The 57,051-nt window shown below is 61.0% G+C and carries 53 protein-coding genes and 1 pseudogene (1 of these 54 only partly in view); 29 read left to right on the top strand and 25 right to left on the bottom strand.

The window, feature by feature from the left end; genetic code table 11:
* From Q7S58_RS09815 to Q7S58_RS09760, 12 genes are all read left to right on the top strand, one after another.
* Nucleotides 1-329: the 3' portion of an acyltransferase gene (locus Q7S58_RS09815; RefSeq protein WP_304824271.1), read on the top strand. The gene continues 175 nt to the left of window position 1, outside the view; only the last 329 of its 504 coding nucleotides appear in the window; the start codon falls outside the window, past its left edge; it ends in the stop codon at nucleotides 327-329.
* Between the two features lie 6 nt (nucleotides 330-335).
* Nucleotides 336-1,472 (top strand): DegT/DnrJ/EryC1/StrS aminotransferase family protein, encoded by a 1,137-nt coding sequence (locus Q7S58_RS09810; protein WP_304824266.1) that lies wholly within the window; start codon nucleotides 336-338, stop codon nucleotides 1,470-1,472.
* A 3-nt stretch (nucleotides 1,473-1,475) separates the two neighbouring features.
* The gene (locus Q7S58_RS09805; RefSeq protein WP_304824263.1) at nucleotides 1,476-2,909 is read left to right on the top strand and encodes a sugar transferase; all 1,434 of its coding nucleotides are present in this window, start codon (nucleotides 1,476-1,478) and stop codon (nucleotides 2,907-2,909) included.
* A 17-nt stretch (nucleotides 2,910-2,926) separates the two neighbouring features.
* A complete protein-coding gene (locus Q7S58_RS09800) occupies nucleotides 2,927-4,384 on the top strand; it encodes a lipopolysaccharide biosynthesis protein (RefSeq protein WP_304824260.1) in 1,458 nt (485 codons plus the stop codon).
* A gap of 179 nt (nucleotides 4,385-4,563) precedes the next feature.
* Nucleotides 4,564-5,460 (top strand): GNAT family N-acetyltransferase, encoded by an 897-nt coding sequence (locus Q7S58_RS09795; protein ID WP_304824257.1) that lies wholly within the window; start codon nucleotides 4,564-4,566, stop codon nucleotides 5,458-5,460.
* Nucleotides 5,457-6,320, top strand: a complete 864-nt coding sequence (locus Q7S58_RS09790; protein ID WP_304824254.1) for a glycosyltransferase family A protein — start codon at nucleotides 5,457-5,459, stop codon at nucleotides 6,318-6,320. Before Q7S58_RS09795 ends, Q7S58_RS09790 begins: the two co-directional genes overlap by 4 nt.
* Nucleotides 6,311-7,540 (top strand): hypothetical protein, encoded by a 1,230-nt coding sequence (locus tag Q7S58_RS09785; protein WP_304824251.1) that lies wholly within the window; start codon nucleotides 6,311-6,313, stop codon nucleotides 7,538-7,540. The genes Q7S58_RS09790 and Q7S58_RS09785 overlap by 10 nt, the downstream gene beginning before the upstream one ends.
* A complete protein-coding gene (locus tag Q7S58_RS09780) occupies nucleotides 7,525-8,763 on the top strand; it encodes a glycosyltransferase family 4 protein (protein ID WP_304824249.1) in 1,239 nt (412 codons plus the stop codon). Before Q7S58_RS09785 ends, Q7S58_RS09780 begins: the two co-directional genes overlap by 16 nt.
* Nucleotides 8,764-8,806: 43 nt before the next feature.
* Nucleotides 8,807-9,643, top strand: coding sequence for a hypothetical protein (locus tag Q7S58_RS09775; protein WP_304824323.1), 837 nt, complete (start codon nucleotides 8,807-8,809; stop codon nucleotides 9,641-9,643).
* A gap of 69 nt (nucleotides 9,644-9,712) precedes the next feature.
* On the top strand, nucleotides 9,713-11,110 hold the full coding sequence (locus Q7S58_RS09770; protein ID WP_304824246.1) for a hypothetical protein: 1,398 nt from the start codon (nucleotides 9,713-9,715) through the stop codon (nucleotides 11,108-11,110).
* Nucleotides 11,091-12,557 carry an O-antigen ligase gene (locus tag Q7S58_RS09765; protein WP_304824243.1) on the top strand — a complete coding sequence of 489 codons (1,467 nt, stop codon included), beginning with the start codon at nucleotides 11,091-11,093 and terminating at the stop codon, nucleotides 12,555-12,557. Before Q7S58_RS09770 ends, Q7S58_RS09765 begins: the two co-directional genes overlap by 20 nt.
* A gap of 210 nt (nucleotides 12,558-12,767) precedes the next feature.
* Nucleotides 12,768-13,016, top strand: a complete 249-nt coding sequence (locus tag Q7S58_RS09760; protein ID WP_304824240.1) for a helix-turn-helix domain-containing protein — start codon at nucleotides 12,768-12,770, stop codon at nucleotides 13,014-13,016.
* A 180-nt stretch (nucleotides 13,017-13,196) separates the two neighbouring features.
* Here Q7S58_RS09760 and Q7S58_RS09755 read toward each other — a convergent pair whose 3' ends face one another.
* Together Q7S58_RS09755 and Q7S58_RS09750 are read right to left on the bottom strand one after the other, a co-directional pair.
* Nucleotides 13,197-13,358 (bottom strand): choice-of-anchor Q domain-containing protein, encoded by a 162-nt coding sequence (locus Q7S58_RS09755; protein WP_304824237.1) that lies wholly within the window; start codon nucleotides 13,356-13,358, stop codon nucleotides 13,197-13,199.
* A gap of 81 nt (nucleotides 13,359-13,439) precedes the next feature.
* The gene (locus tag Q7S58_RS09750) at nucleotides 13,440-14,564 is read right to left on the bottom strand and encodes an Ig-like domain-containing protein (protein WP_304824234.1); all 1,125 of its coding nucleotides are present in this window, start codon (nucleotides 14,562-14,564) and stop codon (nucleotides 13,440-13,442) included.
* 1,192 nt (nucleotides 14,565-15,756) lie between these two features.
* On the opposite strand from Q7S58_RS09750, the gene Q7S58_RS09745 reads away from it, so the two are divergent.
* From Q7S58_RS09745 to Q7S58_RS09735, 3 genes are all read left to right on the top strand, one after another.
* Nucleotides 15,757-17,103 (top strand): MBL fold metallo-hydrolase, encoded by a 1,347-nt coding sequence (locus Q7S58_RS09745; RefSeq protein ID WP_304824231.1) that lies wholly within the window; start codon nucleotides 15,757-15,759, stop codon nucleotides 17,101-17,103.
* Nucleotides 17,104-17,138: 35 nt separating this feature from the next.
* Nucleotides 17,139-17,993: a glycosyltransferase family A protein gene (locus tag Q7S58_RS09740; protein ID WP_304824228.1), complete on the top strand. Its 855-nt coding sequence runs from the start codon at nucleotides 17,139-17,141 to the stop codon at nucleotides 17,991-17,993.
* Nucleotides 17,994-18,435: 442 nt separating this feature from the next.
* Entirely contained in the window at nucleotides 18,436-18,684 is a 249-nt protein-coding gene (locus Q7S58_RS09735) for a helix-turn-helix domain-containing protein (RefSeq protein WP_304824225.1), read from the top strand.
* On the opposite strand, the gene Q7S58_RS09730 is transcribed toward Q7S58_RS09735, so the two are convergent.
* The 8 genes from Q7S58_RS09730 to Q7S58_RS09695 form a co-directional block, all read right to left on the bottom strand.
* Nucleotides 18,664-19,983 (bottom strand): hypothetical protein, encoded by a 1,320-nt coding sequence (locus tag Q7S58_RS09730; protein WP_304824222.1) that lies wholly within the window; start codon nucleotides 19,981-19,983, stop codon nucleotides 18,664-18,666. The genes Q7S58_RS09735 and Q7S58_RS09730 overlap by 21 nt on opposite strands.
* Nucleotides 19,983-21,176 carry an NAD(P)-binding domain-containing protein gene (locus Q7S58_RS09725; protein WP_304824218.1) on the bottom strand — a complete coding sequence of 398 codons (1,194 nt, stop codon included), beginning with the start codon at nucleotides 21,174-21,176 and terminating at the stop codon, nucleotides 19,983-19,985. The genes Q7S58_RS09730 and Q7S58_RS09725 overlap by 1 nt, the downstream gene beginning before the upstream one ends.
* A 136-nt stretch (nucleotides 21,177-21,312) precedes the next feature.
* Nucleotides 21,313-21,528, bottom strand: coding sequence for a hypothetical protein (locus Q7S58_RS09720; RefSeq protein ID WP_304824215.1), 216 nt, complete (start codon nucleotides 21,526-21,528; stop codon nucleotides 21,313-21,315).
* Nucleotides 21,529-22,157: 629 nt separating this feature from the next.
* Nucleotides 22,158-23,372 (bottom strand): anhydro-N-acetylmuramic acid kinase, encoded by a 1,215-nt coding sequence (locus Q7S58_RS09715; RefSeq protein WP_304824212.1) that lies wholly within the window; start codon nucleotides 23,370-23,372, stop codon nucleotides 22,158-22,160.
* Nucleotides 23,353-24,609: an ABC transporter substrate-binding protein gene (locus Q7S58_RS09710; protein ID WP_304824209.1), complete on the bottom strand. Its 1,257-nt coding sequence runs from the start codon at nucleotides 24,607-24,609 to the stop codon at nucleotides 23,353-23,355. The genes Q7S58_RS09715 and Q7S58_RS09710 overlap by 20 nt, the downstream gene beginning before the upstream one ends.
* A 27-nt stretch (nucleotides 24,610-24,636) precedes the next feature.
* Complete coding sequence (locus tag Q7S58_RS09705; protein WP_304824206.1) at nucleotides 24,637-25,491, bottom strand: MaoC/PaaZ C-terminal domain-containing protein; 855 nt, start codon at nucleotides 25,489-25,491, stop codon at nucleotides 24,637-24,639.
* A gap of 37 nt (nucleotides 25,492-25,528) precedes the next feature.
* Nucleotides 25,529-26,644, bottom strand: coding sequence for an N-acetylglucosamine-6-phosphate deacetylase (nagA, locus tag Q7S58_RS09700; protein WP_304824203.1), 1,116 nt, complete (start codon nucleotides 26,642-26,644; stop codon nucleotides 25,529-25,531).
* A 20-nt stretch (nucleotides 26,645-26,664) separates the two neighbouring features.
* Nucleotides 26,665-26,916 (bottom strand): hypothetical protein, encoded by a 252-nt coding sequence (locus Q7S58_RS09695; RefSeq protein WP_304824200.1) that lies wholly within the window; start codon nucleotides 26,914-26,916, stop codon nucleotides 26,665-26,667.
* A gap of 118 nt (nucleotides 26,917-27,034) precedes the next feature.
* On the opposite strand from Q7S58_RS09695, the gene Q7S58_RS09690 reads away from it, so the two are divergent.
* Entirely contained in the window at nucleotides 27,035-28,066 is a 1,032-nt protein-coding gene (locus tag Q7S58_RS09690) for a hypothetical protein (protein WP_304824197.1), read from the top strand.
* A 4-nt stretch (nucleotides 28,067-28,070) separates the two neighbouring features.
* Here the strand turns inward: Q7S58_RS09690 and Q7S58_RS09685 are convergent, their stop codons facing one another.
* From Q7S58_RS09685 to Q7S58_RS09655, 7 genes and pseudogenes are all read right to left on the bottom strand, one after another.
* A complete protein-coding gene (locus Q7S58_RS09685) occupies nucleotides 28,071-28,508 on the bottom strand; it encodes a DUF892 family protein (protein ID WP_304824194.1) in 438 nt (145 codons plus the stop codon).
* A 65-nt stretch (nucleotides 28,509-28,573) separates the two neighbouring features.
* Nucleotides 28,574-28,933, bottom strand: a complete 360-nt coding sequence (locus Q7S58_RS09680; protein WP_304824190.1) for a TSUP family transporter — start codon at nucleotides 28,931-28,933, stop codon at nucleotides 28,574-28,576.
* Nucleotides 28,934-29,051: 118 nt separating this feature from the next.
* Nucleotides 29,052-32,186 carry an efflux RND transporter permease subunit gene (locus Q7S58_RS09675; protein ID WP_304824186.1) on the bottom strand — a complete coding sequence of 1,045 codons (3,135 nt, stop codon included), beginning with the start codon at nucleotides 32,184-32,186 and terminating at the stop codon, nucleotides 29,052-29,054.
* Nucleotides 32,183-32,839, bottom strand: a pseudogene (locus tag Q7S58_RS09670) (efflux RND transporter periplasmic adaptor subunit); the annotation flags it as partial. The gene Q7S58_RS09675 and the pseudogene Q7S58_RS09670, both read right to left, overlap by 4 nt.
* A 15-nt stretch (nucleotides 32,840-32,854) precedes the next feature.
* Nucleotides 32,855-33,286 carry an efflux RND transporter periplasmic adaptor subunit gene (locus Q7S58_RS09665; protein ID WP_304824183.1) on the bottom strand — a complete coding sequence of 144 codons (432 nt, stop codon included), beginning with the start codon at nucleotides 33,284-33,286 and terminating at the stop codon, nucleotides 32,855-32,857.
* Nucleotides 33,277-33,846, bottom strand: coding sequence for a TetR/AcrR family transcriptional regulator (locus tag Q7S58_RS09660; RefSeq protein WP_304824321.1), 570 nt, complete (start codon nucleotides 33,844-33,846; stop codon nucleotides 33,277-33,279). The genes Q7S58_RS09665 and Q7S58_RS09660 overlap by 10 nt, the downstream gene beginning before the upstream one ends.
* Before the next feature lie 132 nt (nucleotides 33,847-33,978).
* Nucleotides 33,979-34,953 carry a hypothetical protein gene (locus tag Q7S58_RS09655; RefSeq protein WP_304824180.1) on the bottom strand — a complete coding sequence of 325 codons (975 nt, stop codon included), beginning with the start codon at nucleotides 34,951-34,953 and terminating at the stop codon, nucleotides 33,979-33,981.
* A 69-nt stretch (nucleotides 34,954-35,022) separates the two neighbouring features.
* Between Q7S58_RS09655 and Q7S58_RS09650 the strand changes: the two genes are divergently transcribed.
* Both Q7S58_RS09650 and Q7S58_RS09645 read left to right on the top strand, forming a co-directional pair.
* Nucleotides 35,023-35,547: a CDP-alcohol phosphatidyltransferase family protein gene (locus tag Q7S58_RS09650; protein WP_304824178.1), complete on the top strand. Its 525-nt coding sequence runs from the start codon at nucleotides 35,023-35,025 to the stop codon at nucleotides 35,545-35,547.
* Between the two features lie 22 nt (nucleotides 35,548-35,569).
* On the top strand, nucleotides 35,570-36,910 hold the full coding sequence (locus Q7S58_RS09645; protein WP_304824175.1) for an amidohydrolase family protein: 1,341 nt from the start codon (nucleotides 35,570-35,572) through the stop codon (nucleotides 36,908-36,910).
* 28 nt (nucleotides 36,911-36,938) lie between these two features.
* On the opposite strand, the gene gmd is transcribed toward Q7S58_RS09645, so the two are convergent.
* From gmd to Q7S58_RS09630, 3 genes are all read right to left on the bottom strand, one after another.
* A complete protein-coding gene (gene gmd / locus Q7S58_RS09640; protein WP_304824171.1) occupies nucleotides 36,939-37,967 on the bottom strand; it encodes a GDP-mannose 4,6-dehydratase in 1,029 nt (342 codons plus the stop codon).
* A 59-nt stretch (nucleotides 37,968-38,026) separates the two neighbouring features.
* Nucleotides 38,027-38,536: a transcription termination/antitermination protein NusG gene (locus Q7S58_RS09635; protein ID WP_304824165.1), complete on the bottom strand. Its 510-nt coding sequence runs from the start codon at nucleotides 38,534-38,536 to the stop codon at nucleotides 38,027-38,029.
* Nucleotides 38,537-38,699: 163 nt separating this feature from the next.
* Nucleotides 38,700-40,469: a hypothetical protein gene (locus Q7S58_RS09630; RefSeq protein WP_304824162.1), complete on the bottom strand. Its 1,770-nt coding sequence runs from the start codon at nucleotides 40,467-40,469 to the stop codon at nucleotides 38,700-38,702.
* A gap of 844 nt (nucleotides 40,470-41,313) precedes the next feature.
* Here Q7S58_RS09630 and Q7S58_RS09625 point away from each other — a divergent pair.
* The gene (locus Q7S58_RS09625) at nucleotides 41,314-42,441 is read left to right on the top strand and encodes a hypothetical protein (protein WP_304824159.1); all 1,128 of its coding nucleotides are present in this window, start codon (nucleotides 41,314-41,316) and stop codon (nucleotides 42,439-42,441) included.
* A 104-nt stretch (nucleotides 42,442-42,545) separates the two neighbouring features.
* Here Q7S58_RS09625 and Q7S58_RS09620 read toward each other — a convergent pair whose 3' ends face one another.
* From Q7S58_RS09620 to Q7S58_RS09605, 4 genes are all read right to left on the bottom strand, one after another.
* Complete coding sequence (locus Q7S58_RS09620) at nucleotides 42,546-43,133, bottom strand: DUF3501 family protein (protein ID WP_304824155.1); 588 nt, start codon at nucleotides 43,131-43,133, stop codon at nucleotides 42,546-42,548.
* Nucleotides 43,130-44,482 carry a heterodisulfide reductase-related iron-sulfur binding cluster gene (locus Q7S58_RS09615; RefSeq protein WP_304824151.1) on the bottom strand — a complete coding sequence of 451 codons (1,353 nt, stop codon included), beginning with the start codon at nucleotides 44,480-44,482 and terminating at the stop codon, nucleotides 43,130-43,132. Before Q7S58_RS09615 ends, Q7S58_RS09620 begins: the two co-directional genes overlap by 4 nt.
* A gap of 153 nt (nucleotides 44,483-44,635) precedes the next feature.
* Complete coding sequence (locus tag Q7S58_RS09610; RefSeq protein ID WP_304824148.1) at nucleotides 44,636-45,052, bottom strand: rubrerythrin family protein; 417 nt, start codon at nucleotides 45,050-45,052, stop codon at nucleotides 44,636-44,638.
* A 26-nt stretch (nucleotides 45,053-45,078) separates the two neighbouring features.
* A complete protein-coding gene (locus tag Q7S58_RS09605; RefSeq protein ID WP_304824145.1) occupies nucleotides 45,079-45,609 on the bottom strand; it encodes a Fur family transcriptional regulator in 531 nt (176 codons plus the stop codon).
* A 551-nt stretch (nucleotides 45,610-46,160) separates the two neighbouring features.
* Between Q7S58_RS09605 and kdsB the strand changes: the two genes are divergently transcribed.
* The 9 genes from kdsB to rapZ all read left to right on the top strand — a co-directional run bounded on the left by kdsB (nucleotide 46,161) and on the right by rapZ (nucleotide 55,418).
* Nucleotides 46,161-46,928 carry a 3-deoxy-manno-octulosonate cytidylyltransferase gene (gene kdsB / locus Q7S58_RS09600; protein ID WP_304824141.1) on the top strand — a complete coding sequence of 256 codons (768 nt, stop codon included), beginning with the start codon at nucleotides 46,161-46,163 and terminating at the stop codon, nucleotides 46,926-46,928.
* A 20-nt stretch (nucleotides 46,929-46,948) separates the two neighbouring features.
* Nucleotides 46,949-48,604, top strand: coding sequence for a CTP synthase (locus Q7S58_RS09595; RefSeq protein ID WP_304824138.1), 1,656 nt, complete (start codon nucleotides 46,949-46,951; stop codon nucleotides 48,602-48,604).
* 2 nt (nucleotides 48,605-48,606) lie between these two features.
* Entirely contained in the window at nucleotides 48,607-49,434 is an 828-nt protein-coding gene (gene kdsA / locus Q7S58_RS09590; protein WP_370655494.1) for a 3-deoxy-8-phosphooctulonate synthase, read from the top strand.
* 195 nt (nucleotides 49,435-49,629) lie between these two features.
* Nucleotides 49,630-50,229 (top strand): LPS export ABC transporter periplasmic protein LptC, encoded by a 600-nt coding sequence (lptC, locus tag Q7S58_RS09585; RefSeq protein ID WP_304824132.1) that lies wholly within the window; start codon nucleotides 49,630-49,632, stop codon nucleotides 50,227-50,229.
* Nucleotides 50,213-51,901, top strand: coding sequence for an LptA/OstA family protein (locus tag Q7S58_RS09580; RefSeq protein WP_304824129.1), 1,689 nt, complete (start codon nucleotides 50,213-50,215; stop codon nucleotides 51,899-51,901). Before lptC ends, Q7S58_RS09580 begins: the two co-directional genes overlap by 17 nt.
* 6 nt (nucleotides 51,902-51,907) lie before the next feature.
* A complete protein-coding gene (gene rpoN, locus Q7S58_RS09575; protein ID WP_304824126.1) occupies nucleotides 51,908-53,470 on the top strand; it encodes an RNA polymerase factor sigma-54 in 1,563 nt (520 codons plus the stop codon).
* A gap of 15 nt (nucleotides 53,471-53,485) precedes the next feature.
* Nucleotides 53,486-53,908: a ribosome hibernation-promoting factor, HPF/YfiA family gene (gene hpf, locus Q7S58_RS09570; protein WP_304824123.1), complete on the top strand. Its 423-nt coding sequence runs from the start codon at nucleotides 53,486-53,488 to the stop codon at nucleotides 53,906-53,908.
* Between the two features lie 117 nt (nucleotides 53,909-54,025).
* The gene (locus Q7S58_RS09565) at nucleotides 54,026-54,487 is read left to right on the top strand and encodes a PTS sugar transporter subunit IIA (protein WP_304824120.1); all 462 of its coding nucleotides are present in this window, start codon (nucleotides 54,026-54,028) and stop codon (nucleotides 54,485-54,487) included.
* Between the two features lie 55 nt (nucleotides 54,488-54,542).
* Nucleotides 54,543-55,418, top strand: coding sequence for an RNase adapter RapZ (gene rapZ, locus Q7S58_RS09560; protein ID WP_370655493.1), 876 nt, complete (start codon nucleotides 54,543-54,545; stop codon nucleotides 55,416-55,418).
* A gap of 37 nt (nucleotides 55,419-55,455) precedes the next feature.
* Here rapZ and Q7S58_RS09555 read toward each other — a convergent pair whose 3' ends face one another.
* Nucleotides 55,456-56,238: an SDR family NAD(P)-dependent oxidoreductase gene (locus Q7S58_RS09555; protein WP_304824112.1), complete on the bottom strand. Its 783-nt coding sequence runs from the start codon at nucleotides 56,236-56,238 to the stop codon at nucleotides 55,456-55,458.
* 127 nt (nucleotides 56,239-56,365) lie between these two features.
* Between Q7S58_RS09555 and Q7S58_RS09550 the strand changes: the two genes are divergently transcribed.
* Nucleotides 56,366-57,051: TVP38/TMEM64 family protein (locus Q7S58_RS09550; RefSeq protein WP_304824108.1), on the top strand; the 686-nt coding region annotated here is incomplete at its 3' end.

The raw sequence follows: 57,051 nt of genomic DNA, 5'->3' as shown, positions 1-57,051 counted from the left end.
CGAGTCACACCTTTGTTTGCTCCGGCGTGACGATCGAGGACGAAGTTTTCATCGGGCACGGAGTGGTGTTCATCAACGACCGCTATCCAAGAGCAACCAACGCCGATGGCTCGGCTCAAAGCGAGAAGGACTGGAAGCTGGAGCGAACCCTGGTTCGCCGCGGCGCGTCGATAGGCAGCGGCTCGATCATCCTTTGCGGAATCGAGATCGGGGAAGGAGCAATGATCGGCGCGGGTGCGCTGGTCACGAGGAATGTTCCCGCCCGCACCCTTGTGGCTGGCCACCCCGCCCGATCGTTCAACAAGACCGTAGACATGCAGTCGAGGTAAGCGCAGATGACGATCAAGTTCCTGGATTTGGCAGCGCAGGATCAAGAGATCGAAGCGCGATTGACGCCCGAACTCGCGTCGATCCGCGAGAAAACTGCATACGTGGGTGGTGCGTCGATCGCCGCCTTCGAAAAGGAATTCGCCGACTACCTGGGAGTGCGTCACGTGGTCGGCGTCAGCAGCGGAACCGACGCACTTAGGCTTACCATGCTGGCGATGGGGATCGGGCCGGGGGATGAGGTCGTCACCGTACCGATGACCTTCATCGCGACGGTTGCGGCGATAGTTCAGACCGGCGCGCGTCCGGCCTTTGTCGATATCGATCCCGACACCTGCAACATGAGCATCCCGGCGCTGCTGCAATTCCTCGACGAAGCTCGCCGATCTGGTCGGCGAATACGAGCGATTCTGCCGGTGCATCTTTATGGGCTGCCCGCTCACATGGTCGAGTTGCGCGAGATCGCGACGAAGTACGGCATCAAGTTGATCGAGGATGCATGCCAGGCGCACGGCGCCAAGATCAATATCGAGGGCAGGTGGGTGCGTGCGGGCGCGCTGGGCGACGCCGCGTGCTTCAGCTTCTATCCCGGCAAGAACCTGGGCGCGTGGGGCGACGCCGGTGCGATCGCGACCAACGACGACGCGCTAGCCCGAACCGTAGCTAACCTGGGCGATCACGGCCGCATCTCTCATTACGCGCATAGCGCCTTCGGCTACAACTCACGCATGGATACCGTGCAGGCGGCAGTGTTGCGCGCCAAGCTCGAGCGGCTCGACGAATGGAACGAGAAGCGCCGCAGAGTCGCCGCTCACTATCGCGAGCTGCTGGGCCGCAGCGGTCTTAGACTTCCGCTGGAGCCTGAAGGTTTCGAATCGAGCTACCATCTGTTCGTAGTGCGCACGCCGAAGCGCGACGCGCTTCGCACGGCGATGCTGGCCGATCAGATCCAGTGCGGAATCCATTATCCGGTGCCGGTGCATTTGCAGCCCGCGTGCCGCGACCAGGGCTACAGGGCGGGCGATTTTCCGGTCAGCGAGAGCGTAGCTGATAGTGTCCTTTCGCTGCCAATGCATCCGCACCTGCGGCCGCAGGAAGTCCATCGCGTGGCAACCGTGGTGAAGGGAGCCCTGGCCGAGCTTTAAGCCATGTTTGAAATCGAACTACGCAAGGAAAAGGCGCTGTTCGCCGCGACGGACGCATTGGCGATTCTGGCAGCGATCGTGCTCGCGGGCTTCGTCAACGACGTGCGCGGAACGCCGCCGCGCTTCCTGTCTCCGGCGAATCATCTGCCGATCATCCTGACGACCCTCGCGCTGGTAAGCATCTGGTTCGTTAGCGGTCGCGCGCTAGGCCTCTATGAGCAGCGGCCGGGAACCTGGGAGCACTTTGCTTGCGTATTCAAGAGCGCCTTGGCCGCGATAGTGCTGGTACTTTCCATCGGCTTTGTACTGCATGGCGAGCCGCCGCGCGTCCTTGCAGGAATGGTAGTTGGATTCGGCTTCATCTTTATCCTGGCGGCGCGCGGACTGGTCAGCGGCCTGCTAAGCCAGTTCCGCACCCATCCTAACTTCGCGAGACCGATCGTAATTCTAGGCTTCAATTCGTTCGGCCGATACCTATGCGAGCAACTGGATATCTACTTCAAGCAGTGTCAGGTAATTGGCTTTCTCGACCTGGAAGTGAAAACGGGCAGTCATGCGGGGCGCTCCGTCCTTGGAGGGTCGGATGAAATCCCGGCGCTGGCCCAAAAGCACAACAACCTCGAAGTTGCGATCGTCCTTCCTGACGGCCCGGCCGAACTCACCGAGAAGGTCGTCAAGCTTTGCGAGCATAACAACGTGCGTTGGCGACTGATGCCTGCCCTTGCGCGCGCGTTTCCTTCCGGGCTCAGGGTGGACAACGTCGGTGTTATTCCGCTCATAGGTCCTCGATCCTGCAACATCCAGGGGCTCAACTTCCTGATTAAGCGCGCCTGCGACATCACGGCGACCGCGGTGGCATTGGTAATCGCGGCGCCTGCGATGCTGGCCGCGGCCTTGGCTATCCTGCTGTTCGACGGACGCCCGGTGCTGTTCCATCAGTCGCGGATTGGACTCTATGGAAAGCCCTTCAAGCTGCTGAAGTTTCGAACCATGCGCGCTGACGGTTCCGAGGCGCCGCACCAGGATTATGTCCGCCGCTGGATTCGCGACAGCGCGCCCGCCGCCGCTCACAACGGCGACCAGAAAGTCTACAAACTGACTGCGGATCCGAGGATAACCCGGGTAGGTCGCATCCTGCGCCGCTTCAGCCTCGACGAGTTGCCACAACTTATCAACGTGTTACGCGGCGAGATGAGTCTAATCGGTCCGCGCCCCGCTCTGAGCTATGAGCTTGAGCTATACGAGGACTGGCATCGCTCTAGGCTGGCGGCTTTGCCGGGAATCACCGGGCTATGGCAGGTCAGCGGGCGCAATTCGCTGTCCTTTGAAGAAATGGTTCGGCTCGACATCAAATACCTGGAAGGGTGGTCCCTAAGTGAAGACCTGCGCATCATGATGCGCACCATTCCTGCGCTGTTCAACGGTGGTGGCCATTGATCAAAGAGAACTTGAGAATGGCGGAAGCCGCCGACGAATTTCTCTGGGCAGCGTTCGTGCGCAACGTGCGAGTCAACGTGCTGGCCGAAGTATTTTCACAGGGAATTCGCATCGGAGGCTTTATCTTCCTGGCGCGAACTCTGCAGCCAGCCGATTTCGGCATCTTGAGAATATTGATCACTTCGACGCTTCTGGTCGGAATGGTCGCCAACGCTGGCATCCCGGACGCGATTATCCAGCGCAAGGAACTCGACAGTGACCATGAGTCCACGGCGTGGTGGCTCAATCTTGTCCTGTCTGCTGGAGCAGCGACGCTGCTTTGCGCGATTGCGGGACTGATTGCGTCGGCGATGGCGATGCCGATGCTGACGACTTCACTTACCCTGCTGGCGATCCCGGTGCTAATCGATGCGACGTCATCGATCGCGAACGCTCGCTTGCGGCGGCAACTAAGGTTCAGCGCCCTGGCCACGGCGGATTTCTCGGCCGAGCTGGCCTTTTTGTGCGGCGCGCTGCTTATGATCTGGCTCGGGCTTCCGCGCTGGAGCCTGGTAGCGGCGCTGGGCGCACGACTCACCTTTCACGGCTTGGTGGTCTGGTGCTGCGAGCCATTCCTGCCGAGGCGGCTTCCGAGACTTTCCGCAGCTCGCGAGCTGTTTCGTTTCTCGGTCAGTGTCTGGGGTGGCCGAGTGCTTGGCGTTGTATCCGGCAACGCTGACTACCTGCTGGTCGGACGCCTGCTAGGTAGTCAAACCCTCGGCTACTATGTGATAGCCTGGGATCTTCTGCGTTTCGTACCTGACCGCCTTTACTACGTCGCCGGACGCGTCACGCTGCCGACCTTCTGCCGGCTTCAGCACGACAACCGCGCACTGGCGCGCGCCTATCGCGAGTTTACGGGCTACCTTGCAAAGCTGATTTTGCCGATGATGACGTGTACGGCGATCGCGGCGCCATACGTGCTGGCCGGTCTCTACGGGAATCAATGGATACGAGCCGCGGCGCCGCTCAGGATTCTAGCGGTCGGCCTGAGCCTCGCCGGACTGCGGCTTGCCATCGGATCCATCTACTATACCAAGGACCACCCTTCGTTCGACATCTACCTTCACGGCGCGCGTCTCGTACTAGTCGTGCTAGCCGTCACGAGTACGGTCAGGTTCGGACTAATTGGAGTCTGCATCGCGATGAGCGCAGTCGAAGCGTTGGTGAGTATTGGCGGGCAGTTGCTGGCGGGCCGCCTTATCGAGATGAGCTTGCTCGATTGGCTGAGGGCCTGCGGTGGCGGAATGAAGCTGGCGCTTGTGTGCGGGCTGGGTGCAATCGCGGGCGTGTTGCTGGTAGGTGTTCTCCAGGTTCAGGGCCTGATGGCTCTGGCGCTGATCGTTCTGATTTGCCTCCTTACTTTCGTGTGGTTCGGAATGAACACTGCGCGGGATTTGATCCAGGGTGCGATAACTCCGGAGGCGGTCAATTGACAACGCTACCGCAACGAATCGATTCCGGCGCGCTGTATTCGTCTGGATTGGAACTGGCGATCGAACCGTTTGTGCAGATTCGGCCCGAGTGGGCTCGATTGGCCAGTTTGTGTCCGGAGGCGACAATCTATCAGAGTGACCGCTGGCTTACGGCTCTCACTAACGCTTATGGATTCAAAATGGTTGCAGCCACTTTGCGCGATAGCAACGGTCGCCTTGTAGCCGCATGCCTCTTCGCGCGTGGAAAGAATCCGTTCGTTCGCAAATGGACCAGCCTTCCGTGCTCCGATTCGTCGCCTCCGCTGGCGCGCGACGAGGGTGCGCGCGAACAGCTTCTCGCCGCTATCGCTCAATCGCGCCTGGCGGCCGAGGGCCTGGTCGAAATCAGAGGTTGGAGTGCGCCCGAGCCATGGCGGAAAGCGACCTGCTTTGCGGACTGGATGCTTGACCTTGACCGGCCGCTTAGCCTCATCGAGCGCGGATTGGGATCCAACTTCAGACGACAACTGCATCGCGGCCGCGAAGGATCGTTTGCAATCAAGGTTGATCGCGGGCTGCCTGGTCTCATGCGATTTTATCGGCTCGCGCTGGAAACGCGCCGTCGACTGGGAGTACCTGCGCAGCCGTGGCGCTTCTTTCAAGCGGTTTACGATGCGTTCGCCCCTAACGACAACCTTGAGGTGTGGTCCGTATCGCAGCGAGGCATGGCGATCGCTGCGACCGTGCTGCTGCGCGACGGCGAGGACATCCACTACAAATGGTCCGCGAGAATTCAACCAACTCCGATGGGTGCGAATCATCGGCTGGTAGCCGCTGTCCTGGCTGAGTATGCGCAGCAGTGCCGGTTCATGCATCTAGGCCGCACCGATACTCGCAACACCGGCCTTAGCCGCTTCAAAAAGGAGATGGGTGCGAAGCCGCATCCGCTTCCGTACTCCTATCTGCCGCAGGTTCCGGCGCATGTAAGTCCTGAGGTGCTTGCCGACTCTCAACTAAGGTTATCAATGGTGTGGCGCCGTCTTCCGCTTTCAGTAACGCGGCTACTAGGCTCGATGCTGTATCAGTACATCGTATGAGACAGAATAGTTATCTGGCGGTCACGCCCGCGCGCGATGAGGAATCATTTCTTCCAGGCCTGATTGAAAGCATGGTGGCGCAAACCAGGCTTCCCGAGGTGTGGATCCTGATCGACGATGGCTCGACCGACGCGACGCCTCGCATCATGGATGAAGCGGCTGCGAAGTATTCGTGGATTCGTGTTCATCACACTAACCGTGAAGGGCCGCGCGAACCCGGCGGCGAAGGCGTGGTGATGAGGTTTCTCTCTGCGGAAGAACGAAACAGCCTGGACTTTATTTTCCGGCTCGACGCCGATCTAAGTTTCGGCCCGCAACTGGCGGAATCGATGATGGGGGAATTCGAGCGCGATTCCACGCTCGGTATCGCGAGTGCTGTTCTTTACGAGCCCTGCGCGGATGGATGGCAGATGGCGGGCGCTCCCGGCTTTCATACTCGCGGCGCGACCAAGATGTATTCGAGAGAATGCTTTCGCGCGATAGGTGGACTTACCCGCGGCCTTGGCTGGGATACTATCGATGAAGTTCGCGCGTCGATGCTTGGCTTCACGACCCGCAGCTTCTCCCATATCACGGCCCGCCATCATCGCCCCGCCGGCGCCGCAGGTGGACGTTGGCGCGCAGGGCTGGCGCCTGGAATCGCGGCCTACCAGGCTGGATACTCGCCGCTGTTCATGCTGGCGCGCGCCGCGTACCGGATTACTGACCGGCCATATGTACTGCAATCGGTACTGCTAATGGCTGGTTACTTGCGCGGTTATCTGAATCACGAGAAGCGCGCTGCCGATAAGACCCTGATCAGGTTTATCCGGCGACATCAGCATCGCCGATTGCTGGGGTTGCAGACGATATGGCGCTGAGCAAGCAACTGAGCTTTACTGCCGGCGAGATCGAAAGCGTCGGAGACGTTGCGAACGACGCATTCGCTTTCTGGAAGCTTCCTGAGAACTGGCGGCTTCCGCTCGCGGCGCACAACTATGCGAGCGAGGTAGCGGCCGAGCACTACTTGCTCGAAAAGTACCGGCCTGAGGAAATGCGCCGGCCTCCTGCGGGCCTGCAGGTGTACTATCCAGTCAAGCACCTGCTGCCGGCCAGCGTGCGCCACTATCTGCACTCGATACTGGTCAGGTCCAGCGAACGTCCTGACTTTCCGGGGTGGCCATATGAGCCTGCGCTGCTTCGGCTAATGAGCGAGTGGCTCGATAGCGGCCTCGCAGAGCTGCAAAGCAAGGATGGCTGGCACCTGGGCTTCTGGCCCGACGACTACGACTGCTGCATCGTTCTTACTCACGACGTCGAGAGCAGGCGCGGCTTCGAACGTATCGAAGCTATCGCCGACATCGAGGAGAAGTACGGTTTCAGATCGGCCTGGAACCTACCGTTGGCTCAGTACAAGATCGATTGGCCGCGGATGGAGAAGCTTAGAAGGCGCGGTTTCGAGATCGGCGCGCATGGCTTAAGTCATGATGGACGCCTGTTCCGCAGCTTCGAAGATTTTCAGGCGTTGGCGCCAAAGCTGGAATCGATTGCCCGCGAGCATGAGTTGCGGGGCTTTCGATCGCCCTCGACCTTGCGCCGGCTGGAATGGCTGCAGGAACTGGACTTCGACTTTGACTCCTCGTTCTCGGATACCGACCCTTATGAACCACAACCTGGCGGCTGCTGTAGCCTCTTTCCTTTCTTCCTGGGCCGGATGGTGGAGTTGCCCTACACGCTTCCGCAGGATCACACCCTGCTTCATCTCTTGCGGCGCGACGCTCTTCCGATCTGGACCTCCAAGGCGCGCTGGATCGCTTCGGTCGGCGGTATGATCCTCACGCTTATTCATCCTGACTACTACGGTCATCAGCCCTACCTGGCCGAGTACGAAGAGCTGCTCAAGCAACTTGGTGAACTACGAAACTCGTGGCGCGCTCTGCCGTCCGAGGTGGCTGCCTGGTGGCAGCGCCGCGCGCGAATGAGACTCGAGGTCAAATCGAGCAGACCGATCGTTTCGGGCCCGGATGTCGAAGGAGCCGCAGTACGCCGTCTAAGCTCCGAGCGCCTCCTTACATGGAGATCCAAGTGTCGAGAATACTGATAGTCGCATATACCCACTACCTGCGTGATGGGCGTGTGAGGCGCCACGCGGAAGCGTTGGCGGCGCGCGGCGACTCAGTCGACGTGATCAGTCTCGACGATGCGGAAAGTGGCGTGCACCGCGGAGTCAACGTAGTTGGCCTGAAGATAGCCCGCTATCGCGGCGACAGCCGCAGCCGCTACGTGCGCAGCTACCTCGAATTTTTCATGCGGGCGATTGCCACCGCGCTCAGGCTTAATTCGCGAGGCCGCTATGACGCCGCGATAGTCTGCACGATGCCCGACGCGGCGATTCTAAGCGCTCTGCCGCTGCGCGCGTTCGGCGCGCGCCTGGTGCTGGACGTCCATGACACGATGCCGGAACTATACCGCGACAAGTTCGGCGGCAGGCGCGGTGCGCTGGGAGCGCGCCTGCTGATGCTGGAAGAACGCTTCTGCGCCAGCCTTGCCGATAGGGTGCTGGCGGTACACAAGCCGCACGCCGATCGGCTTGCCCAGGCGGGGATACCCGAGCGCAAGATTCGAGTAGTTCCGAACTCGCCCGACCCCGCGATCTTCCAAAGCTCGAGAGTCAGAGCGGCGGAGCGGGAGATGAGTATCGTCTGTCATGGCACGGTTACCAGCCGCCTGGGGCTGGACATAGCGCTGCAAGCGATCGACCTGTTGCGCGGGCGCCTGGCCGACCTCAAGCTGCTCATCATCGGTGAAGGGGATCATCTAGCCGAGGTCAAGGCTCTGTCGGAGCGGCTTAAGCTTGACGGCCTGGTAACATTCAAGCCGCCGGTTCCTATTGAAGCTTTGCCTTCGATGCTCGGCGAGGTGTCGGTCGGCTTAGTGCCAAATCGCGCTACCGAAGCGACCCAGTTGATGCTTCCGGTGAAACTGCTGGAATACATGATCCTGGGAATTCCGGTCATCTGCGCGCGGCTCCGCACCATCGAGTACTACTTCCCGGGCGATGCTCTGCAGTACTTCGAGGCCGGCAACGTAGGCCAGCTCGCCGCGGCCATCGAGCTGCTCTATCACCATCCTGAGCGGCGAAGCGCCCTGGCCCGCCGCGCGCGACAAGCTGCTCGAACGCTAAGTTGGGATCACGAGCGCGATGTTTTCTTCGATGCGATCGACTCGGTCCTGCCTGAACGGGCGCGCAACCGGGACCTTTCGAAACTCGCTAGCAGCTCGTTACTCCGGCTCGATCCCGAAGAGATCGCAAGAAAGAACTAAGAGATGTCGAATCCATCAAGGTTGAGGACGGAAAGGTGTGCCGATGCAAACCAATTCAGACAGCAACGGAAGCTCTCGCCGCAAGGTAAGACCGGTGGAAGGAACCGCAAACCACGGAGAAACAATAGTGACTGAAAGAAAGACCTTGGTGGTCGGCATCGGTGAAGTAGGCGGGCCGCTGGCTCAGGCCCTGGATACCAAAGGAACCGTGCTGCGCCATGATCTCGAGCCTCTTAGCTTTGACGATTCGATAGGCGTCATGCACATCTGCTTTCCATTTCGCGATCGCGAAAGCTTTGTCGAGGCCGCCGCCGCTTATATAGGCCGCTTCACGCCGGAGTTGACCATCATCAATAGCACGGTGATTCCGGGCACCACCCGGATGGTGGAACAGATGACCGGACGGAGCGTCTGCTACAGTCCGGTGCGCGGCAAGCATAGTGAGATGGCGGCGGCGCTTCGCCACTATCGAAAGTTCGTCGCAAGCTCGGACATCAGGGCGCTCGAGCAGGCGGAAGCTCACTTCCACGAGGCAGGGCTTGAGACCGAACGAATGAATAGTCCCGAGGAGTTGGAACTCGCAAAGCTTGCGGAAACGACTTACTTCGGCGTGCTGATCGCGTTTGCGCAGGAGTTGAATCGCTACGCATCGAGTGTCGGCGCCGACTACCGCGAGATCACTGAATTCTTCAAAGAGGTCGACTTCCTGCCGCGCACGAGCTATTACCCGGGCTTTATCGGCGGTCATTGCGTGGTCCCGAACATAAACCTGCTTCTGAAGGTCGCCGATTCTCCACTGCTAAGTGCGGTCCTGCTTTCCAACGCGCGCACGGCCGAGCAGCTTGATCTCGCCAGCCAGCCCGCGCTGCGAGCGGAGTAGGATCCGGACAACGGTATGAGCAGGTCCTGCTGGCTGGTTCGCGATTCCAGCGATAGCAAGTTGCCCACGATGGCGACGCAGTACGCATATCTGTTCGGGTTCGATTGCATACGATGCGACCCGGACGAGCAGCTCGAGTTCGCCGGCCCGAAACCTGGCAAAGCGATGCTGGCGCTAAGCTACCGAACCTTGCGCTACCTAGGCCCCGATCAGCTCGTGCGATTGCGCGAAACGGCCAAGGCGGGAGCGGTTGTCTATATTCGCGGCGGCTTCGACGGAACGCAGCAGTGCACCTTGTCGCCGCTAATCGATGCGACCTTCCTCTATGTGAAGGATCGCAGGGCGACGGCCTATCGAATCGAGGCTCGATGGCCAATGCCCGAGGTTCTGCACGGCGAGAACTCCGGTGGCGAATTCCTGCTGCCGTCCGCGCGCGGCATCCCCGACCAGTGGCAGGTGCTCGCGAGTGCGCAGTTCGAAAGCGGTGAATGCGCGCCTTTCCTGTTCGCGATCAGGTGCGGTGCGGGATACGTGATCTGCGACTTGCTGGCGGATGCGCCGGCTGGCTCGCCGGATACGCCGATTCTCTACCGCCTGGCAAACCCTGCCAAGCGCTATCGCGAGCTAGGCCCTCTAGCAAGCATCAGGATAGCCGCCGGCGTCAGCCCCTCGGCGCGGCCGGCGTTCAACCTGACCATGGACGACCGCCCCGCCAATTTTGATCTGCTCAACTCAGGTAACCTTCGCCGATGGCTGGAGCATGTCGAGTCGCGATTCCATCGCGCGCACGTTGACTTCGCGTGGACGCCCGACCAGCTCTATCCGGCGCGGAGCTTCGTCGAAATGCTGAAGCGGTTCAACACCGGCATCGTGTGGCACGGATTCAAACGACACGTCAATCATAGCGGGCCGCTCAAGTTCGAGAACGATCTGCGCCAGGGCGCCCTCATGGTCGGACGGATATCGCGCCGATTCGACGTCAACTTCCAGCCCATCATGGTTTTCCCGTTCGAAGCTTTCGGCCTGGAGGCGCTATCGTTTCTTAAACAAGCCGGCTTCGTGGCGACAGTCGCGGGTCCGCTCCCGCCCGGCAATTCGTGGAGTAACTATCCCTCGTTTGTGCATCGTTCGGTTCCTTTGGAAGAAGAGTTTGCGAATGTTTTTCCGGTATTGCGCCGCTACTCGTGCGAGTCGCTTTCCCGGGATCTGATGCTCAGCCACGCCGCTCTGAACCTGCCGATCATTGTCGTGGTTCATCCCGACGAGATCGGGATGCGTCGATGGCCTTATCCGCCGCTCAGAAAAGGCACGCGAACTCACAGCGATAGCGTGCTCTCGTTTGCCGCGGCCAAGCGCCTGCGAGCAGCGTCGCTGGAAGAGATCGCGCAGGAGATAGTAAGTCGTCCGCGGCCCAAGGCCTTTGAACTCAGGGAGTCGTGTAGAACCGATGCTAAGCACCTACATTGATCGGCGAGGCGGTATTTTCGGCACAAGCGTGGTCGTCCCGGGATTTTTTGCGGTCGCGGCGCTTCTCGTGCTCGTATGCCTGCGGTGGCCGTCCACGCTGGCGGCGGCCGGCGCCGTCGCGATCGCATTCGGCCTGCTTGGCGCCATCAACTTCACGAGTCATCACACGCGATGGTTGGTGCTGCCGTTGCTGGTGAATGAAGCGATGGCTTCCGTCAGTCTGATCGACGACTCCGTGCGCCCGATTCTGCGCTACTCGATGCTAGCGCTGTTCTGCGCGCCCTATGTTTCGACCGCTGCAAAAACCGGCCTGCTGAAGAAGGGCGGCTTCAGACTTTACGCGATGTATTTCATTTGGGCCGCGGTCACCGTTTGCTTTTCCGTCTATCCCTTCTATTCGTTCGGCCGGATGATCAGTGCGGCGCTGCTGCTGATGACAATTGTGGCTATCACGGCCAGCACGGATGACGACGCTCAAATCTACGAACTGTTTGGAATCTTCTGGATCGGTTCGAGCATCATTATCGCCGCGTCCGCGGTGGCGTTGATCGTCCTCCCGAGCGACATTACCTGGAAGCTCGACGACAACGGCATGCTCAGATTCGCCGGCCTCTTCAACGGTCCCAACCAGATTGGCGAGATTGCACTCACCACGGTGGCTGCCGGGGTGATCTGCTGGCCGGCCGCCGCGAGGCGTACTCGATTTCTGATCGTCCTCGCGAGCCTGGCCGCGATTGTCCTCGACGTGATGGCAGATTCCCGTTCGCCTCTAATCGCGCTCAGCGTCGGCCTGATCCTGTTCGGCATCAGCAGACTGGGACTGCGTGCGGTCGTGCTGGCGGCGATTCTCTTCATCGCGGCGACGGTCGTGCTTCCCCGCCTCGAGGGTGGACGCGACTATGTGATGCGCGGTGACGTAGCGAGCCTCACCGGACGAACAGAGATCTGGCGATACGTGATTCACGCTATCAAGGAGCGCCCCGTACTTGGCTATGGCTACGAGGTCGAAGGCCAGATCTTTCAGAGCCGCTATTTTCCGCTCTGGGAAGAGATCTGGAACGAGGGTCCTCGCAGCTCTCTCCACAACGGATACCTGTCGCGAGCGGTCGGCGTGGGCATTCCGGCGACCTTGCTGTGGGCATTCATCATCCTCCGGGCACTCCGATTTGCGATCTTCGATCGCCACGCTCCCCGGGTCTTGAGAGACGCCGTCCTGATTGGCGCGGCGCCGGTGCTGGTGCTGAACATGGTCGAAAGCACTGCGGGAGACTGCCGCTACAGCGTGGGCTTGTTGCTGGCGCTCATCTGGGCGCTGAGCGAGAAAAATCGCCTGTTGTCGATCGAAAGCGATTCCGCCGAGGACGCCGTCAGCATCGACCTCGCCGGCCGCCTGCGATCGATCAGCCCAGCTCCAACACCCATCCAGCGGACCTTCGGCGCCTTGTAGCGGGCCGCATCTCGTGACGCGTCGAAGCCCAGATCGCTGGTCAGACGTGGATTCGCGGCTTGCATGGGTCTCCGATCGTGGAATAACCGACAGAACAGTAGGATAAAATAGTACATAAGCGTCGCACTAAGTATTGATCACCGAGCTCAAGCAGAGTATCGTCTGTTCCGGTAGCCCCCGCAAAACATGACTTTCCATAACCTTCGCCCAATGGCGCCAAAGATGCGGCATGCGGATTATTCCGAAGACGCGGAGATCAGTCCTTTCGGCTCGCGCGAGTTTTACACAGTCGGTCAGCTCGCGGACCTCCTGCAGCTCAACCAGATGACGATCTACCGCATGGTGAAGACCGGCCAGCTACCGTACCATCAGATAGGCCGGATGATGCGTTTCCGGCATGACGACGTCGAGGGCTTCCTACAGAAGCATCGCGTTCCCGCGAGTCTGCGGAAAGCCTGAATCCAGCCCCGACCCTTCATTGCCGATCGACGAATCGGACTCGCCATTTGACTCGATTCGACGCGATGCTGCGTTAAGCGCCGGCATCCGGATCTGCCTTGGACGATTCAAATTGCCCGCCCCGCGCAATTTCCCACCGGAAAGTGACGCGGAGCGGATTTTCGGCCGCCGTCGCCTCCGCTAATGACGCTCGAACGCTCCGACGTCGTAGCCCCTGCCGTAGGGACGCGTCATTCCGTCGTAGTCAGTCGTCACGGAATCGAGCGGCGCCCCCGAATCGATCAACGGCGAGCCCAATTGCAGGTGAAAATCCGGCGATGCCGCACTGAGCAACGCGAACATCGCCGGAACCGATAGGCCTTTGAACTCGCTTCACTGGCCCCAGAGTTCAATCGGCAGAATTGCTGGCTAAGTAGCTTGCACTCAATCCGGCCAATTTACCTGGGTCCACCTGTGCCAAGGTTTTTCCGCGAGAGTGCCCTTTAGTGAGGCAATGTACCAAATCGCTCCGCTATTGGAATCTCCATCATACCAATCGCCGGAAAAATGCATGCCGATACAGCCCCAAAGAATCGTGTTCAAATCGCCATTGGCGATGTCAGTTGCATAGCTGTGGCCATTGTGACCCGGACGGCGGTCGAAATAGCCGGCCAGATCGCCGTTCATGCATGCACGCTGGTCCGCATAACGAAAATCCGCCGCGAACGCCGTGGAATCCCGTATCATCGGCCAGGTCTGCCAGCTGTAGTACACCTTGGTCTGCCAGATGCTCCAGGTTTGAAAGCAACAGTTGGGACACATGAAATTCCACAGACTGGTAAAGTCGCCATTCACGCATTGCGAATATGAGTATCGCTTGTCGCCGCCGCTGTCGGTCTGATGCCAGTTCCAGTGCTCTGCCGACGACTGTGTCCGCACTATGTCTTCATCGATTCCCCACTTGCAGGCGGCCCACCGTATTATCATGTCCGTGGTGCCCGTATAGTTTCCATCCACTCGGGCATATGCCCACTTGCCATTATAGTAGTTGGCGGTATAACCGTTGGCCGCGTAGGCGGCGAGCTGGCTCGCGGTCGGCATGGTACTATTCGCCCCTGCGTTCTGCGACACCACCTCAGGTTCCCAGGGAATGTGTGAGGCGCACCATGCCCCGCTGGGCAACGGGTCGCCTTCGCGCAAGGTAGTGAAATAGTCTCCGCTCACAATCGGTGACTGGTTCTTGACAGTGACGGTAATCGACGATGACGCGTTAGGAGTGGAACTATTCTTGGCATAGCTTTTGACCGTCATCGTATGAGTGCCGTCCGCAATTTTGGTGGTATCCCAAGTAAATGTGACATTGCCGACTGGCGCCGTGGCGACCCCGCTTGAATCGACCCAGAGTTTGGACCACCAGGCCTGATCCACCTGGGCTTTGACCGTCACCACGCCGCTCACTGTGGCGCCACTGGATGGCGAGTTGATCGACACCAGCGCGAACGAGGTGCCTCCACGGACAAGAACCAACGCCATGATTGCAGAAATAAACCATGCTTTGTTCGAAACCACTAAGATATGCCTCCTCGATGGCTTTGAGTTGTTCAACTCAAAGGTTTGCGAGTTAAGTGACCGCCTCGCCCAGGCCCGACACTCAGATCAGCTAACTTGCAATCCGCAAAGACCTGAACTCTCTGCATGTGATTATAAAAAGTTTGTTTTAGTAGCAAACAGTTTTGTCGCGATGGTGTGCTAAAGCGATTTGAATATATTACATAGCGCTCATCATGACTAAATATGACCTTAAATGACTTTTGGTCGTCAATCATTGTCAAATCTTGGCATCTGAATTCCGGCCGTTGCTCTATGGGATGTAACATTTACAATCGCGCAAGCGCTCTGCGAGAAGGCGATCGGTTGATGTTGATATGGAGGTCTCGCACAGGCGCGGTGCGCGAATAGCCCGAATTGGCGTCGCTGCCGGTGGGTGAGACGTAGAATGCCTGCGCCGGGACCGGAGTTGCGGCCGGCGTCGGCGTCGTTGTCACGGTCGGGGTCGGGGCCCGAACTGCACCAATCGGCAGCAGCCGGCACCGCGCCAAAGGCGGCTATCGAAAAGCTCAGGGCAACCAGCAGCGAGACTCTGCACCTTCGCAACATCTTTGCTGTTTGCATAACTCCTCCACCTGCCCCGCAGGAGTCTCCTACGCAGCCAGGCAAACCGAATCAGATTAGCGAGCCCAGAACGACACAGTCAGCCATCGGAAATCGGTCAGAGGGTGCCAACCGGAGAAGGCGACAGGCAGACGTTCTATACCAGGCGACGGTGAAAGGAGTAACGGATCGAGATGGTCTTTTCAAGCCCTAATTCATCTATAACATTCTTTAGAGCTGCAAGACTATCAGGGTCTATCGGTATCCATCGAAGGATATGCCGGTATATCCCTGTCACTCCCCACCGACTGAAATCGCCAGAGCGGCTTGTGTCTACCCGTCGAGCGGCAAAACTGACGATCTCGCCCGTGAACTGGAACTATCCTTTCTTATGTTTTAGCCATTGTAATCAGGCTGGAGCTAATTTTTCTTGCTCTGGCTTGCTAGGTCAGTTAGGCTGCAAATTAAGTAGTAATAAATCAATTCATGCATGCTAGATGGGTCGTGTCGCGGCCAAAAAAAAATGCAAAACAATCGTCGGGCAGCCAACGCCGAGGGATAAAAGCGGCGGATGCTAAAGATCGCACTCAGTAGAGAAGCGGGTTAACCCGTGAAAGTCACCCTGGTTTCACATGCTTCGGTCGTAATCGAAACGCACGGGATGCGAGTGTGGACCGACCCATGGCTTACGGGGAAGGTATTCAATGAATCGTGGTCGCTGTTCCCGCCGCCCGCGTTTGACCGCTCAAAGCTCGGCGGAATCGACTATCTGTGGATCTCGCATATTCATCCGGATCATTTTCACGTCCCGAGCCTGAATTCGTTGCCGGCTGAATTCAAGCGGCGCGTCACCATCCTGTTCCAGGACAATCACGCGGAGCGCTTGTTCCACGTGCTGAAGGAGTGCGGATACCAGAACTTCCAGGTGCTGCGCCATCGGCAACAGATCGCGCTCGGCGGGCGGAGCGCAGTGTACTGCTACAGCGCAGGCACACTTGATTCATGCCTCGGCGTGATCGAGCCGGAAGGGACTCTATTCAACATCAATGACTCGCGCCTCAACGCGACCGATTGCCGCCGGGTGAGATCGGACCTCGGGCGGGTGGATACGGTGCTCAGCCAGTTCTCGCTCGCGGTCTATAACGGCTTCCAGCCGCGCGAATCCCATTTGCGGCGCGGCGCGGTGGCGGTGCTGGAGAAGATCTTCCGCAATCACCAGGCGCTGGGGGCGAAAGTCACCATCCCGTTCGCGAGCTTGATGCGTTTTTCACTGGCGGACAATCGCTACATGAACACCTTTGCCAATCATCCGCGCGACGTCTGGGACTACGCGCAGAAGCGCGCGCTCGGGGTGGCGATCCTGTTCCCCGGCGACACCTATGATTCATCGGCGCGATGCGATTCGGCGGCGGCGCTCGCAAAATACGACGCGGCTTACGAGACGATCGACCAACTTCCCTACGACACCCCCGCGGCGATGCCGTTGCCGCCGATCAAGGAAGCATTCCATCTGATGGTGCGGCATCTGCATGAGAAGTATCCCAGTCCGCTGCTCAGGATGCTGCGCGCGGTGGTGGTGAAGTTGCCCGATCTGAACAAGACCGTGGCGTTTTCGATTCCGGCCGATTCGTTCAGCGAGGTCGAATCCTCGCGGCCGCCCGACCTGATAATGAGTTCGCAACCGCTGCATCTTTGTTTCTTCAAGCCGTACGGACTGCAGACGCTATCCAGTTCGGCGCAGCATACGGTGGTGCGCAACCGGGCGAACTGGCGAATCCATCGGGCGCTGTTCGCACTGAACAACGCGCAGGCGTATGGCCGGCTCAAGTATCTGCTGAGCGGCGATACCCTGAGATACTTCGGGAAGCGGCTCCGGGCCGCGGTCCGCTACACCGATCTGACGACCGCGTGGATCCGATTGCCCTACGTCTACCGGCTAAAGCGTCGCGCCAACTGACGCCGACGCCAACAGGATCGATTTTTGGTGCTCAAATGGACAGATATATCGCGATAACTCCGGCCCGCGACGAGGAGCGATTCCTGCCCGGGCTGATTGAGAGCATGGCGGGTCAGGTGCGGCGGCCGCAGCGCTGGATCGTGATCGACGATGGTTCGGCCGACGCCACTGCGCGGATCCTCGACGAGGCGGCGCGGCGGCACGACTGGATCGAGCCGGTGCATCTCGCGCGCAATCGTCCGCGCGAAGCGGGCGGCGAATCGGTGATCATGCAATTCCTTCCGCGCGCGGCCTGGCAGGACGTTGATTTCATCTTCCGGCTCGACGCGGACTTGAGTTTCGCGCCCGACTTCGTGCAGTTGATGCTCAACGAATTCGCCGCGAACCCGCGGCTTGGAATCGCCGGCGCGACCCTTTACGAGCGATTTAATGATCGCTGGCATGAAGCGCGCGGCATCCATTCGTTTCATACCCGCGGCGCCACCAAGATGTACTCCGCCAGATGCTTCTCGGTGATTCAGCCGCTCGAAAGCTGCGCCGGCTGGGACACGATCGACGAGATGCGCGCGTTGATGAACGGATTCAAGACGCAAAGCTTTCGCCACATCCGCGCCTACCATCATCGTCCCCAGGGCGCGGCGGCAGGCGCGTGGCGCGGACACTTCGGCAAGGGCCAGACGGCTTACTACGTCGGCTATTCGCCATTCTTCCTTGTCGCGCGAGCGGCGCGGATGGCGGTTACGCGACCCGTCTCCGCGATATGCATGGCTGCGGGATATTTCGACAGCCGGCTTAGAGGGCGTCCGAACGTCAATGACGCGAAATTGATCAACTTCATACGCCGCCAGCAAGTTCGCCGCCTCCTGATGCTGGATTCGGTCTGGCGTTAGTCTTCGACGCGGTTTCAGCCTGCGACGATCGATCGCGTCGAACGATGCGATCTTTCGCGGTTGCGACCAGTCCCCGCATCTTCAAGCACGGCGCATGGAACCATGTGATGCTATCCGGCAGTGTCGTCCCTTTAGACGTCCGGTGTTCCTCGGCATAAACGCGACCGTGATCGTTGATTCTTGATTCACTAACGGTTTATGGTTTCGTCTCAAGTGGCGCGAAGTCTCCCTTGTGTGTATAGCGTCGCGGCGCGGCGTGACCAGTTCAAAGTGTTTGAAGTAACGACACCAGTGAAAAGTCGAACGACTGGATGACGCGCTGCTGAATCGTTCCACGATGCGCTGTTCTTCCCGAGCGCGTCGAGAAAGATTGGAAACATACATCGTCGTTCTTCCGGCTTCGGCCACCGACGGTAAGAACAGTCGGCGAAAGGCAGGAAAAATGCGGCGGGAAGACAAGTTCGACAGCAAGGTAAGCAGACTATCGGGATCGCTCGAGGCTCGTCGCGAGTTTTACACCGTGGCTCAGCTATCGGGCCTCTTGCAAATCAACGAGCGAACTCTTTATCGGATCATCAAGACCGGCCAACTGCGATACCATCAGATTGGCCGCATGATGCGTTTTCGCAGCGACGATATCGAAGAATTCTTGCGCCGCCGCCGCGTTCCGTCACGCGACCGGCGAATCTGAATGAAGGCCGCTCGCGTCATCGATTAAATCTGCCCCCCTTGGCAAAACCTGAGGGTCAGTTCCCCGCGGGCGGACTGCCGCGGAATCAGGGCGAGCGAGGGTGCGGCGGATGCTGAAGTTCGTGCGCATCAGCGACGGAATTTCGCACAGCGATGGGAGCGGATCGTCTGGCGCCCAGATCGCGAACTCGAGCGGGCCGCGCAGCGAGCGCAGGTAGCCCCGCAGCGATAAGTGGCCGGCGCGAAACTGTTCCACCGCGGCTGCGACGTCGGTGATCGCGCGCATCCAGCGCACGCCCGCGCGTCCCCGCGCCTCGTTGAGCGTGACACCGTTGGCGAGCTGCCACGCCAGGTAAGAGAAATCGACGCCGGCCCGCGCCCCCAGGGTATGCCATCCCCACACGCGCGGGTTGATGTCCAGCAGCTTGAAGATGCCGTCGCGCGGGTCGCGTTTGAACTCGACCTCCGCCAGGCCGTTGAACCGGATTGCACCAAGGACGCTGCGGCCGAGCCGTTCGACCTCGGGCTGCTCGATCGACTCGACGTACGAGCTGGAGTGACCGAAATCGAGCGGATGCTGGCGCTGCCGGATGGCGACGAGCGACGCCAGCGGCTTACCCTCGGCGCATAGCGCGGCGAATGAGAACTGCGAGGCGCCCGCGCCCGGGATCAATTCCTGGAGCATGATCGCGCCCCGCTCGATCATGGTGCAGGCCTCGTCGTAAAGGGCGAGCATATGGTCGCGATCGGCGGCGAGCCAGGCTTTGTCGCGGGTGAAGCGGCTCGGGTTCCGCTTGTGGGCGGGTTTCAGGATGATCGGGAAGGAGCATTCAAGCCGCACGAGCTCCTCGCGATTCTTCGGGTAGCAGGTAAGGGGGCTCGGGATGCCGAGTTGGCGCGCGAGGCGGTAAGTCAACTGCTTGTTGTAGGCCCATCGCAGCGTCTCCCACGGCGGAGTGGTGAGGGTGAAACGGCTCGCCAGGCAGGCATGGTTTCGCGCAATCAGCGACGCGGTCTCGTCGCCAGTGGGGAACAGTACCCATCCGGCGAGCCCGCGATGCGCGGCGAGGTCGAGCAGAAATTTAAGTTGATCAGACTCGTTTGCGGGCCACTTGAGACGGCGATCGACGTAACGCGAAAGTCCCGCGAGACGGTACTCGTCGGTGACCACGCACAGCGGGATTCCGCGCCGGCCGAGACTCCGCACCACGCCCAAGCCGCGATAGTCGCCGCCGATTACTATCGCGCCGCGCTGCCGCGTCGGTGCGGCCGGATCGATGCCGCCGTCAGGTGTTTCCATCAGGGTACCGATTCCGGGGCGCGCCGATTGGTTATTCGTGCGGTCAGGGCGGAAGATGCGAAGTGGGCGCCGGAGACGAAGCGCACCAGCGGACCGAAGCTGCGCGCCGCTGGCGCACCGAGGAAGTGAAGACCCGCAACCGACGACTCGAGGCCCGTCTTCAGTTCCGGATAACCGTCCACGACCCTCATGGCCGAGAGCAGTTCCGGCGCCAGAAAGCAGTAGCGCCTGATGTCCACGCGATAGCCGGTCGCGAGAATCACGTGCTCAGTCTCGCGCGAGCTTCCGTCGTCGAGATGAAGGCGAAGCCGATCGCGAACCCGGATCACGTTGGTTATTCTGCGGCCGTAAGTGAATCGAACCATCGTGACGCGCGGCATCAGCCACGACGATGCCGCGGGGCGGATCGATCGCCATGCGATATGCTCCTGAAGATCGCGCGGCAGGAGCCTGAAGAGCGTGGGGCGAGCCACCAGTTGACTCAGGAGCGCCGGGCCGACGTCGGTCGGATGGTAGAGCAGGCGGCGAACCCGCGCCGGCAGTCGATGAAGGCGGCCGCTGCGCGTGAGCCATCGCACGCCAGGAGCGCGCGTTACGACCGCGACCTGGGCGCCGGCTTCGGCCAGCAGGGCGGCCGACTCGAGCGCGCTTTGCCCGCCGCCGACTACGGTCACTTTCCTTCCGGCGAAGGCGGCGAGATCGCGATGGTTGCAGGAATGGGACGCGAGCGTGCAGGGGATTTCGTCGAACTCCGGCGGGCGATACGCGAACGGCAGGATTCCGGTCGCGATCACCACTCGCCTTGCTTCGATCAGTTCGCCATCCTCGAGTCGCAGACGAAAGCAATTGGCGTCGCGCTCGACGAGATGCACTCGCCGCGGATCGGCGTCGGGCGCGGCCTCGCGCTGAAACCAGCGGCCATAATCGATAAATCCGCTAAGCGGCAGCGGAGTATCGAGCTTGACCCGATTGGCGCACTGATAGTTTTCGAGTGTCAGGCGGCGTTGCGGATCGGAGATGTGACTCGCGTCCCAGGAGGAGCGCAGTCGCATCCCGGCCGGCATGTGCCCTTCCCAGAAGTCCATCGTGCGGCCGAAGACCCGCGCCTCGACACCGGCTGCACGGAGATGCGCCGCGGCCGACAAGCCGTACGGGCCTGCGCCTATTATTGCGACGTCGGATCTTGAGCTCACTCTCCTGGGACTCCCGGAAATCTCAGTTGTGCGGTTCGAAAGAAGCGGTCATCGGCGAATGCAAAATCGAGGGCGATGCCTGCGCGCAATTCTCCGGCGTGGAGACCTGGGCGAAGTTTCGTGTGGAGTGGCGCCATCAGATCCCGGTTCGACGGTGCAGGAAGTCCAGCAGCCGATCGAAATCCACCGCCGCGTACCGGGCAGCTTCGAACAACTGCTGCATCATGTGAGTCTCGTCAGCCAGGACAGGTGTCGGCAGATTTTCGAAGAAAAACAAGGGTTCGAAGGGTTCCGGATCCCTGCCGAACACGCGCCGAAATTCAGCAAATCGGTGCTGAATCACCTTCATCATCGAGCATCGCGCGCACGGATCGTCGGGCCGGCACGGGACTTGGTCATCCTTGCGCAGGGTGCGTGGCGAACTGTTTAGTGTTCCCATTGTGGTTCTTCCATTCGGTTTGGCGACGCCTCGAAAAGACGCGGAATTTGAGGAATAACGCGGCATCCTGATTCCCCGGGCAACTGCGACCGGCGGTCGCCTATAAAGAATTATCTAGTATCATAGTTAATCAAAGTCAAGTTAAATATGAAAGAATGACAGAGACTAGTCAAATAAATAGAATACGTGGCGGCTGACGCCCTACGGGGACCGACGGCAAGGACGAGTCGTCTATCCGACCGTCTCAAGGAATAAAGCGCCGCGACCTTGGTAAGACCGCGGGAACGTTCAGTAGCATTGCAGCCGACCGTGTTGCGGACCTGAGCGATTCGCGAGCGCGCGTAAGTTGTCCGCAGACCGCGACCGGGGCGCGGTGATCCCGTCGCTCGGCGCGCCCAGGATCTTTGAAATCAACCGTCGCGGTGGACCGATTTGGCGGATCAGGTGGCCTCATTGATCCCGATCCGTGCGTATCTCGCATCAGGCAAAATCGTTCAGCAACGAAAATTCCCAATCTCTCACGCGACTGAAATTCACAACTCTCAGGATTCCGAGATCGGAGTTGGCGGGAGCGTGAGTTTGCCCAGGATCGCGGGCGCGCGCGCGCCGGTCACGGTGGGGAGGTTGCCCTGGCGTCCGCGCAACATCTGGTAGCCGAGAATCGCGAACGCCACCGCTTCCAGCGAATCGCCATCGACGCCCACTTTGTCCGCCGTCAAAACTTCAACCTCCGGAAGTTCCGCGGCCAGCATCCGCATCAGCGTGGGATTGCGAGCACCGCCGCCGGTCGCGATCAATTGATCGAGGCGGCCTCGCGGCAGGATGAAATCGCGCGCCGCGTCGCCAATCGATCGCGCGGTTAACGCAGTGATCGTGGCGACCAGATCGAAATCGACGATTTGCCGGCGCCGCGCTTTGATGACGATCTGATCGAGCAACGGAGGACCGAATTCCTCGCGGCCGGTGGATTTCGGCGGGCGACGTTTGAAGTACGGATTTCGCATCAATTCTGCCAACAGATGATCGTTGACGTGGCCCCGCGCAGCGATCCGCCCGTCGCGATCCATCCGCATCCGCCCGGCGGAGATTCGCGACGTGAGCGCGTCGAGCATCCCCATTCCAGGTCCGGTGTCGAACGCGATCAAATCCGGATTGCCGAGGCGCGCGCCCGGCGGGATGTAGGTCGCGTTGCCGATGCCGCCGATGTTCTGCACGATGCGTCCGAGCTTGCGATCGGCGAACATCCATTGATGAGCCAGCGGCGCGAGCGGCGCGCCCTCGCCGCCGAGCGCGATATCCATCGGGCGAAAATCTGCGACGACCGGCACGCCCGTGATTGCCGCGATCTCCGACGACTCGCCGAGTTGCAACGTCGAAGCAGGCTGGCCGCGTCGCGCACTGCGCGGCGGCCGGTGAAAAAACGTGTGACCGTGCGAGCCGATGAACGCGACCTCCGACATCTCGACGCCTGCCTCTTTTGCGATCGCGATCGCGGCCGCGCCGAGTGTGCGTCCCAGCGCAACGTTGAGCGTCGAGATTGCGGCGCTGCCGACGCCGGTTCCCGCCGACGCTTCGAGCAGTTCGCCGCGCATCCGCGATGAATAGGGAAAAGTCTGGAACGCCACGACTTTAGCGGGTGGCCGCGCGCCCTCGTCGATCTCGACCATCGCCGCGCTCACGCCGTCGTGCGACGTGCCCGACATCAGGCCGATCGCCAGCAACTTGCCGCCCTCGAGGCTAATCCTGACTGCGCTCATTTTTTTCCTTCGTTTCGTCGTTCGCGTCGTCGTATTCCTCGGGACGATCGTCACGACGACTTAACTTGAGCGCGTCAAGGCCCGCAAGCAGCAGTCGCCATCCGGATGGAAAATCGAGCGAACCGACGTCGGTGTGCGCCTCGGGTTGGATAATCACCTTGCGCCCGGCGTGCCACTGCACGAGCAGCATCGCGTGACCAAGCTGGCGGCCGGTTACGCGATCGATCGAGAAGCCGCCGAACAGCGTCGTGGTGCGCAGATCGGAAAACGCTGCTCGAATTTTTTCGGTGTCGAGACTGCCGGCCTCATTGATGGCGGCAGCGGTGAGCAACCCGGCGGCGTACGCCTGTGCACTCGGATAGTCGGGAGCGTCAACGCCAGCGGCGTTCATTCGTCGCGCGAACTCCGCGGGCGACGGCCCAATCTCAGGATCGATTGTCGCAATTTCCTCCCACTGCGACGGTCCGACGATTCCTTCCGCGTGCTCGCCCAAGTCGGCGCCGAAGCGCCGCACGCCCGCCGCGACGCATCCGAGCACAGGAATATCGAGCGGCGACTCCGCCACCGCGCCCATCACCGCAACGTCGTGTTCATAGCTGCCGGCGCTGACTAGCGCGTTGACGCGATTGCGCCGCAGCGCGGGGAAAAGTTTCGTCGGCGAGGCGTCGGGATCGAACGCGCCGTTCCACTTCACCCGAATGCGCAGGCCGCGAAGGCGCGCGGCGCGTTCCGCGGCAGCCTTTTCGATTCCCGCCGCGACTGCGCGCGCGAATGAGGTCGGCGACGCGATGATCGCGAGGCGCTTGCGCCACAGCTTCAGCGTGCTCAGCAGGCGGATGAAGCCGCGCATGTAATCGCTCGCGGGACTCAGCACGCCGACGATCATTCGATTGCCGCGTTCGTACAGTTCATCGCCCGCGCCACCGTGATTTATGAAAATGCGGCGCGTCTCGGCGGCGACCGGAGCGGCGATCCGAGCGAGGCGATTCGAGTAGGGGCCGAAGATTATGCCGATGCGCGAATCGGCGCAGAGTGCGCGATAGATGCCGGCGCATCGCGACGAGTTGCTCGCATCATCGTGGCATTCGAGCACGAATTCGCAGCGCTCGCCGCCGAGACGGATCGCATCGCCCGCGTTGATATCCGCGACGAACAGGCGCAGCGCAGTCTCAGCTTGACGCGCGAGCGGCGCGTATTCGCCCGTCAGCGACAGCGAGAGGCCGATCGTGATTTTCACGTTCTCACGCGATCCGAAGATCGTGCGTCAGGGCGTGACTTCCGCGAGCCCGGATTTGATCACGGCTGGTCCCTCGGCGTTGAACGTCTCGTATGCGAAAACTAGCCGTCCGTCTCTTTCGCCGTCGCTCCAGACTTTCGTCGTGATCGTTTGGCCGGGGAGGACCGGCCGCGAAAAACGTACGCGCAGCCGCTTGAGACGCGTCGGATCGCCAGCGCAACAGTTGTCGATGATGACCTTCGACGTGAAGGCCATCGTGCACAAGCCGTGGACGATGATGCCGGGCAGGCCCGCCATCTTCGCGACCGTTTCATCGACGTGAATCGGATTGCGATCGCCAGACGCCGCCGCGTAGCGAAACGTCTGGTCCTTGTCGATCGTCTGCGCGACCGTGTACAGCGGCGCGCCGCGATCAGGTTCGACGATGCGCGGTTCCGCCGCCGCGACGTCGCGATTTCTGCGCCCGCGAACGAAAATGCTGAACAGCGTTTTCTGCACCGGCTTGCCGTCGCGATCGCGCGCGTTCACTTCGACCGTCATCGTTTCGCCAGTGACCTTGGTTTCGATCGAGGCAATTTTTGCGGCCGCAATGATTACGTCGCCGGGCCGAATCGGTCGCAGGAATTCCATGTCCTGCTCGCCATGCACCGAGCGCAGCAAATCGGCTCCGACGTTCGGATCCATCGTGGCGCCCATTACCGCGTTCCACGTCACGACGACGCCGAACATCGGCGGCGCGACGATTCCGACCGCCCGGCTCGCATCGAAGTACGCGGGATTGTCGTCGTTGTAAGCGCGCGCATAATTCTGCATCGCCTCGAGCGTGACTTCGGTGGTGATCGGCGGATATTCGCGGCCAGCGCAGTCTTTGTTCAGCGGCATCGATGAGCTCCGAATTTTCGCGCAATCCTCGGGTGCTTCAGGCGAGTTCGCGCCCGCCAAGGAATACGGCTTTCAACTCTAACGCGCGGCTGAGCACGATCAAATCGGCGCGCGCGTCGAGCTGAATGCGCCCCCGATCGATCGCGCCGAGCAGATTTGCGGGATTGGTCGCGGCAAGCATCGCCGCATCGCCGATCGTGACGCCGACCTTGTCGATCATGAGTCGCACTCCATCGAGCATCGAGATGATACTCCCCGCTAGAGTGCCGTCGGCGAGGCGCACGGCGCCGTCGCGGATGCTCGCTCGGCCGCGCCCGACACTGCCGCCGGGATTCGCGACGGCATTCGCCAGCAGGACTTTGTCGGTGACGATCAGCATCCCGCTTTTTCCGCGCGCACGCCACGCGAGTCGCAGCATCTCAGGATGCACATGCACGCCGTCGGGGATCAGCGCCGCAAATGCGGGCGACGGTGCGAGAGCGCTCGCGATCACGCCGGGGTCGCGATGATTCAGCGGGCGCATCGCATTGTACAGATGCGTAAACATCCGCGCGCCCGCCGCGATGCCCGCGTTCGCTTCCTCGAGCGTTGCGTTGGTATGCCCGATCGAAACGATCACGCCGCGCGCGACCAGGCGGCCGATCGCGTCGAGTGCGCCGGGAATTTCTGGCGCGAGCGTGATGAGCTTGAGCGATTGCATCGCTAGCACGCTCTCGAACGAATCGCCGCGCGGCTCGAGATTCAGCTTCGGATGCGCACCGAGACGAAGCGGCGAAATGAACGGGCCTTCGAGATGCATGCCGAGGATCGCCGCGGACTGACTGCCCGATGCGCGCGACAACTCAGTTGCCTCGGCGATCGCGTCGTGACTGCGTGCAATTTGCTCGATTGGCGCGGTGACCGCCGTCGGCAACCATGCAGTGGTGCCCTCGCGCGCGAGCAATCGCCCCAACTCGAGCAACGACTCGGGCGTCGCCCTCATCACGTCGAAACCGTCCGAGCCATTGACCTGCAGGTCGATCAGGCCCGGCAGGATGCAGTCGTGGCCGGCGCTCGACGATTCCTCGATGCGCGCGATTCGATCGGTGAACGAGACGTTGCCCTTCACCGTCGAACCGTCTGGCAGCGCAATGATGCCGCCGAGCGTCGTCATCCAGGTTTGCCGCGTCGCACTCAGTTGGCGCCGAAGCGCTCCGCGAGCAGCCGCGAAAACCGTGGCAGGTAAAGCAGGTCGAACGTATCTTCCTTACCGGGAAACATCGCGACCGCTGCGCCCTTGAGCGCGGTGACATGCTCCCACGCGTCTTCGAGCGTCAGGTCGGCGTCCTGCGCAATCGTCGCGAACGTCAGCTCGACCAAAAATCGGAGCCGGCGAAGCATCCTGTTTTCATGTTCGATTTTCGATGCGCGCTCGTCATCGGCCATGATTGCGTTCTCCAACTGAATCGTTTGCCCGAAAATTATACCATCGCAGGGGTGCGCGGTAACCGGCGCTCCGCCGCTCTTGTCTCGCGATAGCCATGATGCCAACCTCTTACGCGCCGTGAATCAGTTGCGCCTCAAAAGCAGTTTCATTTATCTCGCCAACGCAGTGAACGATTTGCGCGGCAACTGGACGGCGCTGGCTGTGGTGTTGGCGCCGCTGACATTTGCCGCCGCGCTATGCCTGCTGCCCGACGCGCTGAATCTACAGTCGCGCCTCGCAAATACATTCGCGCCCGGAACGCAGAACATTAGCTATCACTCGCACACGATAAGCTACTCGCAGATCGCCGCGACGCCGGAGCCGACACCGCCCAGCGAAAAGCCGTCGAAGCCGCCGGCGCCGCCGCTCCGCGAGCCGCAGCCATTCTCGCCGTGGTTTACGACGACGCTGCATATAATCTTTGGATTGCTCACTCTGATCGCGACGCTGCTGACGCTCTGCACGCTCTATCGCGTCCAGTCCGGGATGCGCGCGCCGGGCGTGCTGGCTGAAGCGCTCGAAATTTACAAAAGAGCGATCCGGCTCGCGCCCGGATTCATCTGGGTGACGTTCCTTCAATTACTAGCGCCGGTCGCAGCGATTCTGCTGTTCCAGGCCGCTGCCGGTTACGTCGCCGACTCGATGAACGTCGCGCTCTACATCATCCTCTTCGCGATGATGATCGTCGGCGGACTGGTGTACGTGTGGCTGTATTTCGCTCAATACGCCTTGATCTTCGACGACAAGCATAGCTTCCACGCGCTGCTCTATTCGCGCGATCTGATGCGCAAGCGATTTTTCAAGGCGGCAATCCGTATCGCGGTCTTCCTCGCGGTCTGGTCCGGCTACAACTCGTGGGCCGCCGGCGCATTCGTGATCGTGAGCCTGCTGTTCGGACCGGTCGGCGTCGTCACGGGATCGATTGGAACGACGATCTTCGTCGTGGATCTCGCCGCGATCGGAGTAAGCTTTGCCACCGCGGCATTCTTTGTCGCAGCGGGGCTCCGGCTGTATCAGGATCTCGCGGGCTTTCAGGCGACGGAGCGACTCGACGCCGCGGCGCAGGCGGGATTGCAGCCGACCGCGCCCTTAACGAACATGAGCGCGTAACGATTCAGCTCGCGTTCATCAATCTGATCACTTCGGCGCGGCCCCATTCGACTTCCGCGCGATGCCGATTCGCCATCGCGGTGAGATAGTCGTGAATCGCGCCGCTCTCCGGAGCGAGCGCCAACGCCACTTCGGTCTTGCGCGCCGCCCACTCCTGTCCGTGCGACATCAGCGCGAGCCGCTCGCGAATCGTGCCGAGTGCCGCGACTTTGTCCGCGAACGGACCGGTCTTGCTCGAAGGCGCTCCACCATTGTCGCGAATCAACGCCTCGAGTTCTTCGGCGTTGCGCTGTTCCATGTCGCGCGAGCCGCGGAGAAAATTCCGCAACTCGTCCTGCTCGACTTCCGCGATCAACTTGTCGAGCGCAATCACGCCCGCCCGCTCGGCTTCGAGCAGCAGATTGAGCGCGTCATTGAGACGCTGATCGAGTCGCTGATCCACGTGCGGATGCTAGTAAGCGCGACGGGGCTCTGCAAGTTCGATTGGGTCGCGCATCGCGCTGTCGGCTATTTCCAGAGCATTCTGAGCGAAGTGATCAGCAGAAAAACCGCGAAGACTTTTCTGAGTGTCGCGCCAGACATCCGCACTGCGTAAACCGCGCCGATATATCCGCCAATCAACAGGCCGAGTCCGAGCAGCAGCGCATACGTGATGTTCAAATGGCCGTGCTTGTAGTACTCGTACGCGCCGAGAATTCCGACTGGCGGCAGCAAGGCGCCGAGCGACGTCCCGACCGCGAGATGCTGATCGAAGCCGAGCATCAGCACCAGCACCGGCACGATCAGCACGCCTCCGCCGACCCCGACGAAGCCGCCCAGGATGCCGGCCGCCAATCCGAGTACCAGAACGATCGCGATTTGTCCCATCGATTCCCTCCGCATCGAAGGACGCTATCAGGAACGGAAAGGCACCACCAAGGCACAAAGAGACCAAGGAAAGATTTTTCCTTAGTGCCTTGGTGTCTTGGTGGTTAAGCTTGTTCGGCTAATCGATCGCGGAGCGCTCGGGCTCGAGATCGTACGCCGGTTCGACCAGCTTGAGCCGCGCCGCCGCCGGTTTGCGCCATGCGCGGAACCAGTGCTCCATATCGTCGAACAGCGAGAACGCGACCGGTGTGATCAGCAGCGTGATCAAAAGACACAGCGTCTGCCCGCCGATCACGACCAGCGCGATCGCGCGAATCGAGCTGTCACCCGCGCCCTGGCCGAGTGCGACCGGAATCATGCCCGCGACCAGCGCCGCCGTCGTCATCAGGATCGGGCGCAGCCGATCGCGATTCGCAGTGAGGATCGCCTGGCGCCGCGGCATCCCCGAGCGCAGCAGGTTGAGCGTCTGATCGAGTTGGAGAATCGAATTCTTTTTCACGATTCCGAACAGCAACAGGATGCCGAGCGTCGAGAACAGCATCAGATGCTCGCGGAAAACGAGCAGCGAGATCAGCGCAAATGGAACCGCCAGCGGCAGCGATAACATGATCGTAATCGGATGCACAAAACTCTCGAACTGCGCAGCCAGCACCATGTACATAAATATGATCGAGAGCAGAAACGCGACCACGAAGCCGGTCACCATCTCGCCGTAAATCTTGCTCTGGCCGCCAAACGCTGCGATGTAACCGGCCGGCAGATGCATCGACTCGACCTCGCGCGTCACCGTGTCCATCACCTTGTTCATCGCGAACCCGGGCGCCAAGTTGAACACAATCGAGATGTTGCGCTGCCGATCCTGCCGATCGATTTGCACCGGCCCGGTGCCATGCGTGAGCGTCGCGACGTTGTCGAGCCGCACCTGCCCGACCTTCGACGAGGGAATTGTCAGCCCCGCGACCACCACCGGATTGTTGCGATCTTTCTCCGCCAGTTGCAGCCGCACGTCGTAAGTATCCTGGCCTTCGCGGAAACGCGTGATCACGTCGCCCTGCACCATCGTGCGCATCGTCAGCGCGATGTCATCGACGGAAACGCCGAGGTCCGCCGACTTGGTGCGATCGATATTCACCTGCAACTCGGGCAGGCCGCCTTCGTAGCTCGAATCGAGATCGACGATGCCCGGGATTTTGCGCAGCCGCGCCATCAGCGTGCTGGCGTAGGTCTTCAGCGTCTCGAGGTCGGGGCCCCGCATGTCATACTCGACCGCGACCTCGCGATAGCCGCCCTGCTCCCACGGCTTGATCGGATCGACGCTGATGCGCAGCGCCGGAAAATCGTTGAGCAGCTTGCGCGCGCTCGCCATGATGTCTTCCTGGCTGCGTTTGCGCTGGTCGAGCGGGAACAGTTTCGCGACGACTTGCGCGACGGTCACGCGATCCTCGCCGTTGGTGGCGCCAACCGTCGTGAACAGATCGCGAACTTCGGGAATCGTCCGCAGGCGATCTTCGATCTGCGCGACGATTCCATCGGTGTGCGCCAGCGAATATCCCGGCGGCGTGCGCACGTTTACCGCGAACTCGCCCGAATCGTCGTCGGGCATGAAGGTAGCGCCGACCATCTTGCCGAGGAACGGAATCGAAATCATCAGCGCGATCGAGATGACTACGAGCACCCATCGATGGTCGAGCGACCAGCGCAGCGCGAGATCGTAGTTGTCCTCGATCAGCCGGAATATTTTCCAGTCCTTCGTGCTGTGCTTTGCTCCACCTTTTCCGGTCGCCTTCAGATAGCGCGAGCAGAGCATCGGCGTCAGCGTAAACGCTACCAGCAGCGACACCATGATCGAGAACGCCATCGTGAGTCCGAAGGAATTAAGGAAGCGGCCCATCACGCCATGAATGAACGCGACCGGCACGAAGATAACCGCCAGCGAAAGCGTCGTCGCGCTGACGGCAAGACCGACCTCGGCGGTGGCGGCCTTGGCCGCCGCCATCGGATCCATGTGCTTCTCTTCGATGAACCGCCAGATATTTTCGAGCACGACGATCGCATCGTCGATGACTATGCCGACTGAGAGCGTGAGCGCGAGCAGCGTCATCCGGTTGAGCGTGAAGCCCATCCAGAGAATCAGCGAATAGGTCGAGATGATCGATACGGGAATCGCCACTGCCGCGATAATCGTCGAGCGAATCGAGCCCAGGAAAAAGAACACCACGATCGCGGCGCAGATGCCGCCCATCACCAGATGCTCCTGCACCGTGTGGACCGCCTCGCGCACGAATTTCGAGGAATCGCGCGTGAAGATCACGTCCACGCCCGGCGGCAGCGTGCCCTTGAGATCCTTGAACCGCTCCTTGATTCGATCGACCACCTCGATCGAGTTGGCGCCCGACTGCTTGCGCACGATCAGCGACACCGCGTTCTTTCCGTCCCATCGCGAGAGCGAGCGCGGTTCCTTCACCGAATCCTCGACCGCCGCGACATCGCCGACCGTCACTGGCTTGCCTTCGATTGCGGTGACGATCACTTTGGCGAAATCCGGCACCTCGGTGATGCGCCCCAGCGTCCGCAGCATCTCCTCGGACATGCCCTGCTTCATGCGGCCGCCGGGGAACTCGACGTTTTGCCGCGCGAGCGCCGTCCCTACCTGCTGAATCGTCACGCCGGTAGCATGCAGCTTGTCCGCATCGACGGCGATGTGGATTTCGCGTTCGCGTCCGCCCACGATGTCGATCGAACCGACGCCGTCGGTCGATTCGAGCGGCTCCTTCAGGCGCCGCCGCGCAAGTTCAGTCAGCTCCTTGAGATTCTGATAGCCGGTAACAGTGATGGTCAGGACCGGCGTCGCGCCGACGTCGAACTTCTGCACCAGCGGCGGCTTGGTGCCGTCGGGCAGCCGATCGAGCACGGTCGAAATCTTGTCGCGCACGTCCTGCACGCCCGCGTCGAGTTCGCGATCGAGCTTGAACTGGAGCATGATTCGCGAGACGCCCTCGAGCGTGTTCGAGCGCAGCTCGTCGATTCCGCTGACGGTGTTGATCGCCTCTTCGAGCGGCTTGGTGACGCGCGCTTCGGTCTCCTCGGGCGCGGCGCCGGGCAGGAACGTCGTGATCATGACCATCGGCACGTCGACCTTCGGAAAAAGATCGACGCCGAGGCGCATGTAGGAGAACCATCCCAGCACGACCAGCACGCCCACGAACATCGTAGCGAAGACCGGCCGTCGGACGCATAGGTCGGCGAGAATCACGACTGCTCCTTCGCGACGACGGCGGTTCCGTCGGCCAGCCGATCCACGTCGCTCACCGCGACATGCTCGCCTTCCTTGAGCCCCTTGCTGATTTCGATTTGATCGCCAACCACGCTGCCGGTGGTTACTTCGCGCGCATGCACGACGCCATTCTCGATAGTGAACACGCGCGCGACGCCCGCGTATCGCAGCACCGCGCTGGTAGGAACGAACAACGCCCGATCGTGGCCCAGATTCATCGTGACGTGCGCGAAAAATCCCGGCTTCAGCACGTGCTCGGGATTGGCGACTTCCGCCTCGATCAGCAGCGTGCGGCTGCTTTCGTCGAGCGCCGGCGCGATTCTCGTGATGGTGCCGCTGTAGGTCATGCCCGGCTTCGCGTCGATCGTGAGATTCACCTTCAGCCCGACCTGCGCCATCGGCACGAAGCGCTCCGGCATCGGACACCGCAGCTTGATCGGATCGATCGCGATCAATTCGTAGAGTTGCTTGCCCGGCGCAACGTATTCGCCGAGCGAGACCATCCGTTTCTGCACCGAGCCGATAAACGGCGCCTTGATCTCCGTGTCGCCGAGTTTCTTGCGCGCGAGCGACACCGCTTTCGCCGCGGATTCCGCGTCGGCCTCGTCGATCCGCAATGTCGATACGATCTGATCGAACTGCTCGTTCTAGATGGTGCCCTCGGCCTTCAATCGTTGCGCGCGATCGTAGCGTCCCTTCGAGTTGGCGAGCTTCGCCTGCGTCTGGTTGAGCGCGGCTTGCGCAGTTTCAACTCTGAGTTGGTACTCGCGCGGGTTGATCTTGAGCATCACTTGTCCCGCGTTCACCATGTCGCCGAAGTCGGCAGAGACGGTGACGACCGGACCTTCGACTTCCGACGACAGCACCGCGCGTTCGCGCGGAAAGAGCGCTCCCTGGACTTCGGCGGTGCGATCAAGATCTTGTGGATGAGCCGCGGCGACCGAAATCGTGATCGCGCGCGGCATCTTGTCCTTTTCGACGTCGGCGGCGGCCGGCGAATGACATCCCGCGAGCGAAAATCCGCCGACTACCAGCGCGAGCGTTGCAAGAAGCTGAAGAGGAGTGCGTTTCAGGCGCATGGAATAACTTGGATACCTTTGAGAAATAGCTCGACCACCGCATCAGCATCGGCTTCGAGCGGACTTGATGCCAGTTTCAGCAGGCGGCGGCGCAGCGACCCGGTGATCATTTCGCCGAGCATGAAGGCCGCGAACTGCGGATCGATCGGCCGAATCGCGCCGTGGTCGATTGCAGCTTGAAAAATCGACGCGCTGAAGTTAAGAAACTCAGCGTAAACACGCATGAATTCCCGTCCAGAGGCTGACTCAACCTCGACATCGAGCGAGTTCCCGATGATCAGCGTTTTTAGAAAGTCCTGGTTAGACGCCTCGATTCGATATTGACTAAGAATCAGATCGCGAATTCGCTCGATCGGCGGCTTTGCCGGATCGTCGGAGCGAACCGTCTCCTCCATGATCTCCCTGAGACCCTCGAGCACCGCGGCATGGACCAAGTCGTCCTTGCTGTTGAAGTAGAGATAAATCGTGCCCTTGGCGACACCGGCTTCTTCCGCAACGCGGTCGATAGTGGTGCCCTGCATCGCGTAACGGCCCATCACGCGCCGCGCCGCTGCGAGAATCTCCCGCAGGCGGTATTCCTTGATTACTTCTTCTTTGGTCAGCCGACTGGTCGTTCAGTCAACTGAACGTACAGTCAGTCTAAGTCCTCGACGAAAATGAGGCAAGGGATACTTTAAATAATTCTGAGAGGCCTAACTGCCTGATTTTTCGAGCTGTTCGCTCAAAATCTCCGCCAGTCGCTCAGCCGGAAGCCGCCTCAAATCGGGGATCGCGAAGCCCGACGCGGCCACGTGTCCGCCCCCGCCGTAAGTCTGCGCCAGTACCGACAGATCGACGTCGGAATCGGCGCTGCGCCGGAGGCTCACCCCCTGGCTCCGCAGATCAAACAGCGCGACGACCATCTGATGCTGCCCCTTGTACAAATGCGACGCGACTTCGCTGCTGTAGCCGAAGCAGCATGCGGTACGCAGCGTGATTCCATTGTCGAGCTTGCGATCGACCAGCGTCGCGTTGGCGAGTTCGAGGCTGCGGCGCATCGCATCCTCGCCCGACTCGAACGCGGAGCGCAGCTTGCGGCTCATCGTGGGCTCCTGCAGCTTCAGGATCTCGCGATACGAAGTGATTCCGCCGAGCGTCTGCACCGCCAGCGCCCAATCGGGCGACTCCGGGATTCGATGAATCCATCGATCGTGGTCGTCGGCTATCAACACGAATGGCTCGAAGGCCTCGAAAGCGGCGCGGCGCTCGTCGGAAAGTTCGCCCGCCCGGCTTCTCAAATAGTTGAAGGTCAGCCGCGCGGCCGAATACTCCTCGTCGAGCACCTTGCCTGCGAACGGCACCTTGAACTCGGGCGCATCGGCGCGCGAGACTGCGGTTCGATGATGATCGATCCAGAAAACACGTGCACCGCGGGCAGAAAGCTCGGCCAGCCGATCCGCGCTCGCGGTTGAGTTCCAGGACAAGTCGGTGATCCAGATCTCGCCGCCGTCGTCGGACTTGATATCAAGTGCCTGGATCACGCGGTCGGCGTCGCTGTTGCCGGCCAGCGTCGCGTACACTTTATGGCCTTCGTAAAAGCGAGCGACGGCAGCGGCTGCCATCACCCCGTCGAGGCATGACGGCCCGTGGCTGACGACCTGGATCGTGGACACGTTTTTGCCCGCCATAAGAGCACGATACTAGACCAGACCGCCGCCGCGAACGAAACGGCTGATCGAAGAATCGCAAACTTCGCGATGCGCTCGCAGATTCCCAACGGACTGAGCGCGCTTAGATTCGCGCTGGCGGCGATATGGGTCGAGCTTGCGGCGAATGGACATACCGGCCGCGCTGCGTACGTGATCATCGCGATCGTCGCGGCGGGCAGCGATTTCATCGACGGGCGCATCGCACGGCGCCTCGGCGTCGCGAGCGATCGCGGGCGATGGCTCGACGGCGTCGCCGACGTCACCTTCATCCTCGCGGCGCTGTGGTGCGAGGCGGTCGCGGGCGCAATCGAGCGCTACATTCCAATCCTGATTGCGATTTCGTTCAGCCAGTACGCGCTCGATTCGATCGTGATCGCGAGAGCGTCGGCCGGTCCGATCAAGAGCCGGCTGGGGCATTGGGGCGGAATCGTGAACTACGCGATCGTGATCGCGCTGGCATTTTCGCCGCCGCGCGCGATGATCGCCGCCGCGGTCCGCGCGATGTCGCCGCTCGTAGCGATTTTCTATATCGCCGCGATCGTTGAACGTGCCTGGCTCTTCTATCGTTCCTGATCTGTGCGAGACGCGAGGGAATATGAAATCGAAGAAATGGTTTTTCGCACTGATTTTGCTGGCTGGCGCGATCCTTCAGATAGTTTCGCGCGCAATCGCCCAGGATAAACCCGATCCAGCGCTGGCGGCTGAAATCGATCGAATCAAGGCGATCGACAATCACGCGCATCCGCTGCGCGTTACGACTGAGACCGATCAGCGCGACAACGAAGAGGACGCGCTCGACATCCTGCCGATGCCGGCGTTTCCGCTATCGCCAAGAATTCGTGCCGACAATCCGGAGTTCATCGCGGCGTGGCGCGCCTTGTACGGATATCCATTTGCCGATCAAAGCCGGACCCACCTTGCCGAGTTGCCGGAACTCAAACGCCGCGCGATGCGCCAGCATGGCGATGGCTACCCCACCTGGGTGCTCGATCAACTGGGCATCGAGACGATGCTGGCGAATCGCGTGGCGATGGGTCCCGGGCTGGTCAGGCCGCGCTTTCGATGGGTCGCGTTCGACGACGCTCTGATGTTTCCACTCGACAACACCTCGATGCGCAACGAGAATCCCGATCTGAACGCTTTCTATGCCAGCGAAGAGGTGCTGCTGAAGCGCTATCTTTCGACATCCAAACTCGAGCGGCCGCCACCAACTCTGCAAGGCTATCTCGACCAGGTCGTTTCCACCACGCTCGTGGCGCAGAAGAACGAAGGTGCGCTCGCGATCAAGTTCGAGGCGGCGTACCTGCGGTCGCTCGATTTCGGCAATCCCTCGAAGAGCGAGGCGGAGGGCATCTACGCGCGATACTCAAGCGGCGGCGAACCGACTGCGCAAGACTACAAGGCACTGCAGGATTTCATCTTCCGTTACATCGCGCGCGAGTGCGGACGCCTCGGGATGCCCGTCCATATTCATGTCGCAGCCGGCGTAGGCAGTTATTTCAAAATCGCGGGCGCCAATCCGCTGCTGCTGGAATCTGTCTTCAACGATCCGTCGCTGCGGAACACCACCTTCGTGATGATTCACGGCGGATGGCCATTCACCGCCGAAGCTGGGGCATTGATGTCGAAACCGAACGTTTATGCCGATTTCTCGTTTCAGACCTATCTGACATATCCAGGAGCTTTGAGCGCGGTGATTCGGAGCTGGCTCGAATCGACGCCCGATAAGGTCCTGTTTGGAACCGACGCTTTCGTATTCGGGCCGGAGGTAGGATGGGAGGAGAGCGGATGGCTCGCCACTCGCAGCGCGCGCCAGGCTTTGGCGCTCGCGCTCACCGGCATGGTCGACGACGGCGAAATTACTCGAACTCGCGCGAGCGAACTTGCACGGATGGTTCTGCGCCAGAATGCGATCGCACTCTACAAGTTGCGCTAGCGGCAAGTCCTGGCATCTGTCGTGCGCGCTACTGGGTCTCTTGGCGTAGTTCGCGCTCGGCGAGTTCCAGGTCCGCTTCGACCATCATCTCGGCGAGCCGCTCGAATTTCACCTTCGGTTCCCAGTTCAGCAGCCGCCTGGTCCTGGACGAATCGCCGATCAAAAGATCGACTTCCGTGGGCCGCAGGAACCGTTGATCGAGCACCAGATGGTCTTCGACCTTGAGTTTAAGCCGGTCGAACACGACCTCGAGAAACTCGCGCACCGAATGAGTTTCGCCGGTCGCGACGACGTAATCGTCGGCGTGGTCCTGCTGCAGCATCAGCCACATCGCTTCGACGTAGTCGCCGGCAAAGCCCCAATCGCGGCGGGCCTCGAGGTTGCCGAGCGCGAGCTTCTGCTGCATCCCCAGCTTGATTCGCGTCGCGCTGCGGGTGATTTTGCGCGTCACGAAATTCTCGCCACGGCGCGGGGATTCGTGGTTGAACAGAATTCCGTTGCAGGCGAAGAGACCATAGGCCTCGCGATAGTTGATCGTCTGATAGTGCGCGTAAACTTTGGCACACGCATAGGGACTGCGCGGATGAAAGGCGGTGGTTTCGCGCTGCGGAACTTCGGCGACCTTGCCGAACATCTCCGACGAGCCGGCCTGATAGAGGCGCGCGGAACGCCCGCGGCGAGCGTTGTGATCGCGCAGCGCCTCGAGCAATCGAAGCGCGCCCAGGCCGACAACGTCGGCGGTGTATTCGGGCTGGTCGAATGAAATTCGGACGTGCGATTGCGCCGCCAGATTGTACACTTCGTCGGGCTTCACCAACTCGATAATCCGGCGCATGCCGGTGCCGTCGCCGAGATCGCCGTAATGAAGTTGCAGTCCCTTCGAGTTAGCGAATCCTTCGCGCAGATGATCGATGCGGCCGGTCGCGAAGCTCGAGGTCCGGCGCACCATACCATGCACCTGATAGCCCTTCTGCAGGAGCATCTCGGCAAGATAGGAACCGTCTTGTCCAGTGACGCCGGTAATCAGGGCAACTTTCTGCATCGCTGGATCAATCATGCGCGTTCGGCGCGCGGGAGCCGAAAGATGTTTGCATCGCGTTGAAGACTCGCATCACGCTAGCTGTTTTTGGCGACCGCCGAGGCTGATAGCACGACTCTGAGGCCGCTGGCTTCGACGGCGCTAAGCAAAATCGCGACGCGCTCGGCGCCTGAAAAGTAGTGCTGGAAGATCGCTTCGAAACCGCGAAACGGGCCTTCGACGACGACCACTTTTTCGCCGGTGTCGAACGGCTTCTCGACGATCTCGACGATGTCATTAACACCCCAGCGGCGAATCTCCGTGATGATCGAGACCGGCACCGCGAGAGGATCGGAGCCGGCGGAGACGATACCGTGAACGCCCGACATATATTTGACGTCGAAGTAACTTTGCTGCAAATCGAACCGCGCGAAGAGATAGCCGGGGAAGAGCGGACCGATCGAATCAGCCAGGCGTCCCCAGCGCCGCGCCTTGGCTTTCAGCAGCGGGAGAAATACCTCGGGCACCAGCTTGCCGAGTTGATCGCGAACCCACCGCTCCTTGCCGGTTTTGGTCCGAATCAAATACCAATGCGAACTTTGGTCCATCGCGCGCACCCCGTTTCGTGACTGGGAGGCGCGGTCGTACAAACGACGAACGCAGCCGACACCTCCTGCCACCATAGCAGCTTAAAAAATAGAAGAAACAGAGGCGAAAAGAAAGGCGGCTGCGGTATCGAGCCGCAGCCGCCTTGTCAGTCAGCAAATCAGATCAGATCTCGTAAGTCAGCGTAAATTCGAGTTCCTGAATACGCTGTGCGCGGCTTTCTACGAACGGGTCGGTATTGCGTCCGCTGCGGCCGATATACATCTGGGCGTTCACGCCGAACAGGATGTTGCGCGAATAGCGATAGACGTTGGTGGAGCTGAGTCCGCCGGTGTTGTCGTCGATATCCCACGCGACCGAGTTGGTCGTGACCAATTGACCGTTCATCATCCAGTTGACCGCCGCCAGGATAGCGAAATCACTGAACTCGCGCAGTTTACCCGCGGAATTGCCAAAGTAGGGAATCGAATTGCTCGGGCGATTCGGGAACCAGGTCACGACGTTCTGCGCGACGAGGAAGGTATGCTGCTTCGACAGCCACGGGATGTAGGTCGGACGGTCGCCGGCGAGGATCCACCGGGTACGTGTGGTCCAGTCCGATCCGCTGACGGAGCATCCGACGCACGCGCCACCGAAAGTCGGCTCATAGAGAATGTCGTATCGGTAAACGACGTCGGTCAGATCTTTGTCGTAGTAGGTGCCGGTCAAGCCGAAGAAATGATTGCGCCGGATGTCCTGATCAATCATGACCAGGAAGGTGCCGGCCTTCGGCACGCCCGGACGCGGCTTGCCATAGATGAAGTTGCCGTTGTTGAGGAACTGTCCGGGAGCGATATGCGTCCAGTTCGACGCCGCGCCGCCGGAACCCATGATTTTTGAAGTACCAAAGGCCGCATCGAGCGCGGAGCAAGCCGTGCAGAGCCCGAGACGCGAGTCGCGGGCTTCGTAAAGATAGATGAAGCTCGCCTGAAGACCATTACCGATTGGCAGCAGACTCGAGTAACGAATACCGAATTCGCTGTTCTGGAGCGAGTTGGTCGGCGGCTTGGTGTTATTGCGCACCGCGAAATCGGCGAAGATACCGCCGATGTTGATCATCGGCTTCTGCCCTTGGTCCCTGAAAGTAACTTCGCGGAAGGCCTGGCCGTTCTGGTTGAAGGCGCCGAGTTGCGTTGCTGAGGGGAAAATCCACGGGTTACGCGGATCACCGGTCTGAACTTTGAAGCCGTTGCCCTGGTAATCGCCGGGGATAATGAAGGCTTCGAGTTCGTTGTTAGCGGTCCTGAAATAGTCCGGCAGGATGTAGTTTAGTTTTATCATCCGGACATTCTTGCGAAGATTTTCCGCCGACTCGAAGTGAATCCAATGATAGGTTGAGTCGACAGTGTTGGTGACTTCCGTTCCTGACAGCGCGTCCGCTTCCGACCAGATGACTTGCTGTTTACCGATTCGAACCGAGAAGTTATCGGTAAAGTTCAACTGCCCGTAGTATTCGTGCAGATCGTTGCGGAAATACTGCTGCTGCAAGTCCTGGTGACTGTAGTTAATGCAATCGCGATTCGGTTGGCAGGCACCCTTGTTCTTCAACGTGCCGAAGGCGTCGTACCACGGCCGATAGAACGCGAAGAAATCCGCATCCTTCAAGATATATGTGTCGAAGCGGCCGAGCAGTTTGTAGTTCTTTACAAAATGATAGTCCGGCCGGATGTCGGCGAGCTGGCGCATTTCAACCAGATCCCACCGATTGAATTCGAAGGTACCGCCCGACTCAGTCGCCGCCGTGCCCGGCGTCGCGATCGTGGTCAAGGTCGGCAGCGGATGCGAGTACGTGGTCGGCGTGCCGTTATTACGGGAGCCGCCTTCGCCGAATCTGCCTGCCTCGCGGCTTTCGAAAAAACCGAAAATCGAAAAGTCGCCCTGTGTGATCGTTGCCATGGCCGCTGACGACCACAGCGTGGCGATCGTTGCCACGGTGACCACCAGAAGACTCCGCCACCGCGTACCGCCAAAACCCATATTCCCGTTCTGCATAAGCACCCCCAAGCCGTTGGAGCCCCTCGTGGTTTCGTCGAATCCTCTAAACGCCACGCAATCGGGACGCTCTTTTCCCGATCGCTCGTCAGGAACCTACGAACGGCGCTTAGGTACCATTCCACGGTGCATCTTGTCAAGACGGCCCAACTGCGCTGACACATAATCGTCACACGCCCGCAACATGGCAGCGGGCCTGCGTTGCGAACGATCGGATTTGACGGGCTGAAGCGCCATCACGCGAGACACATGAGCGGCGCGACGCCAGCGCCCCGTCGCGGCCCGGGCGCCGAACGCTTCGGGCCGCTGCAATTCTCACAATCGAAATTGACGGGCGGCATCTCACCTGGGCGGCGATGCTCAAAGCGGCGGCAGCGCCCCAATTAGTCAGCAGTGGATTTGGTCGGGACAACGGCTGCGCAATCGGCCGTCCCCTTTTTGTTGCAAGAGCGGCAGCCTCAAACAATCGGGTTTGGCGCGCTACGGGAGGCAGGTTAACGGCAGATTACGACGCACTTGAATTTGTCATCCGATCAGTGTAGGTACGACCACCGAGCGCTTATCCGGAGTAATTTCCGGAACGCTGCCAGTCTCGATTCGCGGCCGAGGCTGGGGGAGGAACAGGGTCCGCGTTGGTTTTCTAGACCGATTTGGCCAGCAGGTGGGACACCGATCGACTCGGCGGGGGTTAGACACAATGACGCACGGAAGGATGCAGATGATGACGCAGGTAAGAGTTGGGATCTCATTGGCGCACAGAGCCGCGCTAAGGATCGCTGAGATCGTACGTCCGCTCTCGGTTGCGGCGGTGGTGTTCTCCGCGGCATTCCTGGCGGTGACAGCGAGTAACAGCTATGCGGCCAAGTGCGACAAAGACGATTCATGCACAGAAGACACCGTTGTTCTTGGCAATAACGGAGCGATCCTGGGCAGCAGTTACGAAGTGTTTGCTGCCGGCGCCAGGAAGAACACCAAGGCGACGCACGAAGTAAAAGGCAATCAGACCGGGCTGGCGAGCCCCTCCGGAGTCGCGATCACCCCCGATGCACAGACGATCGCGATCGCGAATCAACTGGGTGGCAACGTGCTGGTGTTCGGTTCTGGCGCGACAGGAAATTCGGCACCGTCGGCGAGAATTGGCGGCCCCACGACGGGCCTTGAAAATCCCGCCGGGGTGGCATTCTTGCCGGGCAACGACATAGCAGTCGCGAGCACGCTGGGTGCGGTTGTCGATCCGGGTGGCGGTCCTCCTCCGACCGGGATCTGCGACCCAGCGGTCGTCGGATTCAGCTTGGGAGTGATCAGTGAGTTCGCTGCAGGCTCGAACGGAGACGTGACTCCGCTCAACAATTCGCCGGTCAACGGTGGCACTCGCAATGCGACGATTGGCGGATGCGCCACCTTCCTGCTCGGACCAACCGGGCTGGCGTCCGAACCGAGTGGCAAACTGTGGGCAGCTAACAGCTTCGGCGGATTCATCACTTCGTATGCCGCAGGCGCCAGCGGCGATGCATTTCCTGATAACATCATCGCGGGCGCGATCGCGCCCGCATTTGTGGCGGTCGGCGCCGCTGGAACCGAGATTTACGTCACCGATCTCGGCGACAACTCGGTCAAGATCTTCGACGCGACCACATTTGGCGGAAAGCTGCTCGGGGTTATCAGCGGAAAGCGAACCAAGTTCAACAGTCCGATGGGTATCGATTTTGTCGGCGATGACCTGTACGTGGCGAACAACGAAGCCAACAACTTCGTCATGTTCGACGATGACGCAGGGGAACTGGATTTGGGCGGAAACATACGGCCCAATGTAATCGTGCGCGGCAAGCACACCAATATGAACCTGCCGACCGGTCTTGCGGTGCCGCATCCGTAGCCGCGCAGCGGTCTAAAGCGAAAGAGCAATCGAGAACGCCGAATCCGGGCAACCGGGTTCGGCGTTCGTGTTTTTGAGAGTAGCGAGGTGAGTAATCTAGCGCATCACGATTGGCGTAAATCCTCGGCCAGCGCCGCCGCGATAGCCGGACTGATCGCGCCGCGCACCGCCATCGCAGGATGATCGGCTTCGATCGCAATTTCGCCATTGGCGGCCAATTCGAGCATCCGCGCCGAATCGAGACCATTTAACGAAAAGCGCACGAACTGGACGGCGCTCAAGCGATCTTCCGAGATTTGGCGATCGTCGAACTTCACCGGGATTCTGTTGCCCGCGACGAACAGCCACAGGTGCCGCTCGAGGCCGACCAGGCGCCGCAACGCGGAGTCGCGCTCGCGCGCTTCGGGATACTCGATCAGCATCGTGGCGACCAGTTCGCCGGCGCCGGGCAGGATTTCGTTGTAGGTGTCGATTTCGTGCTGAATCGCCTCGCGCGTGGACATTTTTTCGGTGCGGATCATCTCCTGGATCTGGTACCAGACGGTCTGATTATTTTCGAACAAAAGAGTCAGGTGGGTACCGACGTGGAGCCGGCGCCGTTCCTTGGCGTGAATCAGCAGCGGACGCAAAATGTCGCGCACGCGTTCGTAATCGGCGAGCGCGAGAACCTGGTCGAACTTGATCGGTTTCATGCTTCAGTTGCCTCGGTCGATGGTTTTGGCGGCACGGGGTCGGGGAATCCGTCGGCGCGATAGGCGCGCGCGAGCACCTCGAGCGGATTGATCGGACGGGCGCCGGTGGCTTGCTCGATTTGAACCGCGGCGAGCGGACAATCGCTGGCCATCACGCGCGCATCGGCATCGCGCATCCCGGAGAACGCTTTTTTTCCCCACTTCATCGATAGCTCGAAGAATTCTTTCTTCATCGCCCACGAGCCGTCGTGCGCCGAGCATGCATCGACGGTGGCGATCTGAACGCCGGGAATCTGGCGCATCAGGTCGCGCGAGCGAAGGCCGATTCCCTGCGCTTTCAAATGACACGGCACGTGATAGGCGACGCTCACCGGCGTCGATTGAAAATCAATGTTGAACTTGCCGGCGCGCCGGATTTGATACAGCAGTTCGCCGGGATCGACGACGGCAGCGGCAAACTCCTTGACGTCGTCGCCGGGCAGCAGGTTGAGATATTCCTTGCGCATCATGAGCGAGCAGGTCGGATTGATGGCGGCGATTTTGTAGCCGGCGCGCACCAGCGGGAGCATCGAATCGACGTTGGCGCGCGCTTCCTTGCGCGCAAAGTCGGTGTCGCCGCCGTCGAGCGCGGGCATCCCGCAGCAGTTCTGCTTGGGGCATTTGATCGCGCATCGGTTTTTTGCGAAGACTTCGACCGCCGCTTTGCCCGGGCCGGGGTTGTAGTAATTCACGAAACAGGTCGGGAACAGTGCGACCTTGGCGGCTGGTTCGGCAGGCGCCGGCGGGAGCCCGGTGCGCGCGAGCCATTTCTCGAAAGTCTCTTTTGCGAAGTCGGGAAGAATTTTATCGCGATGAATCCCGATCATCTTTTCCATTATCACGCGCTGGAATTTCCGATGGCATCCCCAGTTGGCGAGGCCGGGCGTCATCGAGCCGAGCTTGCCGACGAGGTCGGGATTACCGAGCAGTTTTTCGCGCATCGCGACGCCGTTTTCCTTCGCGCCGACCGCCTTCGCGCGGAGCATCAGGCGCGGGAAATCAAGCTGGAACTCGTGGCCGTCGCGCGGCGTGTACGGGCATTTGATTTCGCAGAGCTTGCATCCGTAGCACAGCTCGATCACGCGATGGGTTTCGGCGGCGGTCAGGCCGCGAACGTCGCCATTGTTGCGATCGGTGGCGTCGAACAGTGCGGGGAACGAGGGACACAAATTGAAGCAGAGGCGGCATCCGTGGCAGATGTCGAAGACGCGCTCGATTTCCTTATTGAGGCCGGCGCGATCCCAATACCTGGGCTCCGTCATGTTGTAGGAAAGCCCGTCGCTAGGCTTGGCTTGGATACGATCACTCATCGGATAAACCTGGCCGGATGAAATTGGAGCGACACGGAGTCAGGGCCGCGCGCAAGCCGGGAAATTCTAAAAGATCGCAGCGAACTCGGCGCGACAAGAGCACCGCCCCGGGCATCATGGGATGTCCGGGACGGCGTCGTTTCAGACTGAAATTTAGAGCGTGGTCGCGGCCTTGGCGAAACGTCCGGCGTGGGACTTTTCGGCCTTGGCGAGCGTTTCGAACCAATCCGCGATTTCCGGAAAGCCTTCGTCGCGCGCCGATTTCGCCATCCCGGGATACATATCGGTGTACTCGTGTGTCTCGCCATGAACGGCCGACTTCAGGTTGAGTGACGAGTCACCGATCGGCAAATCGGTGGCGGGGTCGCCGACCTGCTTCAGATAGTCGAGATGACCGTGAGCGTGGCCGGTTTCGCCTTCGGCGGTGTCGCGGAAGAGGCCCGCGATTTCCGGCTGGCCTTCGATGTCGGCGATCTTGGCGAAATAGAGGTAGCGGCGATTGGCCTGGCTTTCGCCGGCAAACGCATCCTTGAGATTCTGATGGGTTTTGGTTCCTTTTAGACCTGGCATTTTCTTATTCTCCCTCCGAGGATTGTTCAATTGTGCGATCGTTTGATGCGCTGGCCGTGAGCAGCGATACGGGCTTTCGCGCGCTTCGCGCTTTGTGCTCCGCATCGTTCGCAGAGCGCGTGAATCTCGAGTGACGAACCGATCACGGTGAACTCGCCCAGCTCACCGCGTCCGGCAAGGATTCGATCGAGCTCGGGAATCTCGATATCGCGGATGCGGCGGCATTTGATGCATACGACGTGATGATGCGGCGTCAAGTTGCCGTCGTAGCGCGCGCTGTCGTGCAGCATCGTCACCTTGCGCGCCTCGCCGATCTCGCAGAGCGTTTCGAGCGTGCGATGAACGGTGGCGAGCGAGATGTGGGGATGCTGCTTGCGGACGGCGGCGCAGACCGCGTCGGCGCGGGGATGCTCGCTCGAATCGAGCAGCACTTTGATAATCGCGAGGCGCTGCGGGGTCACGGCGAGGCCGCCCGCGCGGCATCGTGCGGCGAACTCGGCGAGGCGATGCGCGGCGTAGGCCGGGCGTCGTCGCTCATTAACCAGCGTTAGTTCCATTACTAAGTGATAGTAATTATCATCTGATTATCGCTGCTGTCAATGGGTAAGAAGAACGAAAAGAAAAGCGATAACCGCAGATTTCACAGATTACGCAGACTAAGAATTGGCGGCCGCCATTTTTGGGGACACCAGCCAAGCCCTCCGTCATCCTGAGAGTTTGTGAATTTTTTGGGGAAACGCGTCGAAATGGCGAAAGTAATCGAGCAATTTCGGGCAGACTTTTTTGCGATTTTGAACAATTTATAAACTCTGAGTGCAAGCGAAGAATCCCGGATTTGCTTTCTGGGTCTTGTTCATGAGCCGACTGCACCCTCACCCGCGTCTCTATCGTAGAGCGATTCGGCCCTTCGGCCCGAAGTCGGCTTCGCGGCTGACGCGCGCCGCCGCGACCTCTCCCGCAAAGAAGCGGGCGAGGCAAAGAAAGCGCTGCGACAAAGAAAGAGTTGCGTTCTTTCGGCGGGTGAAATTGACAAAGGGTGCGGCGGTCGGCTACCTATGAATGTGCCCCTCAAATCGAAAATCTCTGACGCAAGCTGCCCGCGCGAGCAATGGCTCCGCGACGGAGAAAAACTCTGGCCGATGTTTCTGTGATAGCCGTCGTGCCGGCGCGTTACGGATCGTCGCGTCTGCCCGCCAAAGCGCTCGCGGAGATCGCCGGCGTGCCGATGGTGGTGCGGGTGTGGCGGCAGGCGTCGAAAGCGAAATCGCTTCTCCGCGTGGTGGTGGCGACCGATGACGAGCGAATCGCGGCGCCGGTGCGCGCGGCGGGCGGGACCGCGATCATGACGGCGACGACCCATCAGAGCGGCACCGATCGAATCGCGGAAGTGGCGGAGCGGATTCGCGCCGATGTATATCTGAACGTGCAGGGCGACTTGCCGTTTATCGCGCCGGAGGATCTCGACGCGCTGGCGGCGCCGATGCGCGCCGACGCGTCGATCGCGATGGCGACGCTGGCGACGCCGATCGTCGATGGCCGCGAGTGGAACAATCCCAACGTGGTGAAAGTCGTATGCGGCTTCGACGGCGACGCGCTGTACTTTTCGCGGGCGCCGATTCCGTTCGCGCGCGACGGCGGGATGCCGCGCGAGGCGCTCAGGCATATCGGGGTGTACGCGTACCGCCGCGACTTTCTGCTCGAATTTGCGAGCCTGCGGCCGGGCGTGCTCGAAAGAATCGAGAAGCTCGAGCAACTGCGCGCGCTCGAGCATGGATACCGGATTAGAGTCGTGGCTTCGGTCGCGCCTTCGCTCGAAGTCGATACGATGGACGATCTCGTGCGCGCGCGCGCGGCGGCGGAAGGATCAATGCGTTGATGCGGGGGAGGGAATCAAGGATGGAGCGGGCGAAAACCAAGTTCATATTCGTAACTGGCGGCGTCGTTTCCTCGCTGGGCAAGGGCCTCGCGGCGGCGTCGCTGGGCGCGTTGCTCGAGGCGCGCGGGCTCAAGGTCACGATGCTGAAAATGGACCCGTACATCAATGTGGATCCGGGCACGATGAGTCCCCTTCAGCACGGCGAAGTCTTCGTCACCGACGACGGCGCCGAGACCGACCTCGATCTCGGGCACTATGAGCGCTTCGTCGAGACCCGGATGAGCAAGCGCAATAACTTCACCACCGGGCAAATTTACGACACCGTGATTCAGAATGAACGACGCGGCGATTATCTGGGCGCGACGGTGCAGGTCATTCCGCATATCACCGACGAGATCAAACGGCGCATCCTGGCGGCGGCGGAAGGAGCGGACCTGATCATCGTCGAGATCGGCGGCACGGTCGGCGATATCGAGAGCCTGCCGTTTCTGGAAGCGATCCGCGAATTCAGGTGGGATCTCGGGCGCGAGAACGTGCTGTACGTACATCTCACTTTAGTGCCGTTCATCCCGACTGCGGGCGAACTGAAAACCAAGCCGACGCAGCATAGCGTCAAGGAACTGACGGGACTCGGGATTCAGCCGGACATCCTGCTCTGCCGCTGCGATCGGCCACTCGAGAAACCGCTCAAAGCCAAGATCGCGCACTTCTGCAACGTCGAGGAGAGCTGCGTGATCTCGGGGGCCGATGTTCCGACTATTTACGAGGTGCCGCTGCGCTATCATGACGAGGGCTTCGATCAGCGCGTGTGCGAGAAGCTCAACATCTGGACTGGCGCGCCGAACCTCGCGAAGTGGCGGCGAATCGTCAAGACGGCGCTCGACCCGAAGCATACGGTGAACGTCGCGGTGGTCGGCAAGTACGTGAACCTGGTCGATTCGTACAAGAGCCTGCACGAGGCGATCGCGCACGGCGGAATCGCCAACGAAGCGAAGGTGGCGATCGACTACGTCGATTCCGAGGAGCTGGCAAAGCAGAACGTCGAGGAGCGGCTGGCGCAGGCGCACGCGATTATCGTGCCGGGCGGCTTCGGCGAGCGCGGAACTGAGGGGATGATTCGAGCAATCCGGTATGCGCGCGAGAATGCGGTGCCGATCCTGGGTATCTGCTACGGCTTGCACATGATGGTGATCGAGGCGTCGCGCAATCTGCTGGGGCTGAAGCGCGCCAACACGTCGGAGAATGCCCCGGCCTCGCCCGACAAAGTCATCGACATCATGGAGTCGCAAAAGGAAGTATCGAAGCTCGGTGGCACGATGCGGCTCGGCGCTTATCCTTGCGTAGTCAAGCCGGGCTCGCTGACGGCATCGCTCTATCGCAAGTCGCGCATCTCAGAGCGGCATCGGCATCGATATGAGGTGAACAACGCCTATCGCGATCAGCTCGCGAATATCGGGCTCGTCGCGACGGGCGTTTCGCCGGATGACACGCTGGTCGAGATCATGGAGTTGAAGGGGCATCCGTGGTTCCTCGGATGCCAGTTCCATCCGGAGTTGAAGTCGCGTCCGCTGGATTGTCATCCGCTGTTTCGCGGCTTGATTCGGGCGGCGCTGCAGCGGCGTTCTGAATTGGCGATAAAAAATCCGAAAGTGCGGGAATTGAGATCGGTCTCGTGAGCGTGACCAGAGTCCAGGCCGGCAACGCGGTCTTCGGCGGGCCGGAGCTGGTGATAATCGCGGGACCGTGCGTGATCGAGAGCTACGAAGCGAGCGTTCGGCATGCGATGCGGCTCGCGGAGATCACGCATCGCGCCGGCCTGCCGTTCGTATTCAAATCGTCATTCGACAAGGCGAATCGCACCAGTCACGAATCGTATCGCGGTCCGGGGCTCGAAGACGGACTCGAGATTCTCGCGCGGGTGAAGCGCGAGGCGGGAGTCGCCGTGTTGACCGACATCCACGAGCCCGAGCAGGCCGTGAGCGCCGCGCAGGTCGTGGACATTATCCAGATACCGGCTCTGCTCTCGCGCCAGACCGATCTGATCGACGCGGCGGCGAAGACCGGATGCGCGGTGAATATCAAGAAGGGGCAGTTTCTCGCGCCGTGGGACATGAAGGCGGTGGTGGCGAAGGCGGAGAGCGCGGGCACGCGGCGAATCATCCTCACTGAGCGCGGATTTTCATTCGGCTACAACAACCTGGTGTCGGACATGCGCTCGCTCGCGATCATGCGCGGCTTTGGATATCCGGTGGTGTTCGACGCGACGCATTCGGTGCAGTTGCCGGGCGCTGGCGCGGGCGGGAATCGATCGGGCGGGCAGCGCGAGTTCATCGCACCGCTCGCGCGCGCGGCGACCGCGGCGGGAATCGACGGCGTGTTCATGGAAGTGCACGAGGATCCCGATCGGGCGCTCAGCGACGGTCCCAATTCTTATCGGCTCGACGAGTTGCCGGCGCTGCTCGAAACGCTCAAGCGAATCCACGAAATCACGCGCGAAGTACGCTAGGTCAGGCGCGGCACACCGATCGCGCCGGCGGCGAAGCGCGGTCATCGGCAAAAGCGTATAGTTTTAAGCGAACTGGCGGGGTGCGGGACGGCCGGTATCCGGTGACGCTCGTTTCGGGATGAGGAGCGGCGTTGCCGGGAGCCTGGTTTACATGAAAAAATTCAGTTGTTACGGTGAGCTATCAGGAGAGATCATTTGAGTCCCAGGCGGGTTGCGAAAGCGCTGGCGGGATTCGGCCTGGTCGCGGTGGCGGCATTGATCGCGGTCACCGTATGGGTCGTGCGCCATCGCAGCGACGCGCGGGTATTGCAGACGGTCGCCGACGTAGTGCCGGGCGCGCTGCTGCACGCGCACAATTTTCACTGGACGCAGATGAAAGCCGGCGACCGCCAGTGGGTGTTGACCGCGGCCGAAGCGAGCTACTCGAACGATCGGCGTTCGCTCACGCTGAAGGACGCAAAAGTCGAGATGACTTCGACTGATGGCAAATCGGTCGCGGCAACCGCGCCGCTGGCGGTGATGAGTCTCGACGGCAATCACGTGAACCTTGCGACGCTGAGCGGCGGGACGACGATTCGCTACGGCGATTTTGTTCTCACCACCGACTCTGCCACCTTTAAACCAGATGAGGATGAAGTCCAGGCGGCTGGATTGGTGACGGTGATCGGAGACGGAATGAAGGTAACCGGGATGGGACTCACGGGGCATCCGAGGGCCCGCGTGTTCCAGCTCCGCGATCAGGTGAATACGCAGTTTATTCCTAAGAGCGACCGTGAACATGCCAAAGCAGGTTGATAAGCGGATCGCGCGCGCGGCCGGATCGAGAGAGCGGATGCGCGCTCCGCGATTGATTGCGATGGCGGCGTTCGCGATCGCGCTGGCGCCGCCCGCGAGGGCGCAGGACGGTGTGAATACGCCGATCACGCCGGGGGTATCGGCGCCGTCGTTTTCGGCGGGGCTCACTCCCGGGACGATCGGCAGTACGATCCGCAATGAGCAGACGACGAGCCCGCCGCCCACAGGATCGAAGGTCAAGACCGACGACGATTTTTCCGGCGACTCGATCACGGTGACGGGCGGCGTGCCGAGTTCGGCGAACTCGGCAAATTCGACGCCGATCGATACCGCGAATGTGCCGGCCGAGGCAGCGCCGTCGAGTGGCGCGGCGGCAGCGGAACCAATCGAGCCGGCAACTTCACCGGCTGCGATGCCATCGGCGAGCGCCGAAACTGCGCCGATACCATCGACAAGCGCCGAGACGGCGCCATCCTCGGCACCGCCGCCGGTCGCGAGCGCACCGGTGCTCGTGCCGGGCGCGCCGCCACCCGACGTGAGTCTAGCGCCGCAGCCGGAGACGCCTCCGCCGTCGCCAACGACTGCGGCATCATCTACGGATGCGACGACTCCCACCGCTTCGACGGCTGTGACATCGACGCCGGAGGCGCCGATCGCGGCGTCGAGCACGGCGATGCCGATGCAACCAGCGGAGAGCGCTCCGGCCGCGAGTCCATCGGTAGCGAGTTTGCCGCCGGCGACAATCGAAGCCGCGCCGCCAATGGCGAGTGCGCCAGTTGCGAGTGCTCCATCGGCAAGCGCGCCGATCGCCGCAAGCGAACCTGCGCCACCAGTCGTGGCGAGTGCTCCAAGCGCCGCGCCTATGCCCGCAGCGGCGAGCGAATCGGAAGCGCCGCGTGCGCCGGCGCCGAAAGATTTCACGCCGATCACAGCGGCTGATGTCGCGCGAGCCAACGCACCCGCCGCGCCCGCGTCGGCATCCGCGGGATCGGATTCCGCGAATGCGCCGATCACGGCAGCGTCGATCGCGCCGCCGGTGACGTTCGCGTCGCCCGCGACCGAGGCGCCGGCTGTGTCCGCATCGGAACAGCCGGCCAGCGCGCCGGAGACGGCATCGGCGGAGCCCGTGAAGGCAGCATCGAAGAAAAACAAGAAATCGAAATCAGACGCCGACGGCAACACCAAGGTTGCGTCGAATCCGCCGACCGACGGCGCATTCGCGGGCCTTCAATTTGGCAATAGCAAGAGCCCGATCGATATCAAGTCTGAGTCGATGTCACTCGACTACGAGAATCATGCGATTGTGTGGACCGGGCACGTGCACGCCAACCAGGCCAACGCGCAGCTCACGGCCGACAAGCTGCACGTGAACTACCTCGACAAAGATTTCAAACAAATGAAGGACATCGTGGCCGAGGGCAACGTAAGGATGAGCCAGGGCACGCGATGGGCCACCGGCGATCACGGGGTGATGGATCAGACCAAGCATACGATGGTGCTGACTGGCAGCCCGGTGGTGCACGACGGCAACGATCAGATCACGGGCTCGAAGATCACCGTGTATATGGACACGGGCAGAAGTGTCGTCGAGGGCGCGCACGCGGTAATCTTTCCGCATCAGGGCGACGAGGCGGATAATTCGGCGACCAAGAGCGCGCCGGGCGATCAGTAATCAGCGATGGCGTTGGAAATAAAACTCGGACAGGACTTGCGGCTTCGCCAGCAACTGGTGATGACGCCGCAGTTGCAGCAGGCGATCAAGATCCTGCAGCTTTCGCTGCCGGAGCTGGAATCGATAGTGCAGACCGAACTCGAGCAAAATCCGATGCTCGAGCCACTCGACCAAAGTCCCGCCGAAGCCGCGGGTGAATCCGAGCCGGACCGCGAGATGGCCGAGAGCAACGGCGAGCCACTGCCGCCCGAGACCGATGGCAGCACGGTCGCCGATTCGGATGACGACTGGGAAACCGGCGCGCGCGAGGAGAAAATCACCACGCCGGCGGTCGAGGTCGAGGCGCGCGACGCGGCACTCGAGATCAAGGAGCTGAACAACCTCGAGAAGCTCGATTGGCGCGAATATCTCGAAACGTATTCGAACAACTGGCAGGAGAGCGCGCCGTCGGATCCCGACGATGATCATCGCAGCGCGCTCGAGAACACGCCGATTCGGCGGAGCTCGCTCGAAGACCACGTGATGTGGCAGCTCAGGATGTCGAGCCTGCCCGAGGCCGATCAGCGAATCGGTGCGACGATCATCTACAATCTGAACGACGACGGTTATCTCGAAACGCCGCTCGAAGAGTTGGCGGCGCAGCTCGAGGTCGAGCCGGCGGAAGTCGAGCCGGTGCTGAAGGCCGTGCAGCGATTCGATCCGCCGGGGGTGGCGGCGCGCGATCTGCGCGAATGCCTGATCGCGCAGTTGCAGAATCTCGGGATGGAAGAATCGCTGGCGGCGCGAATCGTGAAGAACCATCTCGATCTGCTGGAGAAGCATCGCTACGGCGAGATCGCCAAGGTGCTGGGCGTCACGATCGAAACGGTCGGGCAGGCGGCCAAGATTATTTCGGAACTGGAGCCCAAGCCGGGCCGCGACTACGGCGGCGAACAGCCGACCTACGTGGTGCCGGACGTGTACATCCACAAGGTGGGCGAGGAGTACGTCGTGACGCTCAATCGCGACGCGGTGCCGCGCTTGCGCCTCGCGGGGTACTATCAGCGCGTGCTCAACGACGTGGACGTGGCGGCGGAGACGCGCGAATATCTGCAGGAGCGGCTGCGCTCGGCGCGATGGCTGGTGAAATCGATCTACCAGCGCCAGCAGACGATCTTCAAAGTTGCGACCTCGATCGTGAAGTTCCAGCGGGCGTTCTTCGATCATGGTATCAGCGTGCTGCGGCCGCTGGTGCTGAAGGACGTGGCGGAAGATATCGGGATGCACGAGTCGACGATCAGCCGTGCGACGGCGAACAAGTACGCGCATACGCCGCAGGGAATTTACGAGCTCAAGTTTTTCTTTACTTCGGGCGTGAAAGGGGCGGGTGGCGAGGACGTCAGCGCCGAGACGGTCAAGGAGCACATTCGGGTATTAGTCGGTGGCGAGCGGCCTAACAGTCCGCTGTCGGATCAGGCGATCGCGGAGATGCTGAAAGCGCGGCAGATCAATATCGCGCGGCGCACGGTGGCGAAGTATCGGCAGGCGATGGGAATCCTGCCGTCGGCGAATCGAAAACAGGTCGGATGAAAAGAGGCGACGACCATGAAAGACGGCAGCAAGGGAAAAAGCGCCCGCGCAGCCACACGCAAAATACGCCGCAAGGCGCGCCTCGGCGCGGCGGAAGATTGCAAGGTGGCGGTGACGTTTCGGCACGTCGAGCCGACCGACGCGATCCGGCAATACGCGGAGCGGAAATTCGCGCACGCGGGCAAGCTGATCAAGCGGGCCTGCGAGGTTCATCTGATACTGTCGGTTGACAAGTATCGGCATCACGGCGAAGTTACGGTGAAGTCGGGGCGGCTGTCGGTGACGGCGGCGGAAGAGACCAAGGATCTTTATTCAGTGATCGATCTGCTGGCGGACAAGGTTGGCCGCCAACTGACAAAGCATCTGGAGAAATTCACGGCGAAAAAGGTCAGGGCGCCATCGACCGGCGAGGTCCTGGCTGCCAGCGAAGAGAGCTGAAATCGCGGCGGCCGAGGCGAAATCGAGCGATGTCGCCGTCGATCGATTTGGTCGCCGGCGGCCGACTGCGATTGCCTTGGCATCCGCACCTGATCTTCAATTGACCGGGACATCGAAATGAAAATTACTGAAATCTTAAGCCCGGACATGGTGGTGGCGGACTTGAAGGGCACCACCAAGCCCGACGTTTTGAACGAACTCGCGCAGGCGCTGGCGGCGAAATACAAGGAGATACCGATCGGCGAATTGACCGCAGTGCTGGCCGAACGGGAGCGGCTGGGATCGACGGCGATCGGCGACGGGATCGCGATTCCGCACGGCAAGTTGCGCGGGGTGAAGAAGATCATCGGCGCGTTCGGGCGGCATCGCGAGGGCGTCGATTTCGATTCGCTCGACGGCGGCGCGACGCATCTGTTTTTCGTGCTGGTCGCGCCGGAGGATTCCGCCAGCCTGCATCTGAAGGCGCTCGCGCACGTATCGCGATTGCTGAAGGACGGCGGCTTTCGCGATCGGTTGATCGCGGCGACCGACGACGCCGAGATTTTTGGATTGATCAAGGAAGAAGACGGCAAGTTCTAACCGCATCGAGGGCGTCGCCAGAGTTGCTGCTCCGCGCAGCGAAAATCACGATCTCATGAGCGTGCCCGCAACCCCCCGGCTGATAATCGTAACCGGCGTTTCCGGCTCCGGGCGCTTGTCCGCGATGCGCGTGCTCGAAGATTTGGGCTTCTACTGCGTCGATAATCTGCCGGTGGCGCTGGCGCCCAACGTGCTCGAGCTGGCGGCGGGCAGCGATCCGGCGCTGAAGGGGGTGGCGCTCGGAATCGACGCGCGGGAGCGCCTCTTCTTTCCGCATTGGCCGCGGATCTTTGCCGAGCTCGAAGCGAGCGGGATTCGGCCCGAAGTCATTTTCCTCGACGCGGCTGACGACGTGCTCACGCGGCGCTACTCGGAGACTCGCCGGCCGCATCCGATGGCCCAGACGGGCGCCACCGTCGCGGAGAGTATCCGGATTGAACGGCTCGCGCTCGCCGAAATCCGCGAGCGGGCGAATCGGCTGATCGACACGACTGCGCTGACGGTGCATGAACTGCGCGAAGTCGTCACGGCGGCGGTGCTCGGGTCGGGCACGGGATCGCGGATGGTGCTGTCGATAATTTCGTTCGGCTACAAGTATGGCTTGCCGGTCGGGATGGACTTGGTGCTCGACGTGCGGTTCATTCCGAATCCGTTTTTTGTGCCCGAGTTGAAGCCGCTGACGGGACTCGACCCGCGGGTGCGCGAATATGTGCTTGAACAGCCGGAGGCGCGCCGCTTCGTGGACGAAGTCAGCGACCTGCTCGCGTTTCTGATCCCGCTGTATCAACGCGAGGGCAAAAGCTACCTGACGATCGGGCTCGGATGCACCGGCGGAAGGCATAGATCGCCAGTGCTGGCGCGCGAGTTGATCGAGCGGCTGAGAGCGGCGGGCTTCGAGGGCTCGGTCCGCGATCACGACATCGCGCATTGAATCGTCGCGAGCGGCTCGCGAGGTCACCGGTAGGCGATCAATTCATGATGCTGCCGCAATCGACGTTGATCGTCTGGCCAGTCACTCCGCGATAGGCATCCGAAACGACGGCGAGCGCGACGCGCGCGACTTCTTCCTCGGTCGCCATGCGGTTCATTGCGGCGGTCGACAGAAATCCCGCTCGAATCTGCTCGTACGGTTGCTTCAGGGCTTCGGCGCGCGCGCGCATCACACGCTCGATGCGATCGCCTTCGATCGCGCCGGGGCAGATACAGTTGCATCGGATGCCGCGCTGGCCCCATTCGCCGGCGACCGTCTGGGTGAGGCCGATCATTGCCCACTTGGCGGCGGCGTACGGCGAGCGCATCGGATATCCGCGGCGGCCGGCACCCGACGAAATATTCAGGATGTTGCCTGAGCGCTGCTTGTCCATCGTGGGCAGCACGGCGCGAGTGGCGAGCCAGGCGCCGGTCAGGTCGATGTCGATGGTTTCCTGCCATTCGGCGAGCGACATCTCGGTGATGCGCTTGGTGGGTCCGGAGATTCCAGCGTTGTTCACGAGGATGTCGATGCGGCCGAAGGCGCTGAGCGTTTCGGCGGCCATCTTTGCGCAGTCGGCTTCCTTGGAGACGTCGGTGGCGACGTAAATCGCTTTCGCGCCATTGCGTTCGAGTTCGGCGCACGCTTGCTTCATCGGCTCGAGCGAGCGCGCCGCGATTACGATTTTGGCGCCGGCGTCGCCGTAGAGCAGGGCAATCTGTTTGCCGATTCCGTAGCCACCGCCGGTGATGATCGCGACTTTATCCGCGAGTTCGTTCATGGATGAATCTCTTCCTTTCCGCGCTGCGGGATCAGATGGTAGCGACGTAGTATCATTGGCGGCCGGTGATAACGAGGCTGGAACCTTGTTTCACTCCGCGACCGACAAATATCATAAGGCGATTTTCATGGCCGCCGTCAAACCATTTGGAAGCGCCGCGGGGAAGACCACCGGCCGCGGATCGAGACTCACCAATTTTCTGAAGATCGCGATCATCGTGGTCCTGGTCGGCGGCTCGATCTGGCTCTTGCTCGCGCATTCGGAATGGTTCCGCGACCCGAAGATGGTCAAGGTCGAGGTGCTGGCGTGGGGCGTGTGGGGGCCGGCGATATTTGTGCTGCTGTACGCGGTCGGGCCGTCGTTTCTGATTCCCGGCGCGGTGATGACGATCGCAGGCGGGCTGGCATTCGGCACATTTTGGGGGGCGATATATTCGCTGATCGGTGCGGACATCGGAGCGTTGGTGGCGTTCGGCGCGGGCCGCTTTCTCGGCAAGTCGTTTGTACAGGGAATTGTCGGCGAACGTTTCCAGACGATGATGCAAAAGATCGCGCGGCACGGCTTTCAGATCATTTTCTATCTGCGAGTTGTGCCGGTAATACCGTACAACGCGCTGAATCTGCTGGCTGGCGCGTCGCCGATTGCGTTTCGCGATTATTTTTGGGCGAGCGTGATCGGGATGATCCCGGGGACGATCCTGTTCGCGTTTCTGGGCGACGCACTGTGGCATCCGCTGTCGGCGAAGTTCGTGCTGGCGGTGCTGCTGATCGGAACGTCGGTGGGATGCGGCGAACTTTATCGGCGCTGGTCGAA

Source organism: Candidatus Binatus sp. (assembly GCF_030646925.1).
In the GTDB taxonomy this organism is placed as follows: Bacteria; Desulfobacterota; Binatia; order Binatales; family Binataceae; genus Binatus.
This window is presented reverse-complemented; position numbering and strand designations above follow the sequence as displayed.

What these genes read in the sequence shown, in the direction of transcription:
- Q7S58_RS09810 (WP_304824266.1), top strand. Translation starts at nt 336, where the DNA reads ATGACGATCAAGTTCCTGGATTTGGCAGCGCAGGATCAAGAGATCGAA.
- Q7S58_RS09805 (WP_304824263.1), top strand. Translation starts at nt 1,476, where the DNA reads ATGTTTGAAATCGAACTACGCAAGGAAAAGGCGCTGTTCGCCGCGACG.
- Q7S58_RS09800 (WP_304824260.1), top strand. Translation starts at nt 2,927, where the DNA reads ATGGCGGAAGCCGCCGACGAATTTCTCTGGGCAGCGTTCGTGCGCAAC.
- Q7S58_RS09795 (WP_304824257.1), top strand. Translation starts at nt 4,564, where the DNA reads ATGGTTGCAGCCACTTTGCGCGATAGCAACGGTCGCCTTGTAGCCGCA.
- Q7S58_RS09790 (WP_304824254.1), top strand. Translation starts at nt 5,457, where the DNA reads ATGAGACAGAATAGTTATCTGGCGGTCACGCCCGCGCGCGATGAGGAA.
- Q7S58_RS09785 (WP_304824251.1), top strand. Translation starts at nt 6,311, where the DNA reads ATGGCGCTGAGCAAGCAACTGAGCTTTACTGCCGGCGAGATCGAAAGC.
- Q7S58_RS09775 (WP_304824323.1), top strand. Translation starts at nt 8,807, where the DNA reads ATGCAAACCAATTCAGACAGCAACGGAAGCTCTCGCCGCAAGGTAAGA.
- Q7S58_RS09770 (WP_304824246.1), top strand. Translation starts at nt 9,713, where the DNA reads ATGGCGACGCAGTACGCATATCTGTTCGGGTTCGATTGCATACGATGC.
- Q7S58_RS09765 (WP_304824243.1), top strand. Translation starts at nt 11,091, where the DNA reads ATGCTAAGCACCTACATTGATCGGCGAGGCGGTATTTTCGGCACAAGC.
- Q7S58_RS09760 (WP_304824240.1), top strand. Translation starts at nt 12,768, where the DNA reads ATGGCGCCAAAGATGCGGCATGCGGATTATTCCGAAGACGCGGAGATC.
- Q7S58_RS09755 (WP_304824237.1), bottom strand. Translation starts at nt 13,358, where the DNA reads ATGTTCGCGTTGCTCAGTGCGGCATCGCCGGATTTTCACCTGCAATTG.
- Q7S58_RS09740 (WP_304824228.1), top strand. Translation starts at nt 17,139, where the DNA reads ATGGACAGATATATCGCGATAACTCCGGCCCGCGACGAGGAGCGATTC.
- Q7S58_RS09735 (WP_304824225.1), top strand. Translation starts at nt 18,436, where the DNA reads ATGCGGCGGGAAGACAAGTTCGACAGCAAGGTAAGCAGACTATCGGGA.
- Q7S58_RS09730 (WP_304824222.1), bottom strand. Translation starts at nt 19,983, where the DNA reads ATGGAAACACCTGACGGCGGCATCGATCCGGCCGCACCGACGCGGCAG.
- Q7S58_RS09720 (WP_304824215.1), bottom strand. Translation starts at nt 21,528, where the DNA reads ATGATGAAGGTGATTCAGCACCGATTTGCTGAATTTCGGCGCGTGTTC.
- Q7S58_RS09715 (WP_304824212.1), bottom strand. Translation starts at nt 23,372, where the DNA reads ATGAGCGCAGTCAGGATTAGCCTCGAGGGCGGCAAGTTGCTGGCGATC.
- Q7S58_RS09705 (WP_304824206.1), bottom strand. Translation starts at nt 25,491, where the DNA reads ATGCCGCTGAACAAAGACTGCGCTGGCCGCGAATATCCGCCGATCACC.
- nagA (WP_304824203.1), bottom strand. Translation starts at nt 26,644, where the DNA reads ATGACGACGCTCGGCGGCATCATTGCGCTGCCAGACGGTTCGACGGTG.
- Q7S58_RS09695 (WP_304824200.1), bottom strand. Translation starts at nt 26,916, where the DNA reads ATGGCCGATGACGAGCGCGCATCGAAAATCGAACATGAAAACAGGATG.
- Q7S58_RS09680 (WP_304824190.1), bottom strand. Translation starts at nt 28,933, where the DNA reads ATGGGACAAATCGCGATCGTTCTGGTACTCGGATTGGCGGCCGGCATC.
- Q7S58_RS09665 (WP_304824183.1), bottom strand. Translation starts at nt 33,286, where the DNA reads ATGCGCCTGAAACGCACTCCTCTTCAGCTTCTTGCAACGCTCGCGCTG.
- Q7S58_RS09655 (WP_304824180.1), bottom strand. Translation starts at nt 34,953, where the DNA reads ATGGCGGGCAAAAACGTGTCCACGATCCAGGTCGTCAGCCACGGGCCG.
- Q7S58_RS09650 (WP_304824178.1), top strand. Translation starts at nt 35,023, where the DNA reads ATGCGCTCGCAGATTCCCAACGGACTGAGCGCGCTTAGATTCGCGCTG.
- Q7S58_RS09645 (WP_304824175.1), top strand. Translation starts at nt 35,570, where the DNA reads ATGAAATCGAAGAAATGGTTTTTCGCACTGATTTTGCTGGCTGGCGCG.
- gmd (WP_304824171.1), bottom strand. Translation starts at nt 37,967, where the DNA reads ATGATTGATCCAGCGATGCAGAAAGTTGCCCTGATTACCGGCGTCACT.
- Q7S58_RS09635 (WP_304824165.1), bottom strand. Translation starts at nt 38,536, where the DNA reads ATGGACCAAAGTTCGCATTGGTATTTGATTCGGACCAAAACCGGCAAG.
- Q7S58_RS09630 (WP_304824162.1), bottom strand. Translation starts at nt 40,469, where the DNA reads ATGGCAACGATCACACAGGGCGACTTTTCGATTTTCGGTTTTTTCGAA.
- Q7S58_RS09620 (WP_304824155.1), bottom strand. Translation starts at nt 43,133, where the DNA reads ATGAAACCGATCAAGTTCGACCAGGTTCTCGCGCTCGCCGATTACGAA.
- Q7S58_RS09615 (WP_304824151.1), bottom strand. Translation starts at nt 44,482, where the DNA reads ATGAGTGATCGTATCCAAGCCAAGCCTAGCGACGGGCTTTCCTACAAC.
- Q7S58_RS09610 (WP_304824148.1), bottom strand. Translation starts at nt 45,052, where the DNA reads ATGCCAGGTCTAAAAGGAACCAAAACCCATCAGAATCTCAAGGATGCG.
- Q7S58_RS09605 (WP_304824145.1), bottom strand. Translation starts at nt 45,609, where the DNA reads ATGGAACTAACGCTGGTTAATGAGCGACGACGCCCGGCCTACGCCGCG.
- kdsB (WP_304824141.1), top strand. Translation starts at nt 46,161, where the DNA reads ATGGCTCCGCGACGGAGAAAAACTCTGGCCGATGTTTCTGTGATAGCC.
- Q7S58_RS09595 (WP_304824138.1), top strand. Translation starts at nt 46,949, where the DNA reads ATGGAGCGGGCGAAAACCAAGTTCATATTCGTAACTGGCGGCGTCGTT.
- Q7S58_RS09580 (WP_304824129.1), top strand. Translation starts at nt 50,213, where the DNA reads ATGCCAAAGCAGGTTGATAAGCGGATCGCGCGCGCGGCCGGATCGAGA.
- rpoN (WP_304824126.1), top strand. Translation starts at nt 51,908, where the DNA reads ATGGCGTTGGAAATAAAACTCGGACAGGACTTGCGGCTTCGCCAGCAA.
- hpf (WP_304824123.1), top strand. Translation starts at nt 53,486, where the DNA reads ATGAAAGACGGCAGCAAGGGAAAAAGCGCCCGCGCAGCCACACGCAAA.
- Q7S58_RS09565 (WP_304824120.1), top strand. Translation starts at nt 54,026, where the DNA reads ATGAAAATTACTGAAATCTTAAGCCCGGACATGGTGGTGGCGGACTTG.
- rapZ (WP_370655493.1), top strand. Translation starts at nt 54,543, where the DNA reads ATGAGCGTGCCCGCAACCCCCCGGCTGATAATCGTAACCGGCGTTTCC.
- Q7S58_RS09555 (WP_304824112.1), bottom strand. Translation starts at nt 56,238, where the DNA reads ATGAACGAACTCGCGGATAAAGTCGCGATCATCACCGGCGGTGGCTAC.